Raw genomic sequence first — 44,815 nt, forward strand, 5'->3', positions numbered from 1 at the left:
ACGAAAGCCATTTTCAAAAGAACATTATTCTGTTTTTGAACAGGAAAGTTATCGTGGAAAAAATAATCCTAATCAATATCCTGAACAATTGTATCAAAAGACTCAACTACAAGAAGGAATCCTTTATTTAGGGAAGGATAGAAATTTTATTTATGTTCAAATTGGGAATGACTCTTATAAAGTATCGAAAGATTTATTAGAAATAGGAGATACAGTTTCTTCAGCTAGTCGAATTGCTACACAGTATGTGTTAAAAGATGAGAGATTTACACAAGAGGGATTTGTAAAGGCATCAGCAATATTCTTAGAAAAAATCGTGATTCCAAAACAATTAGAGAGTCAAGAAGTGGACGCTTCAATTGCTAAATCTTTAAAATCTAGTACGAAAAAGATGGGGATATGGACGATTTCATAATGCTTTTTATGTGGTGTAAATAAGTGTATAATACAGTATTTATCAATAGTAATGAACTGCTTCTATTTTAAAAGCAAGAAGTAGAAGAGGAGTAAATTGAAATAATTTCTTGTAACAAAAGTTTGTGTTTCATAGAATATATAGATTAGTAATTGTTTTAATAGAGAAGTTAAATGATATGTTATATAATAGAGTTAAGGTCAAGGAAACATCTTTGACCCTACCCCATCCTTAAAAGAGAGGGGGTGAAAAGTATGAGAAAAATTTTTGAATGGTTTGATAACATCGAACCATTCAAAAAATCGGAAATAGTTTTAAAACTAGTCCGCTAGTATACTTTTTACTTAGGGGGAACTGTTAAAGGTTTCCACCTTACTTTTAAGGTCATTATAACAGAAAAATGAAAAAATGTGAATAAATTAAATTTAAGAATAAATAAAAGGATAGCATGGAATAAAGAGTTAATGATTGCGGAATTTATAACAAAAGAGACGATGAAAATCGTCTCTTTTACTATAGTGTATTCAATTTTTCAATTATCATTTGTCCAATTCGTTCAACATCTCTTTGGCTCCCTCGTAATTCGAATTCGTCTAATACGGGGAAGTGGAATCGCTCAGAATATTGGCGAGCGGTTAAACAAAATTGCTTGTTAAAGTTTCGATTTCCACTACCGACAATGCCAAAACATTTTTTGTAATTATCATGATAAGCAAGGAAATCTCCAAGAGGATTGGTTAGAATTTCAGTATCCCCGTTATCAACACCATTTCCACCTTCTAAATAAGTTGGAAGGAAAGCAATAGTAGGATGCTCTAATTCAAAAAATTCTATATGATCCCGAATGATATCTTTAACATTGATTAATTGGATTTGTAAAGAGGACTGTTGAAATTTAAAATACTCGACTAATTTTGTAACAAGACTATGAGTGTTCCCTGTTAAGCTAATATATGCGATTGATAATGATTGAGTCATAAAATCCCTCCCTTTTGTATTATCATAGCATAAATAAATGAAAAAACAATGGAATTTCTTGAATCTTGAAATGCGAAAATACATAAGACCTTGCTTTTCAAAAACTGTAAAATCAGCTATAATACTAAAGAAACGTTTGAAAATATAGAAGTGGAGTTATTAACATGTAAAATCGGCTATAATACTAAAGAAACGATTAGAAAAAAATATAGAAGTGGAGTTATATACATGTCAAATCAATTAGCTGCAGAAGTATCTTCACGTAAGACTTTTGCCATTATTTCTCACCCGGATGCGGGGAAAACAACGATTACTGAACAATTACTATTATATGGTGGAGCGATTCGTCAAGCAGGTACTGTTAAAGGGAAAAAGACTGGTAAATTCGCAAAATCAGACTGGATGGAAATTGAAAAACAACGTGGGATTTCTGTAACGAGTTCTGTGATGCAAGTGGAATATGATGGGAATCATATTAATATCGTAGATACACCAGGACACGAGGATTTCTCTGAAGATACGTATCGTACATTGATGGCGGTAGATAGTGCAGTTATGGTCATTGATAGTGCCAAAGGGATTGAGCCTCAAACAAAGAAATTATTCGAAGTTTGTAGTATGCGTGGCATTCCAATTTTTACATTTATTAATAAATTAGACCGTGATGGTCGTGAACCATTAGAGTTAATTGCTGAATTAGAAGAAGTATTAGGCATTGATGCTTATCCAATGAACTGGCCAATGGGGATGGGAAAAACATTTTTAGGGCTATACGATATTTATAATAAGCGTGTAGAATTAATGCATCCTGAAGAAAATGGCGACAATGACTTCTTACCATTAAATGAAGATGGAGAAGTGGAAGGGGATTATGCGTTCAAACAATCGACTTTATATGAACAGGCGATTGAAGATGCTCAATTATTATTAGAAGCAGGAAATGATTTTAGTGAAGAAGCGATTGCGAATGGAAAATTAACACCAGTATTCTTCGGTTCTGCCTTAACAGGGTTTGGAGTACAAACATTTTTAGATGCCTTTGTGGATTTTGCGCCAAGTCCTTCAGCTAAGAAAACAGAATCTGGTGAAAAAGTTGAACCATTAGAAGAACAATTTAGTGGATTTATTTTCAAAATTCAAGCAAATATGAATCCAGCTCACCGAGATCGTATTGCGTTTGTAAGAATTTGTTCTGGAGAATTTACACCGGGAATGGATATTACCGTAAATCGTTCTCAAAAGAAAATGAAATTATCTCATACAACGCAATTTATGGCAGATGCTCGTGAAACGGTAAAAGCAGCAGTTGCTGGGGATATTATCGGGTTATATGATACAGGGAATTTCCAAATCGGAGATACGATTTATAGTGGAAAACAAGCCATTCAATTTGAACCACTGCCACAATTTACACCGGAATTGTTCAATAAAGTTGCTGCAAAAAATGTGATGAAGCAAAAATCATTCCATAAGGGAATTGAGCAATTAGTGCAAGAAGGAGCCATCCAATTATATAAAACTTACCATACGGGTGAATATATTCTTGGAGCGGTTGGTCAATTACAATTTGAAGTATTCCAATATCGTTTAATGAATGAATATAATGCGGAAGTTGTAATGACTCCAATCGGAAGCAAAATTGCTCGTTGGATTGATGAAGCAGACTTGGATCCTAATATGTCTTCAAGTCGTAACTTATTATGCAGAGATAGATTCGATCAGCCAGTCTTCTTATTTGAAAATCAATTTGCGTTAAATTGGTTTAAAGATAAACATCCATCGATTGAATTAAAATCATTATTCTAATAAAACTTACCGTAGAGGAAGAAATTTCTCTACGGTTTTCTTTCGTGTTTTCATAAGTTTAGGGAAATCTAACTGATTTTCAAGCGAAAATATGATACACTAATGCAGTAGGAGTTGGAGATTATGAAAAAGAAAGCAAATATTAAAACAAATGCCATTCGTATGGTAGAACGTCAAAAAGTTCCGTATCAAATTTTTGAATATGAATGGGATGAAGAACATTTAGATGCCATTCATGTGAGTGAACAAATGGGCATTTCAGTGGATCAAGTTTATAAAACAATTGTATTACATGGGGATAAAACGGGTTATTTAGTAGCTTGTGTCGCAGCTGACCATGAATTGAATTTAAAGGCTTTAGCAAAAGCTTCTAATAATAAAAAAGTAGAACTAATCCCTGTATCTCAATTAGAAAGTTTGACTGGATATGTTCGAGGAGGGTGTTCACCTGTCGGAATGAAGAAAAGTTTTCCAACTTATATTGACTTACGTGCTAAAGAACAAGAGACAATTCGAGTTTCTGCAGGTAAGAGAGGAATACAAATGGAATTAAAACCACAAGATTTACAACAGCTAACGAGAGCTGAATGGTTTGATAATTTAGAAAATTAACCGAAGAAAGGATTTTATATGAGCGAAGTAAAAGAAGAAACAACCATGACTGAACTAAATGAAGTTTTAGAAGAAATCGTTGCAACACAAGAACAGGAAGTGGAACGTGTCGTATTTTGGGTAGACGAAACTCATGTCAAAATTAAAGAAGTCCATTATGAAATTGTTGAGGATTATCGTGAAGGATTTGAATTAGATGCCTTTAATGCACGTTACCAAGATATATTTGATAAATATGAATACATTGTTGGTGATTGGGGACATGAAAAATTACGTCTAAAAGGATTTTATGAATCAAAAAATCGACTAGCTACTCCGGACAAGGATATTGCTTGTTTACAAGAGTATCTATACGAATTTTGTAATTTTGGATGTCGTTATTTTGTACTCCAGAGAGATCCAAATGTAAAACCAGTAGCTGTAGAAGAAGAAGGAATTCCAAAACGTCCAAAAAATAAACAACAAAAACGAAATACGAAGCGTTTTAATAATGAACGAGTGGAAGACAAGAACTTTAAAGGAAACTCACAAAAAAATAATCGTTTTAATTCTAAAAAACGTAATTATGATCTGAAAGAAGCACCAAAACAAGATTTTGGTTTGAAAGAAATGACACATAAAGAAAGTTTACATTTGGAGAGTCAATCTTCTCTACAACCAATGAAAAATAAACGTCAAAATCGTAATTTTTCAATGAAGGAAGTTGATCAAACAAAGTTTCAAAAAAATGCACCGATGAAGCAAAAAAATAATCATCCTAATAAGAGATTTGATATTCGAGAAAAACCACAAAAAAGAGGGAATTAGCATGTATAAAGCATATTTTATTGATTTAGATGGAACAATGTATAAAGGAAAAGAACGTATTCCTACAGCAGAAGACTTTATTTGTCGCTTACAAGCAGCCAATATTCCGTTTTTATTTGTAACGAATAATGCTACAAAAACACCACAACAAGTCGCTGATAACTTGAGAGAAAATTATGGAGTAGAAGTGACTAAAAATGAAGTGTATACAAGTGGAGTCGCTGCCATGGACTTTTTAGACAGTCAAAATTTTGGCAAAAAATTAATGATTGTTGGAGAAGAAGCATTAAAAACTCAAGCAGTAGAACGAGGATATGAACTTGTAGGGGACAATCCAGATGTTGTTTTACAGTCATTAAATCGTGATACAACATACGCTGAATTAGAAGCTGCTACTTTAGCGATTCGTGCGGGAGCAAAATTTGTTGTAACAAATATCGACTCTAATCTTCCAAGTGAAAAAGGATTTATTCCAGGATCAGGTTCTATTACAGCATTTTTAAAAATGTCTACACAACAAGAGCCAATTGTGATGGGAAAACCAAGCAGTATTATTATGGAATCAGCTTTAAACTATTTAAATCAACAATATCCAGAACAACATTTTACAAAAGAAGATATTGCAATGGTGGGAGATAACTACCAAACAGATATTCAAGCTGGAATTCAATATGGAATGGACACTTTAATGGTTCTAACAGGATTTTCTACAAGAGAAGATTTAGAAGGAGTAGCACAACCTACGCATCTAGTGAATAATTTAAGTGAGTGGAAGGTATAAGAATGTCTACAACTATTAAAAGATGGAGTTTTTCTATTGTAATAGCATTATTCTTATTAAGTACAGCAATTACCTTTGTCATCTTTTTTGAACCATTATTTCGAGGAGTTATTTTATTATTTGGCTTAGAACAGCATAGTGGAATTTCTACAGCAACATTAATGGAGAATTATCATGTCTTAATTTCTTACTTAACGAGACCATGGATTAAGGAATTAGTGATGCCAGATTTTCCGAGTTCTCCTCAAGGATTATTTCATTTTGAAGAAGTGAAACGATTATTCATGATTAATTTTGTCATTGCAGCTATTTCTACGATTGTTTCACTTGTTTTGATAAGAAGGTTAAAAAAAGAAAGAAAATTATTCCTATTACTCACTCCATTAAAAGGAATATTATATGCTACACTATTATTTGTCGTCTGTTTAGTAAGCTTTTTCGATGTTATTTTTGTAAAATTCCACGAATTATTTTTCCATAATTCAGCATGGATTTTTGATCCAAAATTAGATCCTATTATTGAAGTATTGCCAGAAGAATTTTTTATGATTTGCTTTTTAATTGTATTTCTATGGCTTGTCTTTGGAATTATAGGGATCCGAAGATGGATTCGAAAGCAAGAACAGATGTAAATATTTTAAGCACTTAGTTCAAAAAAACTAGGTGCTTTTTGTATGGAATTTGACATAATAAATACAAGTTAACACTTGTTTGAAAGCGATTAACGTTTTATAATAAAGTAAAAGAAAGAGGTATTATTATTGAATAATAGAATAAAAAGTAGGTGTGTACAAATGAAAATTTATTCAACTGGAATTTTGTCATTTTTAGCTACCGTTATTGCGCTTCTGACAAATACACAATTAAGACAGAATTTCAATATGGAATACCCTATTTTATTTGTAAGTGGGCAAGTATTATGTTGGAGTTGTTTTTTAGTTCTTACAATATATATTTTTAAGAACTGGGGTAATGATTCTTCCAATTCTAACTGGAATTTATTTCGTTCAGTTATCATATGTGTATGTATCTATTGTATCGCCTATACTAAATTAGATTATGCTTTTCTAATCATTCTCATTGTGGGAATAACTCATACCTATTTTGTTCGAAAAAAATTGATTAAATAGAGAACCTGAAAAATCCAAAATAACTAAGTAGCAATGTGTTACTTAGTTATTTTTTATGGATTTTATTTGTTAAATACATTTTTGTCATACTCAAAAAAATTAAAACATGGTATGATAACGAGGAAGAGAATAATGACCGAGGGAGAAAGTATGAAAATATCAGTAGTGATTCCTTTTTATAATGAGGAAAGAATGATTGAAAAAATGTACAGTGAATTAGTTCATGTACTAAATCAACAAACAACAGAAGAATTTGAAATTATTTTAATTGATGATGGAAGTAAAGATAAAACTTTTGAAAAAATAGTAGAAATTGCCAAAAATGATGAGAGAGTTCGTTATTTAAGTTTTAGCCGTAATTTTGGGAAAGAAGCGGGAACAATTGCTGGATTACAATATGCAACGGGTGAAGCGGTGATATTAATGGATGGAGATTTACAACATCCGCCTGCACTTGTTCCTAAAATGATTGAAGCTTACCGTGAAGGCTATGATGTCGTCAGCGGTCGTAGAACAAGAACCGGTGAAAGCCAATTTCGTACTTTTCTAGCGAATTGTTTTTATAAATTAGCCAATAGACTAATGGATACACCTTTAACAGATGGAATTTCTGAGTTTCGTTTATTTAGTCGAAAAGCTGTACGAGCGATTTTATCATTGAATGAATATAATCGTTTTTCAAAAGGACTTTTCTCATGGATTGGTTTCAAGGAAAAAGTCATTGAATATGAAAATCATGTACGTGAAATTGGAGAAACGAAATATTCTTTAAAATTCTCATGGAATTATGCCATTCAAGGGATTTTATCATTTAATGATAAACCATTACGTGCGTGTATTAATTTAGGGCTGGGGTGTTTATTAATATCTGTGCTATATATCGTGTGGATGTTTATTAAATATATGATTGATCCAACTTCCTTAGTGAGTGGCTATTTTACAACGATTTTTGCAGTTGTCTTATTAGGGGGGATTCAGTTAATCTCTATTGGAGTTTTAGGAGAATATATTGGAAAAATTTATTATGAAGTGAAAAAACGTCCTCACTATTTAGTGGATCAAACGAATTTTGAGGAGGAGAAAGATGAGTAAAAAGAAAGTAGTTTACTTAACGAGTTTTTTTCTACCAATTGGCATTATGCTTGTTTCGTGGATGATTAATGGATTTTTCCCATTTGGTGCAAAATCACTAATGGCAGTAGATTTTAATGCGCAATATATTGGTTTATATGCTTATTTGAAACATTTCTTCTTAAATGGAGATTGGAATAGCTTTTTCTATTCCTTTTCAAAATCTATTGGTGGAGGAATGCTGGGTATTTGGGGATTTAATTTAATTAGTCCATTTAATCTATTGTATTTCTTCTTTTCAGAACAAAATTTTCAATGGGCAGTGATGTTAGCCATTGGTCTTCGCTATGGAGTGATGGGACTTACTTGGACACATTTTTTTGTGAAGCGATATAATGGGTTAGAAAAAAATCCAGCATTTCTTCCTATATTTGGAAGTTTGTATGCTCTGAATGGTTTTAATGTCAGTTATCAAATGAATCCAATCTTTTATGATGGTATGATTATGTTACCACTTGTATTAATGGGTGTAGAAGAAGTTTTGGATAGAACAGGTGCTAAACGGTATGTTCTATTGTTAGCTTTAGCGTTATTACTGCATTTTTACATGGGATATATGATTTGTATTTTTGTAGTTATCTATGCCTTATTTTACTTATTGAAATCAAAAGATAGAACGTTTAAACAAGGGTTTATTCAATTGCTTCAACTAGGATTTTACTCAATTTTAGCTGTTGGATTAGTGGCATTTATTCTTGTTCCGATTTTGATGAGTTTAGTTTCAACTAAGGGTGGACTTGAAAGTAAGTTATTATTTGAATGGAAATTACAAATTGATCCATTAGATATGTTTTCTAAATTATTTTTAGGAGCATTTGATAATTCTTCATGGCCAGCAGGTCCAAATTTACCGAATATTTATGTGGGCTCACTAGGAATAATGGGGACGATTTATTATTTTATCAGTCCCACTATTCAATGGAGAGAGAAAGTAGCTTCACTTGGAGTTTTAACTATTTTTATCCTATCTTGTGTCCATGAATTTACGAGTAAATTATGGCATATGGGACAAAATCCAGCAGGATTCTTCTATCGCTTCTCTTGGATTATGGCATTTTTCTTAGTTTATTTAGCGTATTTAGCTTTAAGAGAAGTCGAGCAATTACATTGGAAACCGTCCATTGTTATTGCAGGAGGGACATTAGTGATGTTTGCGATCGTAATGACAAGACAGTATTCTTTCTTAATTGTTCCACAAAAAATTGCGACAGTGGCATTAATTTTTGTGATGTTATCGATTTTAGTATGGCCTCAAATCAATAAAAGATGGGCATTTTTAGCAGCAGTCACAGCGATTGAATTAATGATGAATGCAACGATTGTCCAATCGAGAGTAGGATATACAGATGCATATAAATATCAAGATGCAGTCAAACAATTACAAACAGCAGTAGCACCTATTCGACCAAATGATAAGGAATTTTATCGTATTCAAGGAAGTTTTCATTTAAGTAAAAATGATCCCTTTATGGCAGACTATCCAGGAATGTCTGTATTTAGTTCCAATCTTGAAAATGCCACAAGAGATTTATTTGAACAATTAGGCAATACCGGCATTAATGCGACCACATATTACTATGGAACACCATTAAGTGATGCCATTTTTAGTTTGAAATATTGGATGACACCCAAGCCCGTATACACGAAAGATTATCCAGATACAACTAAAATGTATGTATTTGGAAACTATGCAACTCGTTTCGATTTAACAGAAAACACGCCAGTTGTATATGATAAAGAGCGTACAGAAGTATTTCAAATTCCACAAACTCTTCCGATAGCATTCGGAGTGAATGAAACATTAGCTTCATTAGAATTAAGAATGAATCAACCCATTCAAAACTATAATAAAATTACAGCAGCTCAATTAGGAGAAGACGTTAAATATTTGGAGATGTTAGCAGCAAATGATATTACAACGGATAATTTTCAAGTAACCGATCGAACAGAAACATATCGTAGAATTGATTCAAGTAAACCAGCTAGTATCACCTATCATTTAACGCCACAAACAGATGAAGAATATTGGGTTACGTTACCAACCCGTTTTTCAAGAACGGATACAAATCTTATTCGAATTTTTCTGAATGGAGAAGAATATCATTTCTTAAATAATTATCAAGCGACTCAATTAGTCAATATTGCTTCGCAATCAATGGATAAGCCAATTGAATTTAAAATCGAAGTGAATACGGACGAAGATTACTCCTTTAGTGGCGTTCGATTGGTTAAATCTAATCACTCTGTTTCCAATCGTTTTATTCAGGAACGTCAAATTCAAGCATTGAAACTTACTCATTGGGATAATTCTCATATTCAAGGTACCGTTACAATTACAGATGATAGTAGTGTCATGTTTACTTCGATTCCATACGATAAAGGTTGGATTGTAAAAGTCGATGGAAAAGTCGTTGAAACAAGAAAAATTTGGAATAGTTTACTAGGTTTTGCGATTACGAATGGGGAACACACAATTGAATTAAGATTCATTCCAGAAGGATGGTTTGCAGGAGTTGGGATTTCTATCGTATCATTTATTGTATTCCTCGGTTTAATTTACAAGAAGTGGATTTAATGTTTAGATAAGACTTCTATTAGTTAGGTAGCAACTGATAGGAGTCTTTTTTAGTATAGTGTTCTTGGGTGAAAAATTGTCTAGTAATGAGAAAAAATATTAAAGAAAAACATCTTGTACTAGCAGTAATAAAATCTTTTTTAACAGGTTTTATTAGAGGAAAAATTGAGACCAAGGCTCAATTTTTAGCCATGAGATTCGCTTTGCGAAGCTGCTGGCGTCCTTTGCAAGTTACAAAATGTTTTTCTTTAATATTTACTTATGGTTCTTAAAAAATTCTTTGAGGTCGTTTAGGCTGATATCGCTGCTGTTTGATAAAGTCTCTTGTAATTGACCGTCTTTAAAAACTAATAAAGTAGGAATAGAATTAATATGATATTGTTCTGCAAACTTCGCTAATTCATCCGTCTTATTTTCCGTATCAATATAATAAATTGTAGCATTAATACTTCTTGCAGCCTTTCTTAATTTTGGAGCAAACTCCCTACAATACGGACAAGATTCACGTCCAACATAAACAAAACGAAGCTGTCTCTTTAGACCCTTCATTTCTTCTTGAATCCTTGAATTGTCTAGTTCTATAAAATGACGTGTGGCTTGCACATATTCAGTTGTTCGGTAAATCCAAGAGTTATTTTTAGAAATAAATAATGGAGGAGCGATTAAAAGAGTCATTAAGCAAACACCTATTATGTTCTTCGTTAGAGTAGAAAATTTATCACTTAGAGGCGATTTAGATACTAAATAGTAAGCTCCTGTTGCGATGACAAATTCATAGAGAATCCAAAGTAAGGAATGTCCACTAATAAAATAATGAAATAGCAAAAAACAAACAAGAAGGATTGAAAACAATTTGTCATCTTTCGTTAAAGACTTAATCTTACACATTAAAACCAACTCCTTTATTATGTTATACTTACATTATAATATAAAACTCTTTTTTTGAAAACGTTTTTAAAAAGAGGAGTATAAAAATATTAAAGAAAAAAATTTTGTACTAGCAGTAATAAAATCTGATACATCAGATTTTATTAGAGGAAAATTTGAGACCTTAGGCTCAAATTTTAGCCATGAGATTCGCTTTAGCGAAGCTGCTGGCGTCCTTTGCTACTACAAAATTTTTTCTTTAATATTTTGTACTGGAAAACATGAAATCATACTTTTGTCCCATTGTCGTAGGATGAGAATATGCTATAATTTTCCTAAGAGAGTTGATAAAGGAGAAGTCTTATGAAGAAACATATGATTCAAGTTATTAAACTATTTTTCTTTGTAGCCGTTAGTGCAGCTGTTTATGAAGAAATGGATAATACAGCAGAAGTATTTTTATTCGCTTTACTTTGTTATGGAATATTTTTCTATGTGCTATTCCGAAAAGAAATGAATCCACCAAATTGGAAAACATACCTACATAAGGAAAAAGAATTACAAGGCCCGTCAGAAAAACAACAAGAGATTTATAATAAGGCAGGTTTAACAGAAAGCGATGTAGCCTTTTTTAGAGAAAAAATGAATCGAGCAAAAACTCAAATTCAACAAATCGAAGCTTATACAAAACAAAATAATAAACTAGAAGCGATTGCGAATCGTTATCAAATCGTCACCGTTTTAAAAGATTATTTCAAGGAAATTGTCCAACATCCCGAACGATTACATGCCGTTGATAAGTTTTTAAATACGTATTTACCAGGTTTAGAAGAAATTATGGGAAAATATATTGAAATTGAACAACATAAATCTAAAACTCAAGAAACGTATCAAGTGCTGGATCAAACAATGGAATTATTAGATGATTGCTGTCTTCAAGTAGAAGCTGATTATCAAAAATTCCAAGCACAAGATTTTAGTGATTTAAATTTAGAAAGAGAACATCTTCAAAAACAATCTCAAAAAGAAGAATTTGAAGACTTTTAGGAGGAAATATAGATGACAGATAAAACTTCAACAGTAGAAGATTTAATTCAAAATCCATTTGGGGAACAAGTGAGTGTCACACCATTATCAGAAGTGTCCCACGATTTTCCAGCAACACAAACTGAAGCTAGTCCAAAGAAATTAATTGATACATTGGATGAAAAACATCAAGAACAAGCTCGTGCATTAGCGAAGCAAATTGATGAAAAAAATTTACAAGCGATTATTAGTTATGGTGCTGCAGCTCAAAAACAATTAGGAGAATTTTCTCATCAAATGCTTTCTCATGTGCAAGCAAAAGATACTGGAGAAATTGGGGATATTTTAAATGACTTAATGGAGCGTTTAAATGAAACTGACCCAAATGATTTAGTAGCTGAAAACCAAGGATTCTTCCAAAAATTCTTTGGAAAAATTAAGAAGAGCATTTATGAAATGCAAGCAAAATATCAAGAAGTTGGCTCCCAAGTCGATAAAATTGCGATTCGTTTAGACCATGAGAAAAATGGTTTATTAAATGATAATTTATCATTAGAACAATTATATCAACGTAATAAAGATTTCTTTGATGCTTTAAATATTTATATTGCAGCGGGAGAATTAAAATTAGCGGAATTACAAGAAACATTAATACCTGAAGCTTTAGAAAAAGCACGTGTAACAGGTGATCAAATGGATGTACAAGTCGTAAATGACTTAGAACAATTCCTAGACCGTCTAGAAAAAAGAAATCATGACTTGAAATTAACAAGACAAATGACGATTCAACAAGCACCACAAATTCGTTTAATTCAAAATACAAACCAAGCATTAGCTGAAAAAATTCAATCATCGATTACAACAACCATTCCATTATGGAAAAATCAAATTGCGATTGCGATGACATTATTACGTCAAAAAGATGCTGTAACAGCACAAAGACAAGTGTCAGAAACTACGAATCAATTAATTCAAAAAAATTCAGAAATGTTGAAAATTTCTACCATTGAAACTGCTCGTGAAAATGAACGAGGCATTATTGATTTAGAAACATTACAAAAAACTCAAAAAGACTTAATTGAAACATTAGAAGAAACATTGAAGATTCAACAGGAAGGTAGAGCAAGAAGAAGAAAAGCAGAAGTTGAATTAACAAATATGGAAGAAGATTTAAGACAAAAATTATTAGTGTTAAGTCATAAAGAAAAACAAATTCATCAAGATTAATAGGATAAAACGTGTAGAAATTTTCTTGATTTCATAGAATTTATAATTCAGTAGTAAAGATGTAATCTGCTTGTAATAAAATAAACTTGCGATTTTTAAGAACATTCTTTACAATGGTAGTAAATATATTTTTAATGAGGTGAGAAAATGCACGTTTGGATCGTAGTAGTAGCATTATTAGCTTTAGCAGTATTTTTCTTATTCATTTCATTGTTCTTAAAAGACAATCAATATGAAGATGAATTAGATGAATTAAGTGAAGGCTTATTAGAATTGAATCGAGAAGTGTATTCTTTAAAGAAAAAAATTCAAGAGTTGGAAGGAACACCAATTTATCGTGCTCCTGTTGAACAAGCTCCACAACCTGAACCGGAATTTACTTTTATTCCTCAACCAGTTGTTGAGCCAGAACCAACTTTCACTCCAAGATTTGAAGTAGAAGAAGAAGTGAAACCAGTATTTGAGCCAAAGCCAACTTATACTGAACCAACTATTTCACAACCAGAACAACAAGAAGAAGAGTTACATAGTATTACTCGTAAACACATTTTGACTCTATTTAGTCATGGTGGTTCATATGAAGAAATTGCTGAACAATTAAATGTTCCGGTTTCTACAGTTCAATTAGTGATTGATAGCTATTTTGAATCGGATTCACATTAAGGAGGGGTAATATGAGTAAAACAAAATTTCGCTCTTTAGGTGTTGCGTTTCTTTTATCAGCTATTATTTTAGCTTTAACAACTGTAGCTTGGCCATTTGTTCCAGATTCTTTAAAAAGTAAATTAGATAGTGTTCATTTACCATTAGTAACGGATACTGTTAAAACAACTGAAGAAACGACTGTAGCAACAACAGTGGCTGCTAAAACAACTGAGTCAACAACCAAAGAAGCTGCAAAAGTTGCAGATAAGCCTGTTTCTATTACAGTTGAAAGTGGTGAAGTTTCAAGTGATGTTGCTCGTAAATTAAAAGAAGCTGGAGTGATTACTGATTCGAAAGCTTTTGTAGATTATTTATTAGAAAATAATATTGCAGAAAATATTTTAGCAGGAACATTTGAAATTCAACCAAATAGTAGTTTTGAAGAAATTGCTCGTACATTAGGAGCTTTACGCTAATTGATAAAAATAAGAGGTAGACACGGAGAAATCGTGTTTACCTCTTTTCTTGTTTTAAGATGAAGATTTTTTCATCCATATGAAATAACTAAATAAGACATAAATTAAAATTGTTAAGCTAATAAGTGTTTCAATCTTAACGAATACATTCAATAGAGAATGCTGGAGAATTCCTTGAGCCATTTTTAGGGAAGTTGCTGTAACAATGGTTGGGAATGTTAAAGCTGAAAAAGTAGGTTGGAATCCATGTTTTAAGATATAAGGTAAGCGACTCAAAACAAATAAGAAAAATGCTTGAGATGCGATGATCATGATGATTAATCCCCAGGTTGGTAATTGCTGCCCCCATACACGAACTAATGATGCCAGTAGTAAAGAAAAAGGAGCACAATAGATTCCTTCTTGTCCTAATAATGCGGTAGGAAGTGGTTTTTCCTTTAAGTCTTGATAAATACGTGGATACAAATAAAACGTTAGTAGGAAACCAAAAAGAATCGTTGCATAGGCAATTTCAATGATTCCAACAACAGGATAAGTGAGTGCTGCCACGGCAATCCCAACATATAATACTGTCCAAGTTGGAGTTGCAAAAATTTTTTCTTTTGAAGTTAATATTTTCACTGAAAAATACGTTATTAATCCAACATCTAATAAAAACGAGAACCACCAAAGGAAGTGCGCTAAATAGGGAATGCTTGGAAGAAGACGAAGGACATAAGTAGATAAGATCATTCCTGCCATAGGGAAAGTAGCCATTCCAGATAAAACGGGCGGTTTTCTAAATTCTCTTTCTGTTTCTTGCCAATTTATCAAATGATAGAACAAGAAAATAATCCATAATCCTAGTCCTAATAAACTAAATACATGAGATAATTCAGGTAATATGTCTACAATAAGATTTCCTGCTCCCGCTAATCCTAGAAGACAACCTGCAAATGCTAAAGGTAATTTTTTCATAATAGCCTCCAATAAACTTTTTATGAAAAGTATATCACAAAATAGAAAACAGGAACATTTTAATTTGTAGTTTTCTTAAAAGAGTTTGATAAAAATTCTATTTCATTTCGTTAAATAATTTTAAATTCTGATAGAATTATTACGAAACCCATTCTAAATTATGCTATAATGGAGCAGTGAATATTAAAAGATGGATGTGAATACATGATTAATAAAAGAAAGAATCGTCCTATAAAGAAAAAATCACATATTCCATTTCGATTAAATTTATTATTTTTTATCGTGTTTTTTTCATTTATGGCTTTAATCGGACGATTAGCGTATGTTCAATTAATTAAAGGTGATGATTTTATCGCTTTAGTGAAACGTACTGAAACTTCTACTGCAAAAAAAGCAGTGCCAAGAGGTTCGATTTATGATAGTAAAGGAAAAGTATTAGTAGGAAATAAACCAAAATTAGCAGTGAATTATACACGTTCTTCTGATGCTACAACGAAAAGCATGCTTGAAACGGCTAAAAAATTAACAGAGTTTATTACTGTGGATACGAGTAAATTACGAGATCGTGATTTAAAAGATTACTGGTTTGCCACTCATCCAGATGATGCTAGTAAGTTATTAACGGCTGAAGAGAAGAAGCGAATTACAAAAGAAGGTTTATCCAATAGTCAAACGTACGAGATGCAATTAGCTCATATTACGGATGAGCAAATTAATTATTCAGATAGCGAAAAGCAAGTGATAGCTATTTTTACAAAAATGAATAGTGCTTATGCATTATCAACTGTAACGATTAAAAATGACTCTGTTACAGAGCAAGAAGTAGCTCGAATTAGTGAACGACTTGGAGAATTAAAAGGAATCGATATTGATTCGGATTGGGATCGTGAATATCCTATGGGAGATATGTTAAAGACTATTCTTGGTTCGGTTTCTTCTGAAACAACTGGATTACCTTCGAATAAAGTTCGATCATTATTGACACAAGGATATTCTTTAAATGACCGTGTAGGAACAAGTTATTTAGAAGAACAATATGAATCCGTTCTAAGCGGTACAAAAACAGTTGTTCAAAGCCAAACGAATAATCGTGGGGAAGTTGTCAATCATGAAGAACGTTATGGTGGGAAAGCTGGTTCGAATTTAGTGATGACAATTGATACGGATTTTCAAAAGAAATTAGAAGAGATTGTTACAAAAGCTGTGGAAGGATTATCAGATGCCACTGCAGACCGAGTGTATGTTGTTGCAATGAATCCAAAATCCGGAGATGTTTTAGGAATTACTGGTAAAAAGAAAAAATATAATGAAAATTATCAAGTAACTGGAATTGAAGATGATGCCTTAGGAGCTATTAATGGTGCCTTTGGGATGGGATCAGCTGTAAAAGCGGCAACAGTTATTTCTGGATATATGGATGGAGTTATTACAAGAGAAGATAATACGATTGTCGATGAACCAATTGAGTTTGAAGCTTCTGAACCGAAAAGTTCTGTATTCAACCGTAATGGTAGTATTCCTGTAACAGATTTAGATGCGATTGAGCGTTCTTCTAACGTTTATATGATTAAGTTAGCCATGAGAATGGGTGGACAATATGAGTATAAAAAAGGTGGAAAATTAAATATTAATCTTAACGTATTTGATAAATTACGTGAGTATTATGCCCAATTTGGTTTAGGGGTTCGTACAGGAATTGACTTACCTAATGAAGGAAAAGGATATAATGGTGGTACAGGTGCTGCCTTCTCTGCACTGGACTTTGCGTTCGGTCAGTTTGACTTATATACGCCATTACAATTAGCTCAATATATGGCTACTATTGCCAATGGAGGAACACGTATTGCACCTCGTTTAGTAAAAGAAATTCATTCAACAGGTAAAGATGGAGGAATTGGTGATTTAGAGACAGTTGTTCCAACAAAAATTATGAATTCTCTCCAAGTAGAAGCAGGATTAATTGATCATATTAAAGAGGGATTATATCGTGTAACGCATGGAGCAAACGGAACTTCAGCTTATACATTTAGAAATTATACGCCTTCTGTTTCTGGTAAAACAGGTACAGTAGAAGCGTTCTATGGTGGACCATTACCACAATTTAAACAAAAAGAAGTAGAGAACTCTACATTTGCTTCTTATGCTCCTTCTGATAATCCTGAAATTGTTGTATCAGTAGTTGCACCATATTTTTCAAATGGACTTCCTGCCGATTTTGCAGCTGGAATTACAAAACAAGTGTATGATGCATACTTCCATCAAGAAAGTTCTTCATCTACACCTTCAAATGCTAATGGACAAGCCCAACAAGCTAATCCACAAGCTGCAAATGCACAAGTACAACAAAATACTCAAGCAGCAACAGTAAGACAACAACAAAATGCTACTGTTCCGGTAGCTCCAGTAAGAAGACAAGGACAATAATGGTAAAAAAAGGACTTTTGAATTTTCAAAAGCCTTTTTTTATTGCTAAATTGAATAGACAAGATATAATAGTATTAAGGAGGCTTATTTATGAATGATTTTACAGAAGTAACCGTACAAAAAGAAGTGAAATACCAAGGTGGTATTTTTACAGTTGAACACCATGTAGTATCTCTTCCAAATGGTAAACAATCAACAAGAGATATTGTTTTACATAATGGAGCAGTAGCAGTTCTTGTTGTTCATGAAGGAAAGATTTTATTAGTTCGTCAATATCGTAAAGCCATTGAAGCTCATACATTAGAAATTCCAGCTGGTAAATTAGACCACGATGGAGAAAGCCCATTAGAAGCAGCCAAAAGAGAGTTAGAAGAAGAGGCACAATTAAGTGCAAATGAATGGAAAAAAGTAGTTGATTTAGTACCAACTCCTGGATATTGTAATGAAAAGATTCATTTGTATGAAGCAAAGGGAATTCATCATTTAGAGAATGCTGCACCATTAGATGAAGATGAATTTGTTTCAATTGAGTGGATTCCAGTGGAAGAACTGATTCAAAAAATCCATAACGGAGAAATTACGGATGCAAAAACGATTATTGCTGTTCAATATGCAGCATTGCATCAATAGGAGAAAATATGTCGAAAGAACCATTATTAACACGAAAAGCTTTGAGAGAACATGTAGTAGAGCAAAAAAGGTCTCAAAATAGTGAAGAGATTGAATGGAATGATTCACCAGTTCCTAAAAAGCCTTTTTTAGAAAGATATAATCGCTTTTTAACGATTTGGATGATTGCGATGATTGTACTGATTATTGTAGCAATCGGAGTTCAAATCTTCTTATAAAATGATGGAAATATTAGATTCTAATTTAGAACATGATTTAAGGCTAGACAATTCATAAGAGCTTTGATAAAATAACACATATATTTAAAGACATTGATGGAAAAGGGTTATAGAAAATTTCATTATTAGGGAGAAAGGTCAGCGACTGAAAGCCTTTCATGAAAATCTACAACTTTTCACTTCCGAAGTCGCCATTGGAATTCGATAAGATGAATAATGGATCGGTTCGTTACCGTTAATAACGCCGAGTGCCTGCAATGCAGGAATGAGGGTGGTACCGCGATAAAGTTCGTCCCTTACAATTTTTAGGAATTGTAAGGGACTTTTTGTTTATTAAAATGATTTATAGGAGGAAATAAAATGAATTTAGCAGAAATGAAACAACAATTTGATGCGATTCGTCAAGATGTATTAGCTGCATTAGAAACTGTTCAAACGTTAAAAGAAGTTGAACAAATTCGTGTGCAACAATTAGGAAAAAAAGGACCTATTACGGAAGTTTTAAAAAATATTAAAAATATCGTTCCTGAAGAACGTCCACAAGTAGGAGCGTTAGCGAACGAATTACGTAGTGTAATTGAAGAAAAAATTGCTAGTATTAAAGCTGACTTAGAAGCAAAAGCATTGGTGGAATCTTTACGTAAAGAAACAATCGATGTTACAATGCCAGGTCGTCCAATGACAGTTGGTACAAAACACGTATTAAGTCACGTGAGTGATGAAGTGGAAGATTTCTTTATTGGATTAGGATACCAAGTAGTAGAAGGGCCAGAAGTAGAATCAGATCACTATAACTTCGAAATGATGAACTTACCAAAAGATCATCCTGCTCGTGATATGCAAGATACATTTTATATTACACCTGAGTATTTATTACGTACGCAAACTTCACCAGTTCAAGCAAGAACGATGGAAAAACATGATTTCTCTAAAGGACCATTAAAAATGATTAGTCCAGGGCGTGTATTTAGACGTGATAATGATGATGCAACTCACTCACATCAATTCTATCAAATTGAAGGATTAGTAATTGATAAACATATTACAATGGCTGACTTAAAAGGAACATTAGCTGTATTTGCCAAAGAGTTATTTGGTCAAGAGCGTGAAGTTCGACTACGTCCAAGTTACTTCCCATTTACAGAACCTTCTTTAGAAGTAGATATTAGCTGTTTCAAATGTGGTGGACAAGGTTGTTCGATTTGTAAAGGAACAGGTTGGATTGAAATTTTAGGTTCTGGAATGGTTCACCCGAATGTGTTAGAAGCTGCTGGAGTGGATTCAAGCGTTTATGGTGGATTTGCCTTTGGATTAGGACAAGACCGTATTGCAATGTTGAAATATGGAATCGAAGATATTCGTTCACTTTATACGAATGATGTTCGTTTCTTAAATCAATTTACGAAGTAAGGAGAAGAGAATATGAAATTATCGTATGAATGGTTAAATGAATATTTAGATTTAAGTTCAATTACTCCTCAAGAATTAGGAGAAAAAATGTCACGTACTGGGATTGAAGTAGATAGTGTATCCGTTCCAGGAGAAGGACTAAGTGGATTAGTTGTAGGTCGTGCATTAGAAGTAGTAGATCATCCAGATTCAGATCATCTACATGTCGTTACAGTGGATGTTGCTGGGGAAGAAGCTTTACAAATCGTCTGTGGCGCACCAAATATTGCTAAAGGGCAAAAAATTATTGTAGCGACTCATGGAGCACGTATTGCTGGTGGTCATAAAATTAAGCGTGGAAAATTAAGAGGAGTAGAGTCTCAAGGGATGATTTGTTCTCTTCAAGAATTAGGGCTTCCTTCTTCATTAGTGCCAAAAGAATATGAACAAGGCATTTACGTATTTGAAGATGATGCGATTGAAGTTGGTATGGATGCAGTTAAAGCTTTAGCATTAGATAGTGCAATTGTGGAATTGGATATTACAGCTAACCGTGCAGATGCTTTGAGTATGAGAGGTTCTGTTCATGAAATTGGTGCCATTTATAATTTAGAAAATACATTAGCACCAGATGAATTTTTAGAAGGGGGTTCGTCTTCATTAGATCCATGGATCACAGTATCGGTTGAAGATGAAGTAGATGCTCCAGCTTATCACTTACAAATTATTAAAAATGTTACTGTAAAACCAAGTCCTCAATGGATGCAAAATCGATTGATTGCAGCAGGTGTTCGTCCAATTAATAATATCGTAGACGTTACAAACTATGTTTTAATGGAATATGGACAACCGCTACATGCCTTCGACTATGATCGTTTAAATTCTAAACAAATTCATGTTCGTCGTGCAAAAGAGGGTGAAACATTAGTAACATTAGATGGTGTTGAACGTACATTAAATAATGAAATTGTTATTACAGATGGAGAAAAACCAGTTGCCTTAGCTGGTGTAATGGGTGGATTAGATTCAGAAATTATTGAAACTACAACGACTGTTGCATTAGAATCAGCATTATTTGAGCCAAAAGCGATTCGTTTAGCTTCTCAAAAACATAATTTAAGAAGTGAATCAAGTAGCCGTTTTGAAAAAGGAATTAATAAAGCGACTATTTTACAAGCTGGTAAGAGAGCTGCAGCATTAATTGCTGAATTAGGAGATGGTGAAGTAGTCGAAGGAGTAGCTTCTGCTCAATCACTAACATTAGAGTTACCAGTTGTTTCAATTTCATTAGAACGCTTAAATCATGTTTTAGGAACTAGCCTTACAATTGAAGATGTATTACAAGTATTTAAACAATTAGCTTATCCTACAGTTGAAGAACAAGGTGTATTCCATGTGACAGTTCCTGCTTGGAGATTTGATATTTTGATTGAAGCAGATTTAGTCGAAGAAGTTGGACGTATTTATGGATATGATAAAATTCCTTCAACATTACCAACAACTGCAAGTACTCAAGGTGGATTAACTGAGAAACAACGTTTTGTACGTTGGACTCGTCAATTTATGCAAGGAGCAGGCTTATCTCAAGCGTACTCTTATGCATTAACAACTCCTGAAAAATCTCATTGGTTTACAGTAGAAGAAAGACCAAGTATTCGTTTAGACTTACCGATGAGTGAAGAAAGAAGTGAATTAAGACAGTCAATGTTACCAAGTTTATTGGAAGCATTACAATATAATGTCGCTCGTTCACAACAAAATGTTCGTTTATTTGAAGTTGGGAAAGTATTCTCTATTGGTAAAAATGGTTCTGAAGATTTCCAAGAAAGAGAAGTTATCGGAGCTGCAGTAACAGGAGAATGGGGACATGCTTCATGGCAATCACCAGCACAACCTGTTGATTTCTTCGCATTAAAAGGAGTATTAGAAGCTTATTTTGCAGAATTGAACTGTAATGATCGCATTCGTTTTGTTGCAACAGATGCAATTGAACAATTACATCCAGGACAAACAGCGTATATTTATTTAGATGAAGAGTTAGTTGGATTTGTTGGAAAAATTCATCCAGTCATTCAAAAAGAATTAGATTTATCAGATATATTTGTATTTGAATTATTAGTGGAACCTTTATTAGCTGAAGGATTACAAGAACGTGTGATTCAATCTGTACCAAAATTCCCATCAATGACACGTGATATTGCGTTATTAGTTCCTGTATCAATGGCGCATGCAACATTAGAAGCAGTCATTAAAGAACAGGCTGGTCAATATGTGCAATCAGTTACTTTATTCGATGTATATAAAGGTGAGCATGTACAAGAAGGGTACCAATCATTAGCTTATTCGATTCGTTTCTTAAATAAAGAAGCTACTTTACAAGAGGAAGAAATTAAACAAGCAATGGATCGTATCCAAACAGCCTTAGTTGCATTGGATGATGTAACCATCCGTTAAGATGCTACGGAATAAAAGAATTCCCTTGCGTAGTAAGGTCGCCAGCAGCCTCGCAAAGGCGAATCTCATGGCTAAAATTCGAGCCTTGGTCTCGAATTTTCCTAAACAAAAAATCCAGTTTTAGCTGGATTTTTTTGTGTTTGCTATTAAGAAAAGTTCTTTTTATTCGTATCTATTCATGCGGTATGTCAATCGTTTCGTTTCTTTCCCACATTGGAATGCTGCACATTACAACTAGGAAGATAAATGCTGATTGAATCCAGAATAGTGCTAAGTCGAAAATTCCGTGAACCGCAACAACGACTAAAAATGAAACATATAATCCAACAATTGGACGTTTTTGAGGTTGACGACTCATTTCAATCAAACTACGAATAGGTTTGATACTAGCAATCGCTAATAATAAAGTACCAATATATCCATAACTTAAAATCGTATCAATATAAATACTATGTGCATGTTCATGATAAATAGCACCAATTCGTTGATAGCTATGCATATACGTTAATGGCCCTTCACCGAAAAATGGATTTTGTTTGAAAAGTGTAAATCCTGCATTCCAAATAGAAATACGTTCATCCATGGATGAATCTAATGTTCCCATTCGAACTCCAATGTCATTTGAAAATAGGAAGAATAATCCAATAATAAAGACGCCGACACTTAGCCAAAATGCTCGAGAACTTTTAATGGTTGTAAATAAATAGATAATAGCTCCGCAAATAATTGCAGGGAAAGCTGTTCTATTTTGAGTAAAATTCAATCCGAATAAATTGATAAAGCAAGCGATAATACAGATGACTTTCCATTTCCAATTTTTAGTTGTTGTGAAAAGGTAAAAACCAATCATAATACAGAAACAACAAATGATTCCGTAATAATTGGGATTAAAGAATGTAACCTCTGCACGATTTTGATGCCAAACTTGCATATTCGGTGCTAAAAATGCGTAATTAAATTTATGAACAATTTCAAAATGTTCCAAAAAGGCAAATAGCGCTGCAAATATACTTCCCAGTAAAATGGTCTGTAAAACAATATGGAAAAAATCTTGATTAATCCGTTTCTGGTAATACACGAAGAATATCTCAAACCATAAAAATAAAATGGAAGCTGCAACTCCAATTAAATTACCACTTACTGCTGAGATAATCGTGCTATAAGCAATAAATGTTAATAACACAGGATAATTCAGTAGTTGTCTTAAAATATGTTTCATTTTTCCAGTAAAGATTAATAGGATAAAATAAAACAAGAACAATGATAAAAACAAGTAAAACGGCAAAAAGATACTGACAATCATTAAATAGAGTGCCAAGTCTTGATTTGGGAATCGCTTGATTTTATCAAGGATATACATTAGTTTCATAATAATTCCTTTCTAAGGTATGATATCTGACTTATTTTACCATTTTTCATTGAAATGTGGAAGATTTTTAAGGAGATTATAAGGTTTCTCATAAAAATCATTAGCTTGAGCAACATAGAAGACAAAAAAATGATGATAATGATATGATAATTGTAAATGAAATCGTATAGATATTTTAAATAAAGATGAAAGAGGGAAAGAACATGAGAGAATACGATATTATTGCAATTGGTGGAGGAAGTGGCGGTAGTGCAACGATGAATCGTGCAGCCATGTATGGAGCTAAAGCAGCTGTTATTGAGGGGAATATCATTGGAGGAACATGTGTAAACGTTGGGTGTGTTCCTAAAAAAGTAATGTGGTATGGAGCTTTAGTTTCTGAAACACTTAAAAATTATGCATCAGATTATGGATATACAATTGGAGAAACTTCATTTGATTTCAAAACCTTAAGAAAAAATCGTCAAGCTTATATTGAACGTTCACGTCAAGCATTTTCAAATAATTTCAATAGAAATGGAATTGACTATATTGAAGGATATGCTCGTTTCGTGGATAAAAATACAGTAGAAGTAAATGGGGAACAGATTCGTGCAAAACATATTGTCATCGCAACAGGTTCATATGCTTTTGTTCCAAATGTTCCAGGTAGTGAACTTGGTGGAACTTCTGATGATGTGTTTGCGTGGGAAGAATTACCAGAATCAGTATCAATTATTGGTGCAGGATATATTGCTGTTGAATTAGCAGGAGTTTTACATGGATTAGGAGTAAAAACGGACTTATTCGTTCGTAAAGGTGGCCCGTTAAGAGGATTTGACCAAGGCATTGTTGAAGTATTAGTGGAAGAAATGAAGAAAAATGGTCAACCATTACATACGCATAAGGTTCCTCAAAAATTAGAAAAATTAGATAATGGAGATATTCGAATTCATTTTGAAGATGGTACAACTCATACAAGTCAAAAAGTTATTTGGGCAGTTGGACGTAAAGCGAATGTTAGCCAATTAAATTTAGAAGCAGCAGGAGTTGCCTTGAATGAACGTGGATTTATTCAAGTAGATGAATATCAAAATACAACAACACCTGGTATTTATGCACTAGGGGATGTTTCTGGTGAAAAAGAATTAACACCAGTAGCGGTTAAAGCAGGTAGAACTTTATCAGAACGTTTATTCAATGGAAAAACAGATGCAAAAATGGATTATGAATTAATTCCAACAGTTGTATTCTCTCATCCAGCAATTGGTTCAATCGGTTTAAGTCAAGAACAAGCGGAAGCAAAATATGGTGCTGAAAATATTAAAGTATATGAATCAAACTTTGCGGGAATGTATTCAGCCATTACTGTTCACCGCCAAATGACAAAATTAAAATTAATTACACTAGGTGAAGAAGAAAAAATTATTGGTTTACATGGAATTGGTGAAGGCGTTGATGAAATGATTCAAGGATTTGCAGTTGCCGTTAAAATGGGTGCTACTAAAGCAGATTTTGATGCAACAGTAGCGATTCACCCAACCGCTTCAGAAGAATTTGTAACAATGAGATAAGAACAATTTAAAAGATAAGGATACTTTTGTTTCGACAAAGGTATCCTTTTTTTAGGAATGATATTAGTTGAAGAATGAAGCTACAGAGTGTATGATGAATTGTCATAAGATTTTAGGAGGAAAAGAAGTGAAAAAATACCAATATTTAATTTTTGATTTGGATAATACAATTTTTGATTTCTGGGGAGCAGAAGACTATGCTTTATCTCGTATTAGCCAAGAAGATGGATTAGAGTTTACTCCAGAAGTTTTAGAAGTTTACCGTACAATGAATAAAGGATTATGGGAACAATACGAACAGGGAGAGATTTCTCAAACTTATTTGAATGAAGAAAGATTTGTTCGCTGGTTTGCACATTATGGAATTCAGGTAGATGGAAGTGTTTGTGAGAAAAAATTTCGTCACTATTTAGCAGAAGCAAATACAATGATGCCAAATGCATTAGACATTATTCATGAATTGAAGAAAGACTTTGTCATGGTTGCAGCTACAAATGGAATTGAAGAAACTCAATTACTACGTTTGAAAACAGCTGGATTAGAAAACTTCTTTGAAAAGTTATTTATTTCTGAAGTAGTGGGATATCGTAAGCCAAGTAAAGAGTTTTTTGAAGCTGTAGTAGATCAAACAGAAGGAATGACGATTGAGAATGCCTTAATGATTGGGGATAGTTTTAAGGCGGATATTTATGGTGCAAGTCGTATTGGAATGGATACTTGTTGGTATATGGAAACCCCTGAACGACCAACTGAGCCGGAGGAATTGTTGTCTATAGAGCCAACGTATCAGATTGGGCATTTATCGGAACTGAAAGAATTTATTTATTAATGGATTCTATATAGTAGCATTAGGACGCAAGCAGCCACCTAACGGTGTCTCATTGCTAAAAGTTGAGCCTAAGGTCTCAACTTTTCCTGTGATAAAATCTACAGTGCAGATTTTATCACTTTTGCTACTATGAGAATCCTTGGGGTTCGGTCATACATGTAGGGACGTTTAAGATGTGAATGGATTTGTCTATAGTAGCATAAGGATGTTTCCTATAATAGAATCATCAAAATAAAAGGGATAAAACCATGGTTCCGTAGAACGTGATTTTATCCCTTTTTTATTTTATGCGGCCGGCGGGACTTGAACCCGCACAGGTATACACCCACTGCCCCCTCAAGACAGCGCGTCTGCCATTCCGCCACGACCGCTCAATGTATGTAATGGTATCAAAGTTTAGCTCAGAATGCAAGTGTTATCAATCGCTAACACTTTTATCCTTCAGAACTAAAATCCAATATTAAACTACCACGACAACGACCACAACGAAATTTATTAGTATCAATTTTTCTCATACGATAAAAAGTCGCTCCACAAGAATTGCAAGCATAAACATATCGATAAGGTTCCATTCGTTCTATAAAACGATGTCCTCTAACTTCTCGTAAGAGCATTTTAAAATCTCTATCTTGATGTCGATAGCCTTTTCCTTCTTGATGTAAGTGATAATGACATAATTCATGTTTAATAACGCCGATTAAGACCTCTTTACCGAGAATCGTTTCGATTTTAGGATTAATCTCAATATTGCCTGTTTTCAAAATATAACGTCCACCACTTGATTTTAGTCGGGAATTATAAGTTATTTGATGATGAAACTTTTTATGAAAGTATTTTTTTGAAATTTCTTGGCATAATAGTTGTAAGTCTAATTCTTCCATTTACATTCATTCCTTATATTTTCATGCTTACATTGTAATATAAGAAGAGAGTTCATTGCAATTCATTGACGGAATTCTATTATAAGAGTAAAATGACACTCGGATGATTTTAAAGACATGGAGGAAAATGTGTGAAAATAGTAATTGTTGGTGGAGGAAAGGTAGGCGAAGTACTTTGCCGAGAACTAACTTCAGAAACAAATGATATTGTTTTAATTGATAAAAATCCTATGATTATTGAAAGAATGATGAATAAATTTGATATTATGGGTATTGTTGGAAATGGAGCTAGTTATGATATTCAACAAGAAGCAGGAGTAGCGAGTGCAGATATTTTTCTAGCTGTTTCAGAGATGGATGAAATCAATATTATTGCTGCCATATTAGCGAAAAAAATTGGAGCTGAATATACAGTTGCTCGTGTTCGAAATCCAGAATATTCTCAACAGTTGAATTTTGTTCGAGAAAGTCTAGGAATTTCCTTATTAATTAATCCAGAATTATCAGCAGCACGTGATATTTTTAAGATTTTTAAGTATCCTTCTGCTTTAAGTGTAGAAAGTTTTGCCAGCAATCGTGTGAGTTTAATTGAGTTGGAAATTCAAGATCACTCTCCATTAATTGGATTAAGTTTAAAAGATTTCAGAAATCGATTTGGGACTATTTTAGTGTGTGCGATTCAACGTGATTCTGAAGTATTTATTCCAAGTGGGGATTCTTTTATTCAAAAAGGTGATCGTATCCATATTACTGGAGCATATGAAGATATCTCTACCTTTTTAAAAATTACAAATTATATTACAAAACAAGTTCGTTCAAGCTTAATTGTTGGTGGAGGTAAAATTGCATATTACTTACTTGATATGTTAAAAACAACTAAAATCCATCCAAAAGTCATTGAAGTCAATGAAGAACGTGCGAAATTTTTAAGTGAACAATTTCCAAATGCTACAATTATTCATGCAGATGGAACGGATCATGATGTATTAGAAGAAGAGATGTTGACGAATTATGATTCCTTCGTTTCACTAACAGGAATTGATGAAGAAAACTTAATCTTATCGGTCTATGCAAAAAACCGTGGGGTTCGAAAAGTTATTACTAAAATGAGCCGTATCGGTATTTTAAAAGTATTGAAAAATGTTGATCCACAATCCATTATTACACCAAAACAAATTGTTGCCAATGAAATTGTTCAATTTGTGCGTGCTCGTGCAAATACTAAGGGGTCAAATGTAGAAGCTTTATATCGTGTAGCAGATAATCAAGTAGAAGCATTGCAATTCCGTATTGAAAGAAATAGTCGTGTTTGTGGTATTCCATTATCGAAATTAAAAACAAAATCAAACTTATTAATTGCCTTTATCGTTCGTGGGGAAAAATTAATTTATCCGGATGGAAATGACCAATTGGAACCACATGATAGAGTAATTGTTGTAACAACTCAGAAAAACTTCGATGATATTATCGATATTTTGGAATAGGAGTTGATGGTTTTGCAAAGAAGAACAGTATGTTATTTGGTAGGGAAAATTTTACAAGTGGAAGCTTTATTATTATTACTACCATTATTCGTTAGTTTGATTTATAGAGAAAGTCTTCATCAATTCTTAAGTTATGCTGGAACAATCGCTTTATTAGTCGTTATTGGTACAATTTGTACACTAGCAAAGCCTAAAAATATGAAAATTATGCCACGTGATGGGATTGTAACAGTAGCTCTTAGTTGGATATTATTATCCTTTTTTGGGGGACTCCCATTTGTTTTTGTAGGAGAGATTCCTAATTTAGCAGATGCATTTTTTGAAACAGCTAGTGGTTTTACAACGACAGGTTCGAGTATATTAAGTGATTTGTCTATTTTAGGCTATTCTTCATTATTTTGGCGTAGTTTTACTCACTTGGTTGGAGGAATGGGGGTACTAGTATTTGCATTAGCCATTTTACCAAGTACGGGATCTGATTCCGTTCAGTTAATGCGTGCAGAAGTACCAGGTCCTGTTTTTGGGAAATTAGTCTCTAAACTAGCAAAAACTGCCCGTATTTTATATGCGATTTATTTAGTGATGACGGCGATATTGGTCATTATTTTAATGCTTGTTAAAGTTCCGTTATTTGATGCCTTATTATTATCATTTGGGACAGCTGGAACAGGTGGATTCTCTATTAATAATGCAGGATTTGCGATTTATCAAAATCCGGAAATGGTTGAGTGGATTATAGGAATTGGAATGATGCTCTTTGGAGTAAACTTCAATTTGTACTATTTCTTATTATTAGGTTCAATTCGAGAAGTGTTGACGGATGAAGAAGGTCGTTCTTATATTGGAATTATTGCCTTTGCTTCAGTAGCTATTTTTGCTTCATTAAGCATTGTTCAATCTCAGTTAGATGTTCCGTTTAGAAGTGTGTTTTTCACGGTATCATCGATTATTACAACAACAGGATATTCAACAGCCGATTTTGGTCTGTGGGGAGTATTTCCACAAGTTGTCTTATTATTATTAATGTTTATAGGAGGATGTGCAGGTTCTACAGCAGGAGGAATTAAAGTTTCTCGTGTAGTGATTTATGTTAAAAATTCCATTGCTGAAATTAAGAAAATGGGACAACCTCGTCGAGTGATTATGCCGAAGTTTAATGGTAAAGTAGTCGATGATAAAATGTCGAGTGGAATTGCGAACTATTTATTAGTCTATGTAGCTGTATTTTTAGTGTTGTTAATTTCTGCTTCATTTGAAGCTCCTGATTTTTTAACGGCATTTTCTTCTGTTGCAGCAACCTTTAATAATATTGGTCCTGGTTTAGGAGAAGTGGGACCAACAAGTAATTTTTCAATGTATTCTGATTTTAATACGATTTTATTATCTCTTGGAATGATTGCTGGACGTTTAGAAATCTATCCTATGATTTTATTATTCTCTACCACTTCACTAGGAGCATTCTTCGTTTCTGAAAAATAGGAGGAATCGTTTTGAATAAATTAGTAAAGGGAAGAGTTTATACATTAATCGGAGCAGTTTCATGGGGATTATCTGGAGCTTGTGGTCAATATTTGATGAATGATTCCTCAGTTTCTCCAATCTATTTAACAGCACTTCGAATGATGATAGCGGGATTGGTTTTAACTTTTTTTGCATGTTGGAAACAACCAAAGCAATTTCGTGAAGTAGTGAAGTCTCCAAAAACAATGGGAAAAATGTTATTTTTTGGAATTTTTGGATTAATGTTATGTCAATTGACGTATTTAATTTCCATTCATGACTCTAATGCAGGAACAGCAACTGTACTGCAATATACTTGTCCGATTTTAATTGTCATTTATGTGAGTTTAAAAGAGAAAACAGTACCAACGGTAATGGAATTTGTCGCAATATTTTTTGCGTTAGTAGGTATATTTGTTATTGCAACTCATGGGAATCCATTTAACTTATCCATTAGTCCGACTGGATTGTTTTGGGGAATTATTTCTGCATTTACCTATGCATTATATACTTTGTTGCCAGGTAAATTAATTCAGCAATGGGGTAGTTTAATTGTAACAGGCTTAGGACTATTATCTGGTGGGATTTTATTTTATATCGGAAGTGCGAGTTGGCAATATAGTATTCAATGGCAACCTTACACGTTATTTGCCTTTTTTGGAATTATCGGAGTAGGTACGATTTTAGCGTATACTTTATATTTAGAAGGGGTAACATTAATTGGAGCTGTACAAGGAAGTTTATTAGCTTCAGCTGAGCCGATTTCTTCAGTATTCTTTTCAATTGTATTATTAGGAGAAGTCTTTCAAATGATTGATATGGTAGGGATTATCTTTATTTTAATTGCTGTGTATATCATTACAATGAAAGAAGACATACAAGAAAAACATATGCAAATGAATCATTAAAAAAGTGTCACTACGTAAAAAGCGTAGTGGCATTTTTATAAATTCTTAATAAAAATCTCCATATTTATTCAAAAAAATAGAGTAAGATAAAATTGTCAAAGGAGGTTAATGACATGAAGAAAATAGTTCGCCCTATCATTGTTGCTACAATGCTATTAGGACTTGTTTCTCAGCAAGTTTATGCGATTGATACAACAGCCATTAATGAGAAATGGGGAAAACCAAGCGTTGTTTATGGTGGAGGATTAAATGATCAACAAATTAAAGAAACATCTAAATTATTAGGAATTAAGGATGAAAATACTGTAACGACAACAAAAGCTACAGGAGAAGATTTAGTAAAATACTTAGGAGCTGGTGAAGCGAATACTTCTGTAATGATTTCATCTGTAATGGTTCAAAAGAGAAATAAGGGGGAAGGGGTAAAAGTTCATATTGCTACTCCGAAAAATATTACTCTTGTTACTTCTGAACAATATGCCAATGCTGCTATTACAGCCGGGGTAGCTGATGCAGAAATTGAAGTTGCAGCTGTGTCAAAAGTGACGGGTGAATCTGCTTTAACAGGTGTATATAAAGCTTTTGAAGCAAATGGAGTTGTATTAGATGGAAAACGTACAGCAGTTGCTCAGCAAGAATTAGAATTAACCAATCAAATTGCTCAAGAACAATCAAAAGAAAAAGGCTTTGATGCTGCAAAATTAGATCAAGCTATGATTGATATTAAGAAAGCTCTAGCAGAAATCAAAGAAAAACAAGGTCAAGTAGCGACAAAAGAAGATGTTGAAAGAATTGTAAATGAGGCATTGAAAAAATATGGCTTAGATAAAGTGATTAGTCCAACTCAAGTGAATAATATCATTCAGTTTGCCTTAAGTTACCAACAAACAAGTGCGATTGATTCTAAGCAAGTGTTAGAACAATTAAATTCATTGTCTAATACTGTAAAAGGGAAAATTGGTCAATTAGTGGATCAAGCCAATCGTGAAGGATGGCTGGATAAAATTGTGACATTCTTCAAAGAAATATTTAATGCTATTTTTAGTTCAAAATAAGCACAAAAAAGTCCATAGATTCGCTCTATGGACTTTTTACTGTTTAAAATAAAATAAACAAGAAACTTAGAACAATAATTAATTGAATAGATAAACCAATTAAAGCAATATATGGAGTATCTAAACGAGTATCATTTTGTTCCTGAGCAATGGAAATGACAAATGTTACAATAAATGTAAATAAATGCAATGTAAAGAAGAATAAAATAACGACTAATAAAGCAATTGGAGATACAAATGTCATAAATGCTGTAATGATTAATAAAATAATCGCTAAAGCATTCATCGATTCATATTGTGTTAACCAATAATGAAATACATGTTGTCGTTTCAACAAAATATGTTTTACTCCAAAGGCAATGACTGGGAATCCAAAATAAAATACAGCATAGAATAATAATAGTTTTAAGAAAACTAAAATATAATTCGGAGTAACAGTTAAACTTGGTAGGATAGAAATATCCGCCAGTAATTGGTATTGAGATAAAACTGCACGAATTCCATGCGTTGTAATATAAGAAGATAATAAGGTTGAAATAATAATCATAATGTAACCAAATAATCGACTATTTTGACGTTTTCTTGAATAATTATTTGTTGGATGGATTAGTTTTCCAAAGAAGAAGCTAAAGAAACGAGTAATTCTTCTCCAAAAGCTTGAATAAATCGCTTGGTTATTTTTGATGCGATATTCTTGATCACTTCTGTTTTCTACAGCACTTGGTTGAGTAATTTTATTATCTTCATCAAATAAGGATGTTTGGATTGTTGTTGAATTTTCATTTAAATGTTCATCTTGTACAGTGCCACAAAAAGGACATAGCGGTTCTTTCTCTTCAATTAATTCGTGGCAGAATGGGCAATTTTTCACGTAAATTCTCCTTTATCAATCAGAATTGATTTTCTCTGTTGTATTGTATCATAGAATGCAAGTGGACAAAAGAAAAAGGACTAGAAATCTCTAATCCTTTTATAGTGGCATATACTAGTATATGTGTCATGGTGTTCACATCACACATGAACAAACAGCTACATCCGGTAGTGTGCAAGCACATCTGTTCCACTTGACTTAGCAGACTTCTATGTCTGCTTGTCGCCTCATCGCATAGATAGTATTATAGCAGACAAGAGAGTAGCTGTCACGTAAAAACACTAAATATCCAAAATTTTTGTAATATAAAAAGCACCCCAAAAGGTGCTAGGTGATTACATTTCAGTAAATGCTAGTGGAACTAAATCACGTAAAATTGTTTCTTTTAATTCGCCTTTATTATTAGAAAGGTAAATTGGAGTATCGGCAGGACATAGTTCTACTAATACTTGACGGCATAAACAACATGGAGGTAAGAAGTAGTCTGTTTTACCGGCTACTACAAGCATTTCCACATCTTCTTTTTGATAGCCTTTTGTTACTCCAGTAAATAAAGCTGTACGTTCTGCACAGTTTGTTGCTCCAAAAGAAACATTTTCTACGTTTACTCCAGTAATTACTGTTCCGTCTTTATATAAAATGGCACAACCTACTGGGAAGTTAGAGTAGGGACAATAAGAATGTTCCAATGCTTTTTTTGCATGTACATATAGTTCTTCAGGTTTCATAAAAGTACTCCTTAATAGGGATTATTTTTGACGAATAATTTCGATTTTGTATCCATCGGGATCTTTAACAAAATAGTAGTTTGCTGGATTTCCAGGAAGTCCTTTTAATTCTGTAACATCATAGCCTTTTGCTACGTGTTCAGCATGCCATCCTTCTAAATTATTGCTACTAATTGCAATATGACCGTAACCGTCTCCGATTTCATATCCTGGATGTCCGTAGTTATACGTTAATTCTAATTCGTAATCATCATCTTCAAAAGCTAAATAAACGATTGTAAATTTGTGTTCTGGGAAATCTTTACGACGAGTTTCTTTAAATCCAAATGCTTCTTGGTAGAAAGCTAAACTCTCTTCTAAGTTTTTAACACGAACACATGTGTGCAACATTTTTGACATAGTATTCTCTCCTTTTGGATGTTTTTGTCTTATTAGCATAACGGATTATAGATTTTAATGCAAGAAATATACAACTTAGGACGAAAGGGAGTGTAACTCAAAATGTAAACACTTGTTTATAAAATAAATACACTTTTTGATGGAAATCGAGTGAAATTAATTGCAGTTCAAAAAAGAATTTGCTATTCTGTTACCATTATGAAAAGAAAATAGAGTTAATCATCTAAATGAGGTGTCGAAGTGAAAGTAATTAAATTTGGCGGAAGTTCATTAGCCAATAGTCAACAAATTAAAAAAGTATTGAAAATTGTTCAAGCAGATGAAACAAGAAGAATTGTTGTTGTTTCTGCTCCAGGGAAACGTCATTCAGACGATGAGAAAGTAACGGACTTATTAATCCAATTAGCAACTTCTCATATTGAAGGACAATATGATGAAGCAGTTTTAGAAGTGATTTTAGAACGTTATCAAGAAATTTATGATGAATTACAATTAAATTCAGATGTAATGGATAACATTCGTCAACATTTTGCAAGATTAAAAGAGAGTGAATTAGAACCAGCTTATTTAATGGATGCTTATAAAGCAAGTGGGGAAGATAATAATGCAAAATTAATTGCAGACTACTTTACAAAAGAAGGATTACCAGCAAAATATATTAGCCCTAAAGAAGCGAATTTATTCGTAAGTGATACTCCAGGAAATGCACAAGTATTGGAAGAAGCGTATAAGGAATTAGAATACTTACAATTAGAAAAAGAGATTATTGTATTTCCAGGTTTCTTTGGAGTAACAAAAGATGGAAAAGTTGTAACATTCTCTCGTGGTGGGTCAGATATTACAGGATCTATTTTAGCGAATGCAGTTTCAGCTGAAGAGTATGAAAACTTTACAGATGTGGATGCAATCTTTGTAGCAAGTCCAAAATTAGTTCATAAACCAATTGGAATTGATGTATTATCTTATACAGAAATGCGTGAGTTGTCTTACGCAGGATTTTCAGTGTTTCATACTGAAGCGTTATTACCAGCCATTAAAAAAGGAATTCCGGTTCATGTATGTAATACGAATAATCCTTCTGCAAAAGGAACTTACATTATGAAAGGGAAAGTAAATTCTCCTTCGATTATTTCTGGTATTGCAAGTTCATCAGGTTTTGTAAGTATTTATATTCAAAAATATTTAATGAACCACGAAATTGGATTTTTAAGAAAAACATTACAATTATTCGAAGATGAAGGAGTAAGTGTAGAACATATTCCAACAGGGATTGATGATGCAACCATTATTATTCGTGGAGAAGATGCTACGGATGAAATATTAGATCGTATTGTACATCGTTTGAAAGTAGAACTAAATGCGGATGAAGCATACTATGAACGTGGATTATGCTTAATCATGTTAGTTGGGGAAGGAATGGTTAGCATGGTCGGTACAACTGCTCGTGTTGCCAGCACATTAGCCCGTGAACAGATCAATATTGAATTGTACAACCAAGGGGTATCTGAAGTTTCTATGATGTTTGGTATTAGAGAAGAGTACGAACAACGTGCCATTCAAGCATTATATGACGAATTCTTTGGTGAAGAAGTAGAATACGAAGTTTTGGATAAATAGTAAATAATATAGGACTTTCTAATGTAGCGAAGGACGCCAGCAGCTTCGCAAAGCGAATTTCATGGCTAAACTTTGAGCCTAGGTCTCAAAGTTTCCAGTATAAGAAGCCAACATGGCTTCTTATACTCACGCTACATTGGAAAGTCTATTTCTTTATTTTTTTTTAGATTTTGATTGACTTCTAAGTGTATTAATACTTTTGTAAACAAAAATAAATGACTCATAATAGTAGCAAAAGTACTAGAAGCCGAGTGGCTTCTAGTACAGGAAATTTCGAGACCTTAGGCTCGAAATTTAGCAATGAGACAGCTTCGCTGGCTGCTTGCGTCCTAGCTACTATAAAAAAGTCATTTTTTCTATTTTCGTTTTTTATAGTTTTTTTAGTAAACGTAATCCGTTTAAGATTACTAAGATAGTGCTTCCTTCGTGTCCGATAACACCTAAAGGTAAGTTAATGAATTGGAAAACATTTGCTAAAATTAAAATTGTTATCACTGATAATGAGAACACAATATTTTGTAAAATAATGCGTTTCATTTTTTTAGATAATTCGTGACCATATTTAATTAATGATAAATTATTTTTCAATAACACAATATCACTTGCTTCAATTGCTAAAGCAGTTCCTTCACCAATTGCAATCCCAACGGTTGCATTTGCAAGAGCAGGAGCGTCATTAATGCCATCCCCAACCATTGCTACAGAAACACCTTTATCAGATAAATTCTTAACATAAGTTGCTTTATCTTCAGGTAAACAATTTGCTTGATAATCAGAAATGTCTAAATGTTTTGCTACAGCTTCGGCAGTTGATTCTGAATCACCAGTCATCATAATCGTTTGAATTTTTTCTTTGTTAAAGTAGTGTAATACAGATTGGCTACTTTCTTTAATTTCATCTGTAATGGCGTAGAAACCAATGAATTGTCCATTTTTCTCGATTGCTAAAACAATTTCACCTTGTTCTAAGTGTTTTTCAATTTCAGTTGCTAACGCAGTGTGTTGTTTCCATTCTGGATCAATCCAAGCTAATTTACCAATTTTCCAAGTTGAACCTTGAGCTGTTGCAACTAATCCATTTCCAATTACTTCTTCAAAGCTGTCAAATGTAATTGCATCAGAATTTTTGTAAGCTTGTGTATACGCTGTAATAGATTTTCCTAATGGGTGAGTTGAACGTATTTCCATTTCATACATCATTGCATGAACTTCTGCTTCGTTTTCAGTTATAATCACCGCATTTTTAACAGTTGCTTTTCCTTTTGTTAATGTACCAGTTTTATCTAAAACAATTGATTCAATTGAAGATAATTGTTCTAAAGCTTCTCCACCTTTTAATAAGATTCCTTGTTTGGCTGCATTAGATAAACTTGCTAAAATGGCAGGGCTAGCGGAAGCCACTAAGGCACATGGAGACATTACTGTTAATAAAATCATTCCTCTATAGAAAGATTCTTGCCAAGTCCATTGGAATCCAAAGTAGAATAGAGCAATGGCTAATGGAACTAACACTAAAACAACTTTTACATATGAGTCTTCAATTTTATTAATAAAGCTACTTGTTTTTGTTTCTTGTTCTTGAGCTTCTTCTACTAAACGAATGATAGAAGCCATCACAGTTTCATCTGCATTTTTGTGAACAGTAGCTGTACAAGATTGGTGTAAATTAATACTTCCTGCGAAAATTTCTTCGCCTACTTTTTTGTTAGCTGGAAGTGGTTCACCATTAATCATACTTTCATCGAATAAACTTTCACCTTCTGTTAGGATAGCGTCCATTGGTACAGCTTCTCCTTTTTTAATGAAAATAACATCATTAATTGCTAAGTCTTCAACGTCTACTGTTTCATAGTGACCATCACGAATACGTGTAGCTGTTTTTGGTTGTAAGTTTAATAATTCTGTCATTGATTTTTCACTTTTTGCCATAGCATATTCTTCAAGAGCTCCACTTAATGAGAAAATAAAAATTAATAAAGCTCCTTCTAACCAGTAACCGATAATAGAAGCACCGATTGCTGCTAATACCATTAATAAGTCAACATTTAAATGTTGTTCTTGGATTGTTTCTTGGATTCCTTCAATAGCTGATTGATGTCCTCCAATTAAAAATGCTAGTAAGTAGCAAATCACGGATGCTAGATTATATCCGAGGAAGCTAGCAGCTAGTCCTAAAATAATTAGTGTACCGCAGAAAATTGTATAGCGAATTTGTTTTTGTTCTAAAATATTCATATTTTTTTCACCTCATGTTTTATTTGTTGAATACATCATAACATAAAATTTTCTAGATTAGAATAATTCTAAACTAGATGAGAGTGAAATTCATTCTCAATTAGCTTATTGAGAATGAGAGAAAATAAGAATGTCTTAATTTTTAAGGATTTTCCCTTTATAAATTTAAAAATTCATAGTAGAATGGGTTCATATCTTAAAATGAAGGTGGGAGAACAAATGAGTGATAAAAAACCATTAACTCGTGAAGAAGTTCCTGTAGAATTAACATGGGACTTAACATTAATCTATCCAGATAATTCTGGTTTTGAAGCTGATTTAGCTTTTGTATCAGAAAAAATTCCAGTAATTGCTGCAAGTAAAGAAACAGCATTACAATCTGGAGAAAATTTATATAACTACTTATTATTATCGAATCAAGTAGAAGAAAAAATTGAAACTGCTTATGTGTATTCACACTTAAAAGCTGACCAAGATACTACAAATGATGAAAATCAAGTATTAAATCAACGTGCTTTCTCAGTATATGTTGAAGTCTCAGGTGCAACATCATGGTTTGAACCAGCAATTTTAGAAAAATCAGATGAAGAATTTGAAAAATTCTTTAAAGAAGAACCACGTCTAGAAGAATTCCGAGTTGCATTAGAAGCAGCTCGTGTATTAAAAGGACATGTTTTATCGGATAAAGAAGAAGCTTTATTATCAAAAGCGAATGAAGTATTCTCTGGACCATCAAAGACATTTAACTTCTTAAATAACGCGGATCTTAAATTTGGTACGATTAAGAATGAAAAAGGAGAAGAAGTGGAATTAACTCACGGAAACTATATTACATTCTTAGAGTCAACTAATCGTGAAGTTCGTAAAAATGTATTTGAAACTAAATATAAACCATATATTCAATTTAAAAATACATTTGCTAGCACGCTAGGTTCAGAAGTGAAAGCTCATAATTTTAAAGCGTTGGCTCATAACTACGAATCAAGTCGTCAAGCAGCTTTATCTGCTAACCAAGTTCCTGAAGAAGTATATGATGCATTATTAACAGTAGTTAATGAAAAATTACCATTATTACATCGTTATATCGCTTTACAACAAAAAGCTTTAGGACTAGATGAATTACATATGTATGATTTGCATGTTCCAATTACAGGTGAAGCGCCAATTAAATACAACTATGAAGAAGCTTCTAAAGCAACTTTTGAAGCTTTGAAACCATTAGGGGAAGAATATCAAGATATTCTTAAACAAGCCTATGAACAACGTTGGATTGATGTAGCGGAAAATATCGGGAAACGTAGTGGTGGTTATTCATCTGGTGCGTATACAACAGCGCCATATATTTTATTAAACTGGCATGATGATTTAAGTAATTTCTTTACATTAGTACATGAGTTAGGGCATAGTGCACATAGTTATTTCACTCGTCACACTCAACCATTCCAATATGGAGATTATTCAATTTTCTTAGCGGAAATTGCTTCTACAACGAATGAAAACTTATTAACAGACTACTTATTGAAGAAACATACGGATAAAGAGAGTCAAAAATATATTTTAAATAATTATTTAAATCGTTTTAAATCGACTATTTTCCGTCAAACTCAATTTGCTGAATTTGAACATCAAATTCATGTGGCAGATCAAAAAGGTGAGCCTTTAACTCAAGCAGCGATGGCTGAGATTTATGGTGCAATTAATAAAAAATATTATGCAAATGTTATTCAAGATGAAGAGATTGCATATGAGTGGACTCGTATTCCTCACTTCTATATGAATTACTATGTATATCAATATGCAACTGGTATGGCTGCAGCAACTGCTTTAGCAGATAAGATTTTACATGGTACTCCTGAAGATTTAGAGGCTTACTTAAACTATTTACGTTCTGGACGTAGTGACAAACCAATTGAGGTTATGAAAAAAGCAGGGGTAGATATGACTCAAACTCAATATCTATATGATGCCATGAATGTGTTCGAACAACGACTAGAACAATTAGAAGAGTTGTTGAACGAAGAGTAACAGAGATACAAATTGACTTTTCTGATGTAGTACTAGGACGCCAGAAGCCCCTTTCGGGTCTCTTGGCTAAAAATCAAGCCTAAGGTCTTGATTTTACCTGTGATAGAATCTGTTTAACAGATTCTATCACTCGTACTACTGTGAAAAGTCATTTATATTTGTACGGACAAATATGGGAGTACGTATGGTTAATCAGACTTTCCTCATACTACTATGGAAAGTCTTTTTGTATTTTTTTATCTTATTTTTGAGCATTTTTAGATTAGGGATTGTTTCATTTATGATACACTTACGTAGATTAATGGAGGGGGATAGTTATGGTTGAACAAAATTTTGGGAACTCGTGTGCGTGGATAAATATAAATTCAGAAGAAATTAGTGATGCTTCTTCTGTTTATCATATATATCAGCTTGATAAAGAAATGTTAGAGTATGCGCTAGATGAAAACGAAAGAGCGCATATTGAATATTGTCGTCCAAAAGAAACATTAGTAGTGATTTATAATGTCATTAAACAAACTAAGAGAGAAAATCGGTATGAGACCGTTCCAATGACTTTTATTGTTCGAAAGGATCAAATCATTACAATTTCAAACCAATATAATGACTATATTGTAGAGGCGATGAGAAGAGAGTGGGAAGAGAGACCGGATATTTCGGTGTTTACTTTTTTATTTTCTAGTTTAATGATGATTACTGAAAATTATTTTCCTAAGATTGAAAGTTTGAAAAAAGAGCAAGAAATTCTTAGTCATAAATTAAGACATAAAACAACGAAGAAAAATCTATTTGCATTGTCTGATTTAGAGATTGGGAGTGTTTATTTAGTTTCTGCAACAAAGCAAAATGCGATTGTATTAGAGCAATTAAAGACTCAAGTATTATTTAAGGAATTAGAGTTTGGTGAGGAAGAAAAATTAGAAAATAGTTTAATTGAAGCGAAGCAATTAGTGGAAATGACATCGATCAATCTTCAGATTTTGCAACAATTATCGGGTACTTATAATAATGTGTTGAATAATAATTTGAATGATACAATGAAATTATTAACGATCATTTCGATTTTATTAACGATTCCAAACATTGTGACGGGATTTTTTGGGATGAATATTACGGTTCCTTTAACGGGGCTTGCGCATGGTTGGGGAATTGTGTTAGGGATTATTGTGACAGTTATTGTCATTGCAAGTGTCGTTTTGTCACGTTTTATTAAGAAGTAGAGGGCGTGGAAATTGAGTTTTTGGTATAGTAGTATTAGTACGCCAGAAGCCACTTACGGGTCACTCGTACTACTATAAAAACTCTATTTCTACTTTAAAGGGCTGTATGAGAATGGATTGTGAAAATAGTAATATATATCAAGGAATGGTATAATTAACTAAATTATTAAAAGTGAGGTAAGTTATTATGCAACGTTCTGATATACAGAGGATGGCTCGTGATATTTTAGAAAATCAAGTAATTGAGAATAGCTATATAGAGTATAAAAAATCTGTACAATTTAAAGATAAAATTTTAAAAACAGCTTGTGCGTTTGCAAATAATTACATGAATAATGAAATTGGATTAATCTTCATTGGAGTTGAAGAAGTAGATGACAAAGATACTCAACAGAAGGCGATTCCAAAGCGACCAATCAGTGGAATTAAAGAACCAATGATTGAAATAGTTGAAAATCAACTTAAATCTCTACTTTCTTATATAACTCCTAAAATTAACTATCATATTATTCAAGATAAAATAGATGATGAATATTATATAGTTGTTGCAGTTGAACCAAATGTTAAAGGACCTTGTCAGACAACTATTAAAGCTGAAAAAGATAAGAAAATTGCACTAAAGGCTGGAAGATATATTAGAGTTTCAAGAGATTCAAACCTTCCTAATACTCTTGAAGAGTTTGAACTATTAAAGAAATTTGCAAATTATAATTTTAGTTCTAGTTTAAACCAAACTGCAACATTAGATGATTTAAGTTATGAGTATATGAAAGAATATCTTACATTAACAAATGCAAAGGATGATCTTAAAAAACTTTCTAAATTAGAAATGGCTAAAGCATTAGGATTAATAAGTGAAAGTCAATATGGAGGTTATAGAGCAAAGAATTTTGCAGTTCTAATGTTCTGTGAAAAACCTAATCGTTTTATTCCAAATGCACAAGTAGAAATTATTCGTGAAATTGATGGTACTGACAAAATGGAGCGTATAACATTTGATTCACCAGTATGGCTACAAGCAAAACAAGTTGTACGATATTTTCAAGAAAATATTATGCGTTCTTTTACTTTACGTTATTCTGATAAAATGGAGCATAAAGTTATATATAATTTTCCTATAGCAGCTTTTGAAGAATTAGCAACAAATGCTATTTTACATAAAGAGTATGATGAAGATGAATATGTTGGAATTTACATTTATAAAGATAAAATTTCTTTTGTGAATCCTAATAGACCACTACCTCCAGTTACGATTGAAGCATTAAATAATGAAAGAAGTTTTGATAACAGGAAATACTTAAATAAGGAATTAAAAGATATGTTTTATGCTTTGGAATTGATAGAATCATATGGGTCTGGAATCAGAAGAGCAAAAGATTCTTTAGAGGCAAATCTTTCACCAAGTATTTCTTTCTTACCTAAAGATAATTCATCAAATTATACGAATGCCATTATTTTTGTACAAGAGGAATTTTTAGAAGATAAGTTGCTTGATAAAACTAACCAAGAAACTAACCAAGAAACTAACCAAGAAACTAACCAAGAAACTAGAAAAGAAACTGTAATGGGAAAACAGATTATTGAGTTAATGAAAATAAATCCACATATTACTATAAAAGAACTTACAGAAGCAATAGGAGCTTCTACAAGTGGTATAAAATATAATCTCAATATTTTGAAAAATAGTGGTAGAATTTTAAGAAAAGGATCTACAAAATCAGGTGTCTGGATAGTAATAAAATAAGTATTATTAATTATTGGAAAGAATAGCAGAAGGAGTTTTTATAGTAGTACGATTCAAGAGACCCGAAAGGGGCTACTGGCGTCTTAGTACTACTATAGTAAAAAACTCCTTTTCTACGATGTAAAGAAAAATATTAGAGAACATAAAAACAGGCGTGCAATTGAAGTGACCCCAAAAAGTTAGACTTTTTTTGAGACGACTTAAGTCGTCTCTTTTTGATTCATAAAATGTATGAATAACCCCCTAGGGGGTTCGCGCCAAATTTTTTGGCGCATTTTTTCTTAGCTCAAATAGATTTACTAGTTAAGCAATACGAGCAGAGTTTGAATGAGTTATTCTGTAATTTACAGGACTTAGCCCATCCAGTTTAATTTTTATACGTTTGTTGTTGTAATAATCAATATAATCAATAATAGCTTTCTCTAATTCATCAAGAGACTTAAATTCTTTTTCAAATCCATAAAACATTTCTGATTTCAATATACCAAAGAAAGATTCCATCATACCATTATCTGCACTGTTTCCCTTACGTGACATAGATGGTAGTATACCTTTACTCTCTAAAAATTGATGATAAGAATCATGTTGGTATTGCCAACCTTGGTCACTATGGAGAATTGTGTTCTCGTACTTCTCATCTGTAAATGCCTCATTTAACATTGTCTTTACTTGTAGTAAGTTAGGTGAGCGTGAAAGATTGTACGCAATAATTTCACTGTTAAATCCATCTAAAACTGGTGATAAATATAGTTTCTGTTCGCTATTCGGAATGGCAAACTCAGTTACATCTGTGTAACATTTTTCCATTGGTTTAGTCCCTTCAAAATCACGTTGAATCAGATTATCTGATCTCTTGCCAACATCTCCTTTGTGCGAATAATACTTGAGTTTACGACGAATACGAGCAATTAAACCAAGAACTTTCATTAAGCGTTGTACCTTCTTATGATTCACTTTAAATCCACGATTTCTCAATTCTAAATGAATTCTACGGTAACCATAGTTTCCCTTATGTTCGGTAAAAATTTCTTGTATTTCATCTTTAATTTGTTGATCTTTATCTGGTTGGTTCATTTGTTTTAAATGGTAATAGTACGTTGAACGAGCTAATTTAATTACTTTAAGAAGAATATCCAATGCAAATTCATTGATTAATTCTTGAACAATTTCAGCTTTTCTTTTTTCTCTTTTTCCTCCTTCAATCGGAGTTCTCTTAACTTTTTTAGAATTGCATTCTCCGCTCTTAAGTATTCATTCTCTAGTTGAAGACGTTCTAAATCTGTCATTTCTTCTAATTTTTTCTTTGGCTTGCGTCCCATTGAATTTGATCTCCCTCTTGTTTTCTCAACAATAGTATACCCATTTTTCTTATATTGTGCTAGCCAATTCGAAAGTAAGCCACGATTCGGAAGAGCATAATCAATAGATACACTTAATTGTGAACGCCCTTCTAAAAGAACTTTATCAATTATTTCCTGCTTTAATTCTAGCGAATAGTAACGATTTTTTTCTTTTTTAACAATTTCTATTCCATATTGATTGATCAATCGTACTAAGTATTCAATATGAGCGACGTTGATATCGTATTTCTTTGAAAGATTCTTTAAGCTTTCACCTTGTTTTCTTAATTGATAGATTTCTATTTTATCTTCATAAGTTAATTTCATAAAAAACACCCCAAAAGTTAGATTTTTCATGTCTAACTTTTGGGGTGCAGTACATTTTTTGGTTCTCCAGTTTTTTAGTCTTTATTTACTATTTTTCTTTCTAGCTGATTGACGATTTTGTTTTTTTCGTTCAATTCTTTGTTTTTGTTTAATTTCATGAGTTAGTTTTTTCTTGTATCCAG

The 44,815-nt window shown here is 32.8% G+C and carries 37 protein-coding genes and 1 tRNA gene; 27 read left to right on the top strand and 11 right to left on the bottom strand.

The window, feature by feature from the left end:
- On the top strand, positions 1-415 hold a 415-nt coding region (locus RYL55_RS03125; RefSeq protein ID WP_315007196.1), incomplete at its 5' end, for a hypothetical protein.
- Positions 416-928: 513 nt separating this feature from the next.
- Here RYL55_RS03125 and nrdI read toward each other — a convergent pair.
- A complete protein-coding gene (gene nrdI / locus RYL55_RS03130; RefSeq protein WP_315007199.1) occupies positions 929-1,393 on the bottom strand; it encodes a class Ib ribonucleoside-diphosphate reductase assembly flavoprotein NrdI in 465 nt (154 codons plus the stop codon).
- A 228-nt stretch (positions 1,394-1,621) separates the two neighbouring features.
- On the opposite strand from nrdI, the gene RYL55_RS03135 reads away from it, so the two are divergent.
- The 7 genes from RYL55_RS03135 (at position 1,622) to RYL55_RS03165 (ending at position 10,235) form a co-directional block, all read left to right on the top strand.
- Positions 1,622-3,199, top strand: a complete 1,578-nt coding sequence (locus RYL55_RS03135; RefSeq protein WP_314077848.1) for a peptide chain release factor 3 — start codon at positions 1,622-1,624, stop codon at positions 3,197-3,199.
- Between the two features lie 123 nt (positions 3,200-3,322).
- Entirely contained in the window at positions 3,323-3,811 is a 489-nt protein-coding gene (gene ybaK, locus RYL55_RS03140) for a Cys-tRNA(Pro) deacylase (protein WP_315007201.1), read from the top strand.
- A gap of 18 nt (positions 3,812-3,829) precedes the next feature.
- Positions 3,830-4,618 (top strand): YutD family protein, encoded by a 789-nt coding sequence (locus RYL55_RS03145; RefSeq protein ID WP_315007203.1) that lies wholly within the window; start codon positions 3,830-3,832, stop codon positions 4,616-4,618.
- A 1-nt stretch (position 4,619) separates the two neighbouring features.
- Positions 4,620-5,399 carry a TIGR01457 family HAD-type hydrolase gene (locus RYL55_RS03150; RefSeq protein WP_315007205.1) on the top strand — a complete coding sequence of 260 codons (780 nt, stop codon included), beginning with the start codon at positions 4,620-4,622 and terminating at the stop codon, positions 5,397-5,399.
- Positions 5,400-5,401: 2 nt separating this feature from the next.
- Positions 5,402-6,031 carry a TIGR01906 family membrane protein gene (locus RYL55_RS03155; RefSeq protein WP_315007207.1) on the top strand — a complete coding sequence of 210 codons (630 nt, stop codon included), beginning with the start codon at positions 5,402-5,404 and terminating at the stop codon, positions 6,029-6,031.
- 648 nt (positions 6,032-6,679) lie between these two features.
- Positions 6,680-7,621, top strand: coding sequence for a glycosyltransferase PgfS (gene pgfS, locus RYL55_RS03160; protein WP_315007209.1), 942 nt, complete (start codon positions 6,680-6,682; stop codon positions 7,619-7,621).
- Positions 7,614-10,235, top strand: coding sequence for a YfhO family protein (locus RYL55_RS03165; protein ID WP_315007211.1), 2,622 nt, complete (start codon positions 7,614-7,616; stop codon positions 10,233-10,235). Before pgfS ends, RYL55_RS03165 begins: the two co-directional genes overlap by 8 nt.
- A 255-nt stretch (positions 10,236-10,490) precedes the next feature.
- Here RYL55_RS03165 and RYL55_RS03170 read toward each other — a convergent pair whose 3' ends face one another.
- Positions 10,491-11,123 (bottom strand): thioredoxin family protein, encoded by a 633-nt coding sequence (locus RYL55_RS03170; RefSeq protein WP_315007213.1) that lies wholly within the window; start codon positions 11,121-11,123, stop codon positions 10,491-10,493.
- A 342-nt stretch (positions 11,124-11,465) separates the two neighbouring features.
- Here RYL55_RS03170 and RYL55_RS03175 point away from each other — a divergent pair, with 342 nt between their 5' ends.
- From RYL55_RS03175 to RYL55_RS03190, 4 genes are all read left to right on the top strand, one after another.
- A complete protein-coding gene (locus RYL55_RS03175; RefSeq protein ID WP_315007215.1) occupies positions 11,466-12,149 on the top strand; it encodes a 5-bromo-4-chloroindolyl phosphate hydrolysis family protein in 684 nt (227 codons plus the stop codon).
- Positions 12,150-12,161: 12 nt separating this feature from the next.
- On the top strand, positions 12,162-13,355 hold the full coding sequence (locus RYL55_RS03180; RefSeq protein WP_314112450.1) for a toxic anion resistance protein: 1,194 nt from the start codon (positions 12,162-12,164) through the stop codon (positions 13,353-13,355).
- A gap of 147 nt (positions 13,356-13,502) precedes the next feature.
- Positions 13,503-14,018 carry a DUF6115 domain-containing protein gene (locus tag RYL55_RS03185; RefSeq protein WP_315007218.1) on the top strand — a complete coding sequence of 172 codons (516 nt, stop codon included), beginning with the start codon at positions 13,503-13,505 and terminating at the stop codon, positions 14,016-14,018.
- An 11-nt stretch (positions 14,019-14,029) separates the two neighbouring features.
- Positions 14,030-14,476 (top strand): hypothetical protein, encoded by a 447-nt coding sequence (locus tag RYL55_RS03190; protein ID WP_315007219.1) that lies wholly within the window; start codon positions 14,030-14,032, stop codon positions 14,474-14,476.
- A 54-nt stretch (positions 14,477-14,530) separates the two neighbouring features.
- Here RYL55_RS03190 and RYL55_RS03195 read toward each other — a convergent pair whose 3' ends face one another.
- Entirely contained in the window at positions 14,531-15,433 is a 903-nt protein-coding gene (locus tag RYL55_RS03195) for a TDT family transporter (protein ID WP_315007221.1), read from the bottom strand.
- Positions 15,434-15,637: 204 nt separating this feature from the next.
- Here RYL55_RS03195 and RYL55_RS03200 point away from each other — a divergent pair, with 204 nt between their 5' ends.
- From RYL55_RS03200 to pheT, 5 genes are all read left to right on the top strand, one after another.
- Positions 15,638-17,857 carry a penicillin-binding protein 2 gene (locus tag RYL55_RS03200; RefSeq protein ID WP_315007224.1) on the top strand — a complete coding sequence of 740 codons (2,220 nt, stop codon included), beginning with the start codon at positions 15,638-15,640 and terminating at the stop codon, positions 17,855-17,857.
- Between the two features lie 90 nt (positions 17,858-17,947).
- Positions 17,948-18,487, top strand: coding sequence for an NUDIX hydrolase (locus RYL55_RS03205; RefSeq protein WP_315007227.1), 540 nt, complete (start codon positions 17,948-17,950; stop codon positions 18,485-18,487).
- Between the two features lie 8 nt (positions 18,488-18,495).
- Positions 18,496-18,705: a hypothetical protein gene (locus RYL55_RS03210; RefSeq protein WP_006702989.1), complete on the top strand. Its 210-nt coding sequence runs from the start codon at positions 18,496-18,498 to the stop codon at positions 18,703-18,705.
- A gap of 360 nt (positions 18,706-19,065) precedes the next feature.
- Positions 19,066-20,115 carry a phenylalanine--tRNA ligase subunit alpha gene (gene pheS / locus RYL55_RS03215; RefSeq protein ID WP_315007229.1) on the top strand — a complete coding sequence of 350 codons (1,050 nt, stop codon included), beginning with the start codon at positions 19,066-19,068 and terminating at the stop codon, positions 20,113-20,115.
- Positions 20,116-20,127: 12 nt separating this feature from the next.
- Positions 20,128-22,548, top strand: coding sequence for a phenylalanine--tRNA ligase subunit beta (pheT, locus tag RYL55_RS03220; RefSeq protein WP_315007231.1), 2,421 nt, complete (start codon positions 20,128-20,130; stop codon positions 22,546-22,548).
- Positions 22,549-22,720: 172 nt separating this feature from the next.
- Here the strand turns inward: pheT and RYL55_RS03225 are convergent, their stop codons facing one another.
- Complete coding sequence (locus tag RYL55_RS03225) at positions 22,721-23,917, bottom strand: O-antigen ligase (protein ID WP_315007233.1); 1,197 nt, start codon at positions 23,915-23,917, stop codon at positions 22,721-22,723.
- Between the two features lie 203 nt (positions 23,918-24,120).
- Between RYL55_RS03225 and gorA the strand changes: the two genes are divergently transcribed.
- Both gorA and RYL55_RS03235 read left to right on the top strand, forming a co-directional pair.
- On the top strand, positions 24,121-25,470 hold the full coding sequence (gene gorA / locus RYL55_RS03230) for a glutathione-disulfide reductase (protein ID WP_315007235.1): 1,350 nt from the start codon (positions 24,121-24,123) through the stop codon (positions 25,468-25,470).
- 127 nt (positions 25,471-25,597) lie between these two features.
- The gene (locus RYL55_RS03235) at positions 25,598-26,299 is read left to right on the top strand and encodes a YjjG family noncanonical pyrimidine nucleotidase (RefSeq protein ID WP_315007236.1); all 702 of its coding nucleotides are present in this window, start codon (positions 25,598-25,600) and stop codon (positions 26,297-26,299) included.
- Between the two features lie 288 nt (positions 26,300-26,587).
- Here RYL55_RS03235 and RYL55_RS03240 read toward each other — a convergent pair.
- Both RYL55_RS03240 and RYL55_RS03245 read right to left on the bottom strand, forming a co-directional pair.
- Positions 26,588-26,670 (bottom strand) — tRNA-Leu (locus RYL55_RS03240).
- Positions 26,671-26,733: 63 nt separating this feature from the next.
- Positions 26,734-27,180, bottom strand: a complete 447-nt coding sequence (locus RYL55_RS03245; protein ID WP_315007238.1) for a SprT family protein — start codon at positions 27,178-27,180, stop codon at positions 26,734-26,736.
- Positions 27,181-27,311: 131 nt separating this feature from the next.
- On the opposite strand from RYL55_RS03245, the gene trkA reads away from it, so the two are divergent.
- From trkA to RYL55_RS03265, 4 genes are all read left to right on the top strand, one after another.
- Positions 27,312-28,664 carry a Trk system potassium transporter TrkA gene (gene trkA, locus RYL55_RS03250; protein WP_315007240.1) on the top strand — a complete coding sequence of 451 codons (1,353 nt, stop codon included), beginning with the start codon at positions 27,312-27,314 and terminating at the stop codon, positions 28,662-28,664.
- A gap of 12 nt (positions 28,665-28,676) precedes the next feature.
- A complete protein-coding gene (locus RYL55_RS03255) occupies positions 28,677-30,143 on the top strand; it encodes a TrkH family potassium uptake protein (protein WP_315007243.1) in 1,467 nt (488 codons plus the stop codon).
- Between the two features lie 11 nt (positions 30,144-30,154).
- A complete protein-coding gene (locus RYL55_RS03260) occupies positions 30,155-31,072 on the top strand; it encodes an EamA family transporter (protein ID WP_315007245.1) in 918 nt (305 codons plus the stop codon).
- Positions 31,073-31,185: 113 nt separating this feature from the next.
- The gene (locus tag RYL55_RS03265) at positions 31,186-32,127 is read left to right on the top strand and encodes a DUF1002 domain-containing protein (protein WP_315007247.1); all 942 of its coding nucleotides are present in this window, start codon (positions 31,186-31,188) and stop codon (positions 32,125-32,127) included.
- A gap of 43 nt (positions 32,128-32,170) precedes the next feature.
- On the opposite strand, the gene RYL55_RS03270 is transcribed toward RYL55_RS03265, so the two are convergent.
- The 3 genes from RYL55_RS03270 to RYL55_RS03280 all read right to left on the bottom strand — a co-directional run bounded on the left by RYL55_RS03270 (position 32,171) and on the right by RYL55_RS03280 (position 34,125).
- Entirely contained in the window at positions 32,171-32,998 is an 828-nt protein-coding gene (locus RYL55_RS03270) for a zinc ribbon domain-containing protein (RefSeq protein ID WP_315007249.1), read from the bottom strand.
- A 335-nt stretch (positions 32,999-33,333) separates the two neighbouring features.
- Positions 33,334-33,726, bottom strand: coding sequence for a cytidine deaminase (gene cdd, locus RYL55_RS03275; protein ID WP_315007250.1), 393 nt, complete (start codon positions 33,724-33,726; stop codon positions 33,334-33,336).
- A gap of 21 nt (positions 33,727-33,747) precedes the next feature.
- A complete protein-coding gene (locus RYL55_RS03280) occupies positions 33,748-34,125 on the bottom strand; it encodes a VOC family protein (RefSeq protein WP_315007252.1) in 378 nt (125 codons plus the stop codon).
- Positions 34,126-34,365: 240 nt separating this feature from the next.
- On the opposite strand from RYL55_RS03280, the gene RYL55_RS03285 reads away from it, so the two are divergent.
- Positions 34,366-35,742, top strand: coding sequence for an aspartate kinase (locus RYL55_RS03285; protein ID WP_314112409.1), 1,377 nt, complete (start codon positions 34,366-34,368; stop codon positions 35,740-35,742).
- Between the two features lie 369 nt (positions 35,743-36,111).
- Here RYL55_RS03285 and RYL55_RS03290 read toward each other — a convergent pair whose 3' ends face one another.
- Positions 36,112-37,977, bottom strand: coding sequence for a heavy metal translocating P-type ATPase (locus RYL55_RS03290; RefSeq protein WP_315007255.1), 1,866 nt, complete (start codon positions 37,975-37,977; stop codon positions 36,112-36,114).
- Positions 37,978-38,196: 219 nt separating this feature from the next.
- On the opposite strand from RYL55_RS03290, the gene pepF reads away from it, so the two are divergent.
- From pepF to RYL55_RS03305, 3 genes are all read left to right on the top strand, one after another.
- Entirely contained in the window at positions 38,197-40,002 is a 1,806-nt protein-coding gene (pepF, locus tag RYL55_RS03295; protein ID WP_315007257.1) for an oligoendopeptidase F, read from the top strand.
- Between the two features lie 317 nt (positions 40,003-40,319).
- On the top strand, positions 40,320-41,222 hold the full coding sequence (locus RYL55_RS03300) for a magnesium transporter CorA family protein (protein WP_315007259.1): 903 nt from the start codon (positions 40,320-40,322) through the stop codon (positions 41,220-41,222).
- A 187-nt stretch (positions 41,223-41,409) separates the two neighbouring features.
- Positions 41,410-42,966 carry an RNA-binding domain-containing protein gene (locus tag RYL55_RS03305; protein ID WP_315007261.1) on the top strand — a complete coding sequence of 519 codons (1,557 nt, stop codon included), beginning with the start codon at positions 41,410-41,412 and terminating at the stop codon, positions 42,964-42,966.
- Between the two features lie 303 nt (positions 42,967-43,269).
- Here RYL55_RS03305 and RYL55_RS03310 read toward each other — a convergent pair.
- Positions 43,270-44,633 (bottom strand): IS3 family transposase gene (locus tag RYL55_RS03310; RefSeq protein ID WP_315007263.1). Its coding sequence is split into 2 segments (ribosomal slippage): positions 43,270-44,192 and positions 44,192-44,633, totalling 1,365 coding nucleotides; the frame shifts between segments, so codons are not numbered across the junction.
- Positions 44,634-44,815 lie beyond the last annotated feature (182 nt).

Origin of the sequence: uncultured Granulicatella sp., assembly GCF_963515615.1 — a bacterium.
In the GTDB taxonomy this organism is placed as follows: domain Bacteria; phylum Bacillota; class Bacilli; order Lactobacillales; family Aerococcaceae; genus Granulicatella.

Bases quoted from the DNA above. Each gene is read 5' to 3' on its own strand.
- RYL55_RS03155 (WP_315007207.1), top strand. From the start codon at position 5,402: ATGTCTACAACTATTAAAAGATGGAGTTTTTCTATTGTAATAGCATTA.
- RYL55_RS03190 (WP_315007219.1), top strand. From the start codon at position 14,030: ATGAGTAAAACAAAATTTCGCTCTTTAGGTGTTGCGTTTCTTTTATCA.
- RYL55_RS03245 (WP_315007238.1), bottom strand. From the start codon at position 27,180: ATGGAAGAATTAGACTTACAACTATTATGCCAAGAAATTTCAAAAAAA.
- RYL55_RS03185 (WP_315007218.1), top strand. From the start codon at position 13,503: ATGCACGTTTGGATCGTAGTAGTAGCATTATTAGCTTTAGCAGTATTT.
- pepF (WP_315007257.1), top strand. From the start codon at position 38,197: ATGAGTGATAAAAAACCATTAACTCGTGAAGAAGTTCCTGTAGAATTA.
- RYL55_RS03135 (WP_314077848.1), top strand. From the start codon at position 1,622: ATGTCAAATCAATTAGCTGCAGAAGTATCTTCACGTAAGACTTTTGCC.
- RYL55_RS03165 (WP_315007211.1), top strand. From the start codon at position 7,614: ATGAGTAAAAAGAAAGTAGTTTACTTAACGAGTTTTTTTCTACCAATT.
- pheS (WP_315007229.1), top strand. From the start codon at position 19,066: ATGAATTTAGCAGAAATGAAACAACAATTTGATGCGATTCGTCAAGAT.
- RYL55_RS03180 (WP_314112450.1), top strand. From the start codon at position 12,162: ATGACAGATAAAACTTCAACAGTAGAAGATTTAATTCAAAATCCATTT.
- gorA (WP_315007235.1), top strand. From the start codon at position 24,121: ATGAGAGAATACGATATTATTGCAATTGGTGGAGGAAGTGGCGGTAGT.
- pgfS (WP_315007209.1), top strand. From the start codon at position 6,680: ATGAAAATATCAGTAGTGATTCCTTTTTATAATGAGGAAAGAATGATT.
- RYL55_RS03175 (WP_315007215.1), top strand. From the start codon at position 11,466: ATGAAGAAACATATGATTCAAGTTATTAAACTATTTTTCTTTGTAGCC.
- pheT (WP_315007231.1), top strand. From the start codon at position 20,128: ATGAAATTATCGTATGAATGGTTAAATGAATATTTAGATTTAAGTTCA.
- RYL55_RS03145 (WP_315007203.1), top strand. From the start codon at position 3,830: ATGAGCGAAGTAAAAGAAGAAACAACCATGACTGAACTAAATGAAGTT.
- ybaK (WP_315007201.1), top strand. From the start codon at position 3,323: ATGAAAAAGAAAGCAAATATTAAAACAAATGCCATTCGTATGGTAGAA.
- RYL55_RS03305 (WP_315007261.1), top strand. From the start codon at position 41,410: ATGCAACGTTCTGATATACAGAGGATGGCTCGTGATATTTTAGAAAAT.
- RYL55_RS03150 (WP_315007205.1), top strand. From the start codon at position 4,620: ATGTATAAAGCATATTTTATTGATTTAGATGGAACAATGTATAAAGGA.
- nrdI (WP_315007199.1), bottom strand. From the start codon at position 1,393: ATGACTCAATCATTATCAATCGCATATATTAGCTTAACAGGGAACACT.
- RYL55_RS03225 (WP_315007233.1), bottom strand. From the start codon at position 23,917: ATGAAACTAATGTATATCCTTGATAAAATCAAGCGATTCCCAAATCAA.
- RYL55_RS03300 (WP_315007259.1), top strand. From the start codon at position 40,320: ATGGTTGAACAAAATTTTGGGAACTCGTGTGCGTGGATAAATATAAAT.
- RYL55_RS03200 (WP_315007224.1), top strand. From the start codon at position 15,638: ATGATTAATAAAAGAAAGAATCGTCCTATAAAGAAAAAATCACATATT.
- RYL55_RS03265 (WP_315007247.1), top strand. From the start codon at position 31,186: ATGAAGAAAATAGTTCGCCCTATCATTGTTGCTACAATGCTATTAGGA.
- RYL55_RS03205 (WP_315007227.1), top strand. From the start codon at position 17,948: ATGAATGATTTTACAGAAGTAACCGTACAAAAAGAAGTGAAATACCAA.
- RYL55_RS03170 (WP_315007213.1), bottom strand. From the start codon at position 11,123: ATGTGTAAGATTAAGTCTTTAACGAAAGATGACAAATTGTTTTCAATC.
- RYL55_RS03210 (WP_006702989.1), top strand. From the start codon at position 18,496: ATGTCGAAAGAACCATTATTAACACGAAAAGCTTTGAGAGAACATGTA.
- RYL55_RS03195 (WP_315007221.1), bottom strand. From the start codon at position 15,433: ATGAAAAAATTACCTTTAGCATTTGCAGGTTGTCTTCTAGGATTAGCG.
- cdd (WP_315007250.1), bottom strand. From the start codon at position 33,726: ATGAAACCTGAAGAACTATATGTACATGCAAAAAAAGCATTGGAACAT.
- RYL55_RS03280 (WP_315007252.1), bottom strand. From the start codon at position 34,125: ATGTCAAAAATGTTGCACACATGTGTTCGTGTTAAAAACTTAGAAGAG.
- RYL55_RS03290 (WP_315007255.1), bottom strand. From the start codon at position 37,977: ATGAATATTTTAGAACAAAAACAAATTCGCTATACAATTTTCTGCGGT.